The sequence below is a fragment of the Streptomyces argenteolus genome, assembly GCF_042902585.1.
Classification (GTDB): domain Bacteria; phylum Actinomycetota; class Actinomycetes; order Streptomycetales; family Streptomycetaceae; genus Streptomyces; species Streptomyces argenteolus.
Genome location: NZ_JBIBEG010000003.1, coordinates 257,307 through 312,270 on the forward strand (window position 1 = coordinate 257,307; position 54,964 = coordinate 312,270).

A 54,964-nucleotide genomic window follows, 5' to 3' on the forward strand; every position below is an offset into this window, starting at 1 on the left:
GGTGAGCGAGATCAGGGAGGCGACCGAGCGGCTCAAGGACATATGGAACGTCCGCTGGGAGTTCCACACCTTCCACGGCGATCCGTACAACGGGCTCGTGACGGCGGCCGACGAACTGAAGGCGGACGCCGTGGTGGTGGGGGCGTCGGAGTCCGCCGGGCACCGCTTCGTCGGCTCGGTGGCGGTGCGCCTGGTGAAGGCGGGGCGCTGGCCCGTCACGGTCGTACCGTAGGCCCGGGCGGGGACCCCGTCACCCGCCGGACACCAGGCCGTCCTGGGCGGCGCCCCGGCTGAGCACGACCCCGCTGATCCGGTCGCGGATCTCGCGCAGGCGGGCGTCGCCGCCGACGGCACCGGAGCCGAGGCCGACGATCCGGCCCGCTTGTGCGTCGAACCACTGCGGGAGGAATTCGGCCTTCTTCACCGTCCAGCGCTGTCCCGGACTCGCGGGCGGCGCGAAGGTGAAGCGGCCCATCGAACTCTCGCCCGCGCGGGGATCCTGCGCCCCTTCGTGGTCGACCATGGATCCGGCGATCTGGTTCCCCATGCCGTAGACGATCCAGGTTCCGCCGACCTTCTCGTAGGCCTGCGGGACATGGGCGTGCGTTCCGATGATCAGGTCGATGTCGGGACGCCCACCGGTGCCGGACGCGGTGAGTTCCCGGCCGAGTCCGAGCTGCACGTCGTCGGGAGCCTCCTGCCATTCGGTGCCCCAGTGCAGCGAGACGACGACCACGTCGGCGCCTGCCCGGCGGGCTGCCCTCGCGTCGGCGACGATCCGGTCCTTGTCGATGAGGTCGACCGCCCACGGCTGCCCGGCGGGCAGCGGGATGTCGTTGGTGCCGTAGGTGTAGGCGAGGTGGGCCACCCGGGCCGCGTCCTTGCCCTTGCCCGCCCTGAGCAGGGTGGGGCGCGAGGCCTCCTCGGCGGAGCGGGCGGAGCCGGCGTGCGCGATCCCCGCCCGGTCCAGGGCGTCCAGCGTGCGCCCGATGCCCTGCGCGCCGTCGTCCAGGGTGTGGTTGGAGGCCGTGGAGCAGGAGTCGAAGCCGGTGGCACGCAGGGCCGTGGCCACCTCCGGAGGCGACTTGAAGGTCGGGTAGCCCGTGTAGGGGCCGCCCTGCTGCCCGTACACCGTCTCCATGTGGCAGATGGCCAGATCCGCACTCGACACGGCCGGGGCCGCGCCCTTGAGCATGGGACGGAAGTCGTAGCCCTTGCCGTCCGCGTCCGTCGCCGCACGGTCGATGATCGTCGCGTGCGGGAGGATGTCGCCCGATGCCAGCAGCGTGAAGGTGCGCCCGTCGTGGGCCTCCGCTCCCGCGCCGTTCGCTCCCCGCTCTGCGGGGTGGTGGCGCCCGGCGAAGCCTGGTGCGGACTGCTGTCCGGTGCAGGCGGTTGCGGTGGCGAGCAGACCTGCGACGGCGATCGCCGCGCCCAGTCGGATGCGCTTCGTCATCGGCACGACTCCCAGTTCGGATGATTTCGGCCATCCGAATACACATATATTCACACTGGCGAGTCAAGGACAAAGGCGCCCAAGTACCTGAATCGGCCGTATCGGTGTCCGCCGACCGTTCACCGCACCACTCGCCGCTCCGTGCGACCGCTCGGCGCACGTCTCGGTGCACCGCCTGTTCCCCCGGGCCCCGATGCGTTCGTATACGCCAGGCGGGAGCGAGGCGTCAGGGGCCTCTTCGGGAAAGGACGTTCACGATGACCACTGCGACAACCGATGAGCGGGCCCTCGCGGAGCTCCAGCGGGAACACGGACCCGCGCTCTTCCACTTCCTGCTGGGCCTGACGTTCGGTGACCGGCAGCGTGCGGAGGACCTGCTGCAGGAGACGCTGGTACGCGCCTGGCTCCACCCGGAGGCGTTCGACGCGCCGTACGAGTCGATGCGCCCCTGGCTCTTCACGGTCGCCCGGCGACTCGCGATCGACGCCCGCAGGTCTCGTCAGGCGCGTCCGGCCGAGGTCAGCGACATGGTCCTGGAGAGCTCCCCCGCACTGGAGGACACGGCGGATTCGGCGGTCCACGCCCTCGACGTCCGCGAGGCCGTCAGGACGCTCAGCCCGGAGCACCGCGCGGTGCTCGTGCAGATCTACTTCCGAGGGCTCAGCGTCGGCGAGACCGCGCAGGCGCTCGGCATACCGCCGGGGACCGTCAAGTCCCGTTCCTACTACGCGCTGCGCCTGCTGTCGCGCAGCCTTCCCGGCTATTCCAGCAGGTCGTCCACCCTGAGCAGTGCGAGCAGGGAGACTGCGTCCGCGACCTCCACGTAGGCCGCGGCGCAGGTCTCGCACCGCTGGAGGTGCCCGGCGACGCGAACGCTCTCGTCGGCGGTCAGGGCGTCCAGCACATAGGCGCCCAGCAGCTGCCGCACATGCGCGTCGCCACCGCGGTCGACACTCATCGCACCTCGAATCTCCCGACGGATCCTGCTCTTCTGGCCACGCGGGGCACGTGCCCCCGGTTCAATGCTGCGTGGAGCCCGGTGCCGAGTCGACGAAAGAGGCGAGACGGGATGCGTCCCGAACATCACGAAGGAACCGGTGGGGGCGGGCTGGTGGTCCCGATGGCCTGGATGTACTCCGAGTACATCGCCGACGAGGTGCTGGTGACCGGTGACCTGATGGAGCCGACGACGCTGGAGTACCGCGCGGGGCGTGACGCGCTCGCCCTGACGATCTTCCTGTCCGACGGTGCGGTGGCCGAAGAGCTGCCGGCCGCCCGGATGGACGAGCTACGGCTGCTCACGGCGTACGGGACCGCCTGGAGACGGTGGGTCTGTGCCCGGCTGGACGCGCTGGAGCGGCCGACCGTCCCGGCCGGGCAGGACGATCCCGACCTCGCGCTGGCGCGGGCGGCCTGGCGGTGGCTGGAGGAGACCGAGCTGCTGGCGGCCGACCTCGACGCGATCGGCCCGCAGCCGTGGGAGCCGGTGGGCGACGAGGAGGGGGGCGAGGCTCAGGTGTGGACGCCCGCGTGGCAGCTGGGCCTGCCGCTGGGGCACCTGGCGGTCCACTTGTACTGAGCGGGGCGGGCACCGGTCGGGGCGGGCCGGCCGCACGGGCCCGCCGGCAGCGAGCCGGGCGGCCCCACCGCGGGTCAGGAACCGTGCACGCCTGCCCGGTACTTGGGCAGCCGCAGGGTGATCTTCATGCCCGCGCCGACGCCCGTCTCGATGACCAGCCCGTACTCGTCGCCGTACACCTGGCGGAGCCTTTCGTCCACGTTGAGCAGGCCGATGCCGGAGGAGGCTCCGCCCTCACCGCGCAGGACCTTCCGCAGGCGCTCGGGCTCCATCCCCGTCCCGTCGTCCTCGATGACCACCTCCGCCTCCGCGCCCGCGTCCAGGGCGCTGATGGTGATGCGGATCGGGGCGTCCCCCGGGCGTTCGAGGCCCCCGGAGGACCTGGGAAGCGTGACGGCGCCCTCCAGGCCGTGCTTGACCGCGTTCTCGACCAGAGGCTGCAGACAGAGGAACGGCAGGGCAACCGGCAGCACCTCCGGGGCCACCTGGAGCGTCACCGAGAGCCGTTCCCCGAACCGGGCCCGCACCAGCGCCAGATACTGGTCGATGGAGTGCAGTTCGTCGGCCAGGGTGGTGAACTCACCGTGCCTGCGGAACGAGTAGCGGGTGAAGTCGGCGAACTCCAGCAGCAGTTCACGCGCGCGCTCGGGGTCCGTCCGGACGAACGACGCGATGGCGGCCAGCGAGTTGAAGATGAAGTGCGGGGAGATCTGGGCGCGCAGGGCCTTGATCTCGGCCTCGATCAGCTGCGTCCGGGAGCGGTCGAGCTCGGCGAGTTCGAGCTGTACGCAGACCCAGCGGGCCACCTCCCCCGCCGCCCTCGCCAGCACCGCCGATTCACGGGGCGCGTAGGCGACGAGCGTGCCGAGGACCCGGTGGTCGACCGTCAGGGGCACGGCCACGGCCCAGCGCAGCGGACAGTCGAGGTCGCCGCAGTCGCTGTGGAAGGCGGTGTCCCTCCCGCTGGCGAGAAGCCCCCGGACGTGGTGCATCACGTCCTTGCCGTGGTGCTCCCCCTCGCCGTCCCAGACCAGCACCCGGTCGCGGTCGGTGAGACAGAGGGCATCGGTTCCGAGCAGTGAGCGCAGCCCGCGCGCCGACCTGCGCGCGCTCTCCTCGGTGAGTCCGGCGCGCAGCGGCGGCGCGGCGAGCGAGGCCGTGTGCAGGGTCTCGAAGGTGGCGTGCTCGACAGGCGTGCCGACGTCGCTGGTGCGCACGGGACGGGCGGTACGCCCCAGGAGGAAGCCCGTGCCGAACAGCAGCAGGGCGAGCACCGCGATGGCGGCGATCCCGGCTCCGGTCATCGTCCTCGCCCCGAGGTCAGTGCTTCCGGGAGATGGAAGCGGCTCATCGCCGCGTTGGTGCCCGGCGGTATCCGCCCCGGTGTGGCCAGGGAGACCAGGATCATGGCGAGGAAGCCGACGGGCACCGACCAGACGGCGGGCCAGGCGAGCAGGGCGTGCGGCCAGCCGGGCGGGCGCACCGCGCCGCTGACGGTGATGGCCACGGAGAGCAGCGCCGAGCCGCCACCGAGCAGCAGCCCCGCGATGGCGCCCGGCGGGGTGAGCCGGCGCCACCAGATGCCGAGGACGAGCAGGGGGCAGAAGGACGACGCCGACACCGCGAAGGCCATCCCGACCGCGTCGGCGACCGGTACCCGGCTGACCACCAGCGAGCCGGCCAGCGGCACCGCGATGGCGAGGACCGTGGCCAGCCGGAAATGGCGTACGCCCCGCGAGGGCAGGACGTCCTGCGTGATCACTCCGGCCACGGCCATGGTGAGCCCGGACGCGGTCGAGAGGAACGCGGCGAACGCGCCGCCCGCCAGCAGCGCGCCCAGCAGGTCACCGCCCAGACCGCCGATCACCCGGGCCGGCAGCAGCAGCACGGCGGCGTCGGCCTCGCCGCCGTGGATGAGCTCGGGTGCGTAGAGCCGGCCGAGGGCTCCGTACACCGGGGGCAGGAGGTAGAACAGGCCGATCAGGGCGAGGACGGCCACCGTGGTCCGGCGCGCGTCGCGGCCGTTGGGGCTGGTGTAGAAGCGGACCACGACGTGGGGCAGGCCCATCGTCCCGAGGAAGGTCGCCACGATGAGGCCGTACGTCGCGTAGAGCGGATGGTCCGCGCGGAACACGGAGACCTGCTCGTCGAAGGTGACGTGAGGGCTGCCGTCACCCCGCCAGGCCAGCACCAGAAAGATCGCCGGCACCAGCAGCGCGGTGAGTTTCAGCCAGTACTGGAACACCTGCACGAAGGTGATCGACCGCATGCCTCCCGCCGCGACGGCCACCACCACGACGGAGGCGACGAGCACGTCCCCGAGCCATCCCGGCGCACCGGTGAGGATCTTGAGCGTGAGGCCGGCTCCCTGGAGCTGTGGCACGAGGTACAGCCAGCCCGCCCCGACGACGAACACGCTGACCAGACGGCGTACCTGCCGTGATTCGAGGCGCCCCTCGGCGAAGTCGGGCAGGGTGTACGCCCCCGAGCGGCGCAGCGGGGCCGCGACGAACACCAGCAGCACCAGATAGCCGGCGGTGTAGCCGACCGGGTACCAGAGCATGTCGGGGCCGTGCACCAGGACGAGTCCCGCGATGCCGAGGAAGGAGGCCGCGGACAGGTACTCGCCGCTGATCGCCGCGGCGTTGAGCCGTGGCCGGACGGTGCGGGAGGCGACGTAGAAGTCGGAGGTGGTGCGGGATATCCGCAGGCCGAACCCGCCGACGAGCACGGTGGCGAGGACGACGAGGGCGACCGCCGCCACCGCTGCCGGGTGGCCGGACAGGCTCACGGTGCGGGACGGCCTTCCACGAGCCGGGCGAAGTCACGTTCGTTGCGCTCCGCACGGCGTACGTACCACCAGGCGGCGAGCGTGAGCGGCGGGTAGGTGGCGAACCCGAGCACGGTCCAGACGACGGCGTCGCTGTGCAGGGCCTCGAAGACGAGGGGCAGGGTCCCGGCGACGAGGGCCAGCACGGCGAAGGTGGTGAGTCCGGCGCGGAGCTGGCTGCGCATCAGTGAGCGTACGTAGGCACCGCCGAGGGCGGTCTGCTCGTCGATCTCCGACTGGGCGCGGTAGCGGGGCAGCGGACGTACGCGCCGGGGCTCGCCCACGACCACTTCGCGCCGGGGCGTGCTCTCTGCGGACATGGGCCCGGAGTTTAGGCGGCGCGGGGGCCGGCTGGGAAGGGGCTGCCGGCGGTAGGGCCAGGTCAGCGGCCACCCTGCCGCATCAGAAGATCGCGCAGGGCACGGGTGTGGCGGCGGCTGACGGCCAGCTCGGCCTCGCCGATGCGGACGCTCATGCTGCCGGCGTCGAGCCGGAGTTCGTCGATCCGGCTCAGGGCGACGAGATGGCGGCGGTGGATGCGGACGAAGCCCCGGGAGCGCCAGCGCTCCTCCAGCGTGGTCAGCGGGATACGGACGAGGTGGCTGCCGGCCGCCGTGTGCAGCCGGGCGTAGTCGCCCTGGGCCTCGGCGTACGCGATGTCCTCGACGGGCACGAAGCGGATCACGCCGCCCAGCTCGACGGCGATCTGGTCGGCGGCGGCGTCGGTGACGGACGCGGAGCGTTCGCCGACCTGTTCGGCGACGCGGCGTACGGCTTCCGCCAGACGCTCGCGGCGGACCGGCTTGAGCACGTAGTCGACCGCCTTGAGGTCGAAGGCGTGCACGGCGAAGCCCTCGTGGGCGGTGACGAAGACGATGAGCGGGGGCGCCGCGAAACCGGCCAGCAGCTGCGCCACGTCGAGTCCGGTCAGCCCCGCCATGTGGATGTCCAGGAAGACGACGTCGATCGCCGAGGGGTCCTCCGGCCCGGCGTCCACGGCACCCCCGATGCGGCGCAGCGCCTCCGTGGCGCCGGTGGCTCCCTCGGCGCTGCGGATGCGGGGGTCCGCCCGCAGGAGATAGAGGAGTTCCTCCAGGGCGGGTTCTTCGTCGTCGACGGCGAGTACGCGCAGCATGAGGCCGGAGTGTAGGTGGTTTCCCGGAACGATGGCGTGAGTGGTTCGCGGGGTCCCTCACGTACCTGAAGGCATGCCCGCCATCGAACCTCATGTCGCCGCCGGGGCCTACGCGCTCGGGGTGCTCGGGGCCGCCGACGCCTGTCGTTTCGAGCAGCATCTGGTGGAGTGTCCGGCGTGCGTGGTCCAGGTGCGCGAGCTCGGCGGGGTGGCGGATGTCCTGGCGGCGTTCGCCCGGCTGCTGCCGCCCGGCGGACTGCCTCCTGCGGCGCGGTGGCGGAGGTGACCGCGCGGCGTCACTTGAGCAGCCGGGACATCCGCCGGTCGGCGAGGGGCTTGCCGCCGGTCTGGCAGGTGGGGCAGTACTGGAGTGAGGAGTCGCTGAACGACACCTCCAGCACGGTGTCGCCGCACACGGGGCAGGGCTGCCCGGTGCGGCCGTGGACACGCATGCTGCTCTTCTTCTCGGCCTTGAGCCGGCCGGCGGCGAGCCCCCGGGACCGTTCCACGGCGTCCTGGAGCGTGGTGCGCATCGCGTTGTACAGATGGGTGATGTCGTCGTCGCCGAGGCTGGTGGTCAGCTTGAACGGGGACATCTTCGCGACGTGCAGGATCTCGTCGCTGTAGGCGTTGCCGATGCCCGCGATCAGCGACTGGTCGCGCAGCGCTCCCTTGACCTGCCGGCGCGCTCCGCCGAGCAGCGTCGCGAACGCATCGCGGTCGAAGGAGGCGGCGAGCGGATCGGGCCCCAGGCGGGCCACCCCGGGTACCTCGGCGGGGTCGCGCACCAGGTGCACGGCAAGGCGTTTGGTGGTGCCCATCTCGGTGAGGTCGAAGCCGTCGCCGCCCGTGAGGACCGTCCGCAGGGCGAGCGGCCCTTTGCCCGGCCGGGGCGGGGTCGCGGGAAAGCTGTCCTTCCACTGCAGCCATCCGGCCCGCGCGAGGTGGATGAGCAGATGGAGCTCCCCGGCCGTGATGTCGAGGAACTTGCCGTGCCGGGCGACGGAGGTGACCGTGGCGCCCTCCAGGGCGGTGGGCGGTGGGTCGTACGTCTTCAGGACGCTGATCGCGAGCGGGAGCACCCGGGCGATCTCCTTGCCGACGAGATGGTCGTCGAGGAAGTCCCTGAGGGCTTCGACTTCCGGCAGTTCGGGCATGCCTCCAGCCTGCCGCACCGGCTCAGCTCATGCCTGCCGGGCGCGCGGTGGCGGGAGGGCGGGGGGCCGCAGCCCGTAGACCCGCCGCGCGGTGCCCGCGAAGACGGACCGCTGTTCGTCCTCCCCCAGCCGGCCGGTCAGCTCGCGTGCGATGTCCAGGACGTTCGTGTACCCCGTCGCCAGCCGGCACACCGGCCAGTCCGAGCCGAACATCGTCCGGCCGGGCCCGAAGGCGTCGACGACGGTGTCCGCGTACGGGCGCAGGTCCTCGACGGTCCAGGTGCGGGGGTCGGCCTCCGTGACCAGGCCGGAGAGTTTGCACACGGTGTTGGGCAGCGCGGCGAGTGCCCGCAGCTCCTCCGCCCAGGGCCGCGTGCTCCCGAGCGCCACGGGCGGCTTGCCCGCGTGGTCGAGTACGAAGGTGAGCCCCGGAAGCAGCGCGGCAGCGCGGGTGGCCGCCGGCAGCTGGTGCGGCCGGACGATCAGGTCGTAGACGAGGCCGGCGGCGGCGACGGCACGCAGCCCGCGCAGCACGTCCGGGCGCAGGAGCCACTCCGGGTCGGGCTCGCCCTGGACCTGATGGCGGATGCCGACGAGCCGGTCGCCGCCGGGGAGGGCGCGGAACTCGGCGAGGGTGTCGGCGATGTCCGGCGCGGTGAGGTCGGTCCAGCCGACGACCCCCGCGACGAGGTCGCTGCCGTGGGCCAGCGCGAGGAATTCGGGCGTCTCCTCGGCGACGGTCACCGTCTGGACGAGGACGGTGGCGGTCACACCCGCGGCGCGGGCCTCGGGTGCGAGATCCGCGAGGGTGAAGGTGCGGCGGATGGGGGCGAGTTCCTCACCGGTGATCCAGTCCTGGTCGCGGACCGCGAGGTCCCACACATGGTGGTGCGCGTCGATGACGGGCGGCGGCGTCATCTCACAGGAGCCCTTCGGCCCGCAGGTCGTCCCAGAGCGCCTCGGGGACGGGTGTGCGCAGCTGGGCGGCGGCGTCCCGCACCTCGTCCGGGGAACGGGTCCCGACGAGGACCCCGGCGACGGCGGGGTGGCGCAGCGGATAGTGCAGGGCGGCGGCACGCAGGGGCACCCCATGGGCTTCGGCGACGGTCCGGATCCGCAGGGCCCGGTCGAGGAGGGGCGCGGGCGCCGCCGTGTAGTCGTAGGTCGCGCCGGGGCGGGGGTCCGCGAGCAGCCCGGAGTTGAAGACGCCGCCGACGACGACGCCCCGGCCCCGCGCGGCTGCCTCCGGCAGCAGGGTGTCGAGGGCGCTGTGGTCCAGCAGGGTGTACCGCCCGGCGCAGAGGACGGCGTCGACATCGGTCTCGCGCAGGAAGCGGGTGAGCATCGCCGTCTGGTTCATGCCCGCGCCGATGGCTCCGACCACGCCTTCGGCACGCAGCTTCTCCAGCGCCGGATAGCCCTCACGGAACGCCGCTTCCCCGTGCTCGTCGGGGTCGTGGAGGTAGACGACGTCGACGCGGTCGAGGCCGAGGCGAAGGAGGCTCTCCTCGATGCTGCGGCGGATGCCGTCGGCGCTGAAGTCCCAGCGGCGCCGGTGGGTGTGCGGTACGGCGAATCCGTCGGACAGCCCGTGCCGGGCCGCGCTCTCCGCGGAGGACAGTGGTTCGAGCAGGCGTCCGGCCTTCGTCGACACCGCGTACGCGTCCCTGGGCCGGTGGCGCAGTGCCTCACCGAGGCGGCGTTCGGAGAGGCCCAGCCCGTAGTGGGGTGCGGTGTCGAAGTAGCGGACGCCTTCGTCCCATGCCGCGTCGACGGCCGCGGCGGCCTGGCCGGGGTCGACCTCGGCGAAGAGATTGCCGATGGCCGCGGCCCCGAAGGAGAGCTCGCTGATCTCGACCGCGCTCCGCCCGAGCCTGATGCGCCTCATGCCGTGCCGCCCCCGCCGGTGGTCCCTGACGATCCGTTGTGGTCCGTACAGGGACTATTCATCGGATCAATCGAGTGCGTCAACACCCTCCGGGAGATTGCCTCTCACGCGGGAGCGGGCACGGTGGGCACGAGAGCGTGCAGCTCACGGAGTTCTTCGCGTACCGCGCAGGCCAGTCGATCGAGATCGGGCAGCGCCTTCCCGTCGGCCACCAGTCCGACCTGTACCCGGCCGCCGTAGGTGGACAGGGCCACCGCCAGGGACTGCCCTCGGGCCAGCGGCGCCATGGGGTAGACGGCGCGCAGCGGGCAGCCGCCCAGCGAGAGGGCCGAGCGGGGCAGGGGCACGCTGGTGACGAGGATGTCGAAGAGCATCCGGGCCGCGTTCCCGGCCAGCGGCGCACCGAACCGGTGGGCCAGCGGGGGCAGCTGGTCCGCCAGCACGGCGACGGCTCCGGCGCCGCGCAGCGGCCCGGCGGCCTTGTTGCGGTCCATGCCCGTACGCACCAGGCGCAGCCGTTCCCGGGCGTCGGGTTCGCCGACGGGGAGGCCGAGGAGGTAGGCGGAGAGCTTGTTGCCGGTGGCCGCCCCGCCGGGCCGGCGCCGGGAGACGGGAACGAGGGCGCGCGGGTAGGAGCCGGGGAGCCGCTCGCCGCGTTCGAGCATCCAGCGGCGGAGCGCGCCGGCGACCACGGCCAGCAGGACGTCGTTGGCCGTACCGCCCTCGGCGCGCCGGACGCGCTGCACCGTCTCGGCGTCGAGCTCGGCGGTGGCCAGCCGCCGCGTACCGCTGGAGCGCGCGGTCAGCGGGGTGGAGGCGCGCAGGTCGAGGCGGCTCGCGCGTACGACGGAAGCGCCGACGCCCAGCGCCCTTCCGACGTCGCCGAGCCGGCCCAGGGCCATGCCCGCCGCTTCGTACGGCCCGGGGAGCCAGGAGCGGGGCGGCACGGGGGTGCGGCGGCGCACCCCGGCCCGGCCGGCGCCCGCGGAGGCGATCTGGTCGAAGATGCCGGCGCCGATGGCGACCGCCCGCATCCCGTCGGCGAGCGCGTGGTGCAGTTTCACGAGTACGGCGAACGGACCGCCCGCCACGCTGTCGAGGAGATACATCTGCCAGGGCGGCAGGCCGCGTTCGAGCGGCTGCTCCATGAGTTCGCCCGCCAGCCGGGTCGCCTGCGCCATGAAGTCGCCCTCGGCGAGCACCACCCTCCTGACGTGGCGGTGCACGTCGAAGTCCTTGTCGGTGAACCAGGCCGCGCCTCCCACGGGCAGCAGGACGTCGCGTACCCGCATCCGCAGCCGGGGAATGGCGGCGGCACGGGCGCCGAGCAGGTCCAGCAGGTCCCGCGAGGTCACACCGGGCACCGGTTCGAAGACGGCGAGCGCGCCGAGGTGCATCGGATGGGCATCGGATTCGAGGTGCCAGAAAGCCAGGTCAAGAGGTGCCAGTAGCTCGGTACTCACGGGGCCTCGCGTCATCGACAGCGGAACGGCGGGATCGCAGTCAATCCCGCGACGTCGGTTACGGTCAAGCATGAACATGTTACGTACTGTTACAGTCTCGCGGCTGCTCGAAATTGTCGCTACCGGTGGCCCGCGATGAAGAACTCGCACCACACGCACTTGCCGGTCCCGCGGGACTCCACTCCCCATACGTCGGCCAGCCGGTCCACGAGCATGAGACCCCGGCCCGAAACGCCGGACTCCCCCGCCTCCCTGCGGCGCGGCAGCGCGCTGGAGCGGTCCTCGACATCGACCCGGAGACGGCGCTCGGGGCCGGTGAGCACGCGGATCGTGACGATGGCCCCGCCGTCGGTGTGCATGAGGGCGTTGGTGATCAGCTCGTCGGCCGCGAGCTCCACCTCGTCCGCCCGCTCCTTGGCCCCCCAGGCCCGCACGGCCGCCCGGATCATGTGCCGGGCGGAGGTCAGTGCCTCCGGGTCGTTCTGCGCGACGTGCTGCTGGAGCCGGCCGCCCGGGTGGGGGGCGTGGGCGGCGTTGCGGCGCAGGAGCAGCACCGCCATGTCGTCCTCGCCGCCGCGCTCGTCGACCACTTCGCACAGCCGGTCGGCCAGCTTCTGGAGGTCCTCGGGACCCTCGTGCACGGTCGAGGCCAGCAGCCGCATCCCGTCGTCGAGGTCGGTGCCCGGCAGCTCCACCATTCCGTCGGTGTAGAGGATCAGCGTCTGGCCCGGATCCAGGTCGACCGTACTGACGGGATATTCGAGCTGGCCGAACTCCGCCGACAGACCCAGCGGCAGGCCTCCCTCGACGGGAAGTCTGCGGCAGCTTCCGTCCACGTCGCGCAGGGCCGGATCGACGTGGCCCGCCCTGACCAGCTGGACCACTCCGGTGGTCAGGTCGGCCTCGGCGTAGGTGCAGGTCGCGAAGCGGTCCGTGTCGAGCTCGTGCAGGAAGACGGAGGCCCGCGCCATGACCGTGGCCGGGCTGTGCCCCTCGGCCGCGTAGGCGCGCAGCACGATCCTGAGCTGGCCCATGACGGCCGCGGCGTGCGTGTCGTGTCCCTGGACGTCACCGATGACCGCGCCGACCCGGCCACCGGGCAGCGCGATGATGTCGTACCAGTCGCCCCCGATGTCCCGTCCCAGCCGGGCCGAGCGGTAGCGCACGGCCACCTGCGCTCCGGGCACCTCGGGAATCCGGCGGGGCAGCATCGCCTGCTGGAGCCCTTCGGCGAGATCGTGCTCCTGTTCGTAGAGCATGGCCCTCTGCAGGCTCTGCGCGATCGAGCTGCCGAGGGCGACGAGCAGGTTGCGTTCGTCGCTGGTGAAGCCCGCCTTGTTGCCGTACAGGAGCCCGAGCGCACCGATCGGGCGGGCCTGGGCGATGAGGGGCATGTAGGCGGCGGCGGTGATACCGAGGTGGCTGATGTGGGGCCACAGGATCGGGTACGACCGCGCAAAGTCCTCGGCGCTCTCGATGAAGCGGGGTGCGAGCGTACGGATGACCTCGCTCATCGGGTACGGCTCGTCGATCCGGGTGTACCGGGTGCCCTGCACATAGGCCCCTTCGGGGCCGTCGGCGACCAGGTGGATGCGCCCCGACTCCAGCAGTCCCATGACGAGGCTGGTCGCGCCGAGGTTGGCCAGTCCCCGCGAGCTCTTCAGCACCTCGGTGACGTCCTGCACCGTCCGCGCGTGGGCCAGCGCGGCCGTCGTGCCCTCGACCAGGCTGGTGCGGCGGCGCCGCTCCTCGTCGACGGTACGCCGGGCGGTGGATTCGGCCAGCTCTTGGGTGGCGTCCCGGATGATCCCGATGATGCGGCGGGGCCGGCCCTTGCCGTCGCGGCGGATGAAGCCCTGGGTGTGGGTCCAGCACAGGCTGCCGTCCCGCTGCATCCTGCGGAAGTACGCGCCGTAGTTGTCGTGGCCACTCTCGAGCGCCCGCTTGACCATGTCGTCGAGCCGCAGCGCCTCGTCGGCGGGCACGCGCTGGGCGAGTCCGGCGGGGCTGCCGTCGTACTCGTCGCGCCGCAGATCGAACACTTCGAGCGCGGGCTCGTCCATGTGCATGAGGCCGCTGTCCAGATCCCAGTCGAAGCTGCCCATTCGGTTCAGGGCGAGGCTGAGGTCCGGGTGGGCGGGCCAATCGTCCGGGAGTGACAGGGCACCCGCTACCCGATCATCCATGTGCGCCACTCTGCCATTATTTGTCCGATTCCTCGACCGAAAAACCGGCCTTGAACGCGTTCAAGATTGCCTCTATGCTCACCGGAAGCAGAGTTGAACATGTTCAATTCGGGGCGCCGCCGCGGGTCTCGGGACGGGGGCACGATGTCCGTACTGGTCGGACTGATCGTGATGCTGGGAATGCTGGTGATCGTCCCGATGGGCCTCGGGCTCGTCGCCGACCCCGCGCTCGACCGGATACGGCGCCTCTGGCCGCTGTTCGCGGTGCCCGGCGCCGTGTCCCTGTGGCTGCCGCGCGGAGGGGCGGCCACGGCGGCCGCGCTCTGTTACGCGGTGGGGGCGCTGCTCCTCGCCGCCCACGCGCCCCGGCGCCTCGCACGCACACGCGGGGTGCGCCCCGCGGAGGCCGCCCTGCTCACGGCGCTGGTCACCCCGTCGGTCGCCGCCCTCGCGCTGGTGGCCGAGCGCTCGGGCCACGAACTGTTCGGATTCGGGCTCGGCATCCTGGCGCTGACCGTGCCGCACTTCCACTTCGCCGGCTTCGCCGCCGCACTGGTCGCAGGGCTGGTCTGCCGGGCGGATGACGGCCCGGCGGGCCGGTTCGCCGCCCTGAGCGTTCCGTTCGGTACCCTCCTCGTCCTCGTCGGCTACTTCGTCGGGAACTGGGCCGAGCTCTGCGGCGCGGTCGTGCTGACCACGGGGATGTGGACGGTCGCCCTCCTGACCTGGCGGTCCCTCCCGGCCGCGGGGCACGACCGCACCACCAGGGCCCTGCTCGCCACCTCGGCCGCCGTGCTCGTGGTCACCATGCTGCTCGCGCTGAGCTGGGCACTGGGCGAGGCGACCGGGCTGCCCCACCCCAGCCTGACCTGGATGGCCGCCACGCACGGGCTCGGCAACGCCCTGGGCTTCGCACTCTGCGCCCTCCTCGCCCGGCTCCGGCTCCGCCGCCAGGCCCTCGTCCCTCTTCCGGAAGGCAGAACCGCATGAGCCACCTGACGTACGCCGAGGTCGGCGCCACCCGACAGGGACCACTCCCCGCCGGCTACCACCATCTGCGCCGGCGTGCGGCGATCGGCAGGGGCCGGGCAGGCTTCGAGGCCGCCGGCGCCGCCGTCACCGAGTGGCGCATGCACCGGGCCACGGGGGCCGGCGTGAACGCCTCCGCCCCGCGGGCCGCCGCGGGGGGCACCGTCGAGGTGTCGGCCGGCATCGGACCCCTGCGCCTCACCGCCCCGTGCGAGATCGTCTGGACCGCCTACGAGAGCGACCGCATCGGCTTCGCGTACGGCACCCGGCCGGGGCATCCCGAGTGCGGCGAGGAGAGCTTCGTGGTGGAACTGGCCGACGACGGGACGGTGTGGTTCACCGTCACGGCCTTCTCCCGGGCCGGCTGCTGGTACACCCGGCTGGCCGGCCCTCTCGTCCCGGTGGCCCAGCGGTGGTACGTGCGGCGGCTCACGGCCGTACTGCGACGGGTCGTGTCGGCCGCCTGACGGGGTCCGTACGCCGGATACTGGAGGGGATGGAGTGGTTCACCGCCGACGGCTACTGGCTGAGCAGGCTGATCTTCCAACGGGCGCTCGCCGTCGTCTACCTGGCCGCGTTCGTCTCAGCCGCGCTCCAGTTCCGGGCCCTGATCGGGTCCAGGGGCATGCTCCCCGTCCCCGAGCTGCTGCGGTACACGCCGTGGCGGGCGGCGCCGGGACTCTTCCGGCTGCACTACTCGGACCGCTTCTTCGCTCTGGTCGCCTGGACGGGAGCAGCGGTGTCGCTCGCCCTCCTCGCGGGTCTGGACGCTCACCTTCCGCTGGGGGCGGCGATGGCTCTGTGGGCGGTCCCCTGGGTGCTGTACCTGTCGATCGTCCAGGTCGGCCAGGTCTGGTACGGCTTCGGCTGGGAGTCGCTCCTGCTGGAGACGGGCTTCCTCGCCGTCTTCCTCGGCAACTCCGGCACCTCGGCGCCCGTGCTGCTGCTGTGGCTGCTGCGCTGGCTGCTCTTCCGGGTGGAGTTCGGCGCCGGGCTGATCAAGATCCGGGGGGACGAGTGCTGGCGCAAGCTGACCTGTCTGGAATTCCACCATGAGACGCAGCCGATGCCGGGACCGCTGAGCTGGTTCTTCCACCGGCTGCCGAAACCCGTGCACCGGGTGGAGGTCGCCGCCAACCACGTCACCCAGCTCGTGGTGCCGTTCCTGCTCTTCACCCCGCAGCCCGTGGCGAGTGTGGCGGCCGGACTCATGGTGGTCACCCAGCTGTGGCTGGTCCTGTCCGGGAACTTCGCGTGGCTGAACTGGCTGACGATCGTGCTCGCCCTCTCGGTGGTCGACTGGTCGCTGGTCGCCGGGCGGCCACCCGCACAGTCGGCGCCTCCCCTCTGGTACGAGGTCGTGGTCCTCGCGGTCACCGCACTCGTCCTCGTGCTCAGCTACCGCCCCGCGCGCAACCTCCTCTCGCGCCGCCAGGTGATGAACCGGTCCTTCGACCCGCTCCACCTGGTCAACACCTACGGCGCCTTCGGGAGCATCAGCAGGATGCGGCTGGAGGTGGTGGTCGAGGGCACCGACGAGCCGGTGATCCACGACGGGACCCGCTGGCTCGAGTACGGCTTCCGGGGCAAGCCGGGCGACCCTCGCAGGCTGCCGCGCCAGTTCGCCCCCTACCACCTGCGGCTGGACTGGCTGATGTGGTTCGCTGCGCTCTCCCCCGCGTACGCCCGTTCCTGGTTCGGGCCGTTCGTCGAGCGGCTGCTGCGGGGCGACCGGGACACCCTGCGGCTGCTGCGCCACAATCCCTTCCCCGACGGCCCGCCGGCCCATGTCCGGGCCAGGGTCTTCCACTACCGGTTCACGGACTGGCGGGAGCTGCGGGCCACCGGGTGCTGGTGGGACCGGACCTACGTACGGGACTTCATGCGGCCGGTGGCGCGGCCGGTGCCCCTCGCCCCCGGCGGGCGCCCGCCGTCCGGGGGCGAGGGGGGCGTCTGACGGCGGGAGGGCGGGACAGCCCCTGCGCGCACCCAGAGCTCCGGCCCCCGTCCGCGGACGGGGGCCGGAGCTCTGGGTGCTGCGGGACGCGGCCGTCAGTCGATGCCGGGCAGGATGTGCGGCTCGGCGAGGTCGTCCTCGTAGCCGGCCAGCCTGATCGGGGCCGACCTGGCCCAGACCTCGATGTTCCGGAGCTTTTCGGGCCGACGGGCCCGCTCTCCGGTCAGTTCGGCCGGGCGCGTCTCGGTCTTCGTCATTTCAGGTGTCACCGCGGACTCCTTTGTGTCGCGTGTCCCCGGGCGATGGCGACCCTGCGGCCTTGAAAACCGTGTCGGCCACCCTCTACGGGGCAGGGGCAGAAACAGTTCGGTCGCGGTGGCGCCGGATACGGGGCGGGACGGCGGGCTGCTTACAGTCCTGTCCCGGGACGGCCGAGGAAGTTTCGTGGATCCCTTGGTGGCGTCCGTTCACCTCAGCCTAACCAAATGAGCGCCGTCGCGCTCGACAGAACGTGTGGCCTGGGTCACTTTCAGCCAACACAAGGGCGACGGCCCTGTGCAAACGGGCCGTCGCCGTGCCATCTGTTGACGCAGGTGGCGGGTGATGCGGAAGAAACGGGTGGGAGCAGGAGAGACGGGAGGACGTCAGGCCCCCGCGCTCTGGGTCACCAGCCCGCGGGCGCGTAGTCCTTCAGGAAGCAGCCGTACAGCTCCTCGCCCGCCTCACCCCGCACGATGGGGTCGTAGACCCGGGCAGCCCCGTCCACCAGGTCGAGGGGGGCGTGGAAACCCTCCTCCGCGAGGCGGATCTTGTCGGGGTGCGGGCGCTCGTCGGTGATCCAGCCGGTGTCGACTGCGGTCATGAGGATGCGGTCCTTCTCGTACATCTCCTGCGCGCTGGTGCGGGTCAGCATGTTCAGCGCGGCCTTGGCCATGTTGGTGTGCGGATGCCCCGCACCCTTGTAGCCACGGCTGAACACGCCTTCCATCGCGGAGACGTTCACCACGTAGGCGCGCTTCGAGGCCGTCCTGGCCATCGCCGGGCGCAACCGGCTGATCAGGATGAAGGGCGCGGTGGAATTGCAGAGCTGGACCTCGAGGAGCTCGATGGGCTCGACCTCCTCGACGGTCTGGATCCAGCTGTTGGTGTCGTGCAGGTCGGGCACGAGCCCGCCGGCGTCGATCGCGGTGCCCGCGGCGATGCGGGCCGGCGAGGCGGAGCCGGTGACCAGGGCGAGATCCGTGACGTCCTGCGCGCTCAGCCCCTCCCCCTCCTTGCGGGCGGCGGGCAGCGCGGCCACCCGGTCGACGGTGCCGCTGCCGAAGGTGCCGATCACCTCGGCCGCGGGGAGCTCACCTGCGGGCAGCGGGGCGGACTCGGCGCCGAGCAGCTCGCTGTACGCCTGCGGGGAGCGGCGTACCGTCTGCGCGGCGTTGTTGATCAGGATGTCCAGCGGGCCCTCGGCGGCCACCGAGTCGGCGAGCGCGACGACCTGGGCCGGATCGCGCAGGTCGATGCCGACGATCTTCAGGCGGTGGATCCACTCGTCGCTGTCCGGCATGGCCTTGAACCGGCGGATCGCGTCGTTGGGGAAGCGGGTGGTGATGGTGGTGTGCGCCCCGTCACGGAGCAGCCGCAGCGCGATGTACATGCCGATCTTGGCCCGGCCGCCGGTGAGCAGGGCGCGGCGGCCTGTGAGGTCGGTGCGCGCGTCGCGCCGCTCGCGGTTCTCCTTGGCACACTGCTGGCAGAGCTGGTGGTAGAAGGCGTCCACCTCGACGTACCGGGTCTTGCAGACGTAGCAGGACCTGGGGCGCTGGAGAATGCCCGCGATCTCGGCGGCGGCGGACGAGGACGGGAGGACCCCCTGCGTCTCGTCGTCGATCCGCTCGGCGGAGCCCGTCGCCGTGGCTTCGGTGACCGCCTTGTCGTGCGCGGTCTTGGCGGCGCGCCGCTCCTGGCGGCGGCGCTGCTTCACGGTGCGGTAGATGCCCGCGGTCGCCCTGCGTACGGCGATGGCGTCGGGGTGGTCGACCTCGATGGTGTCGAGCTCGTCGAGCACGCTGAGGCAGACGGCCAGCCGCTCCGGGTCGATACCGGGACCGAACTCGTCGATACCGGGAGCGAACTCCGGGCTGTCCTCTGTCACCGTCATTGCCGTTCCTCTGTCACTCGTCACTCATGCCGCTCTCGGCTTCGGTGGGGAGTGGTCCGGCCGGGGCCGGCGAGGGCAGGCGCGCACGGGCCGAATGCCCCGGTCAAGTCTGCCACGAGTCGGGCATTGCTCCGTTCGGATGTCAGCTCTCCTTCCCGCTGACCGACAGCGGGGTCGCGATGTCCTCCAGGGACTTCTGCTCGGCCGCCACCGCGAAGAAGGACGCGACCAGACCGGCGGCGACCATGAGGGCGGCTCCGATGCAGAAGGCCAGGACGGTGTCGCCCACCACGCCGCTCGCGGTCAGGTCCGCGAAGACCAGCGGGCCGGTGATACCTCCCGCCGCGGTACCCACGGCGTAGAAGAACGCGATCGCCATCGCCCGTGTCTCCATGGGGAAGATCTCGCTCACCGTCAGATAGGCGGAGCTGGCACCGGCCGAGGCGACGAAGAGGACCAGGCACCAGCAGCCGGTCATGGTGACGGCCGTCAGGGCCCCGGCGCCGAAGAGCCACGCGGTGCCGAAGAGGAGCAGACCGGAGAGGATGTACGTCCCCGCGATCATCGGTTTGCGTCCCACCGTGTCGAAGAGGCGGCCCAGCAGGAGCGGTCCCAGGAAGTTGCAGAAGGCGATGACCGCGAAGTAGTAGCCGGTGGCGCCGCTGGAGACGTCGAAGAACTTCACCAGGATCGAGCCGAAGCCGAAGGTGATCGCGTTGTAGAGGAACGCCTGGCCGATGAAGAGGGCGATCCCGAGGACGGCCCTCTTGGGATACGAGCGGAACACGGTACGGGCGATCAGCCCGAACCCGATGCTCGTGCGCTGCCGCACGGTGATGGCGGGCTCGGCCGGGGGCAGGCTCTTCCCGGTCTCCGCCTCCACCTCGCGTTCCACCCCGTCGACGAGCTTCTCCGCGGCTTCGTCGTGTCCGTGGATGAACATCCACCGAGGGCTCTCCGGCACATGGCGGCGCACCAGGAGGATCACGAGTCCGAGGACCACGCCCAGGGCGAACGTGAGCCGCCAGCCGATGTCCTTGGGGAAGATGTCGGTGTTCAGCGCGAGGACGGACAGCAGGGAACCGGCCACCGCGCCCAGCCAGAAGCTGCCGTTGATGATGAGGTCGACGCGGCCCCGGTACTTGCTGGGGATCAGCTCGTCGATGGCCGAGTTGATCGCCGCGTACTCCCCGCCAATCCCGAAGCCGGTCAGGAAGCGGAAGAGGAAGAACCACCACGCCGAGAAGGAGATCGCCGTGAGCGCGGTGGCCGCCAGATACACGGCGAGGGTGATCAGGAAGAGCTTCTTGCGCCCGAAGCGGTCCGTCAGCCACCCGAAGACCAGCGCCCCCGAGCAGGCTCCCGCCACGTACAGCGCGGCGGCGATGCCGGTGACCTGGGCGTCGGTGATGTCCAGTCCGCTGCCGTCCTCCGACAGCCTGCTCGCGATGTTGCCGACGACGGTGACCTCGAGTCCGTCGAGGATCCAGACCGTCCCGAGCCCGATCACGATCATCCAGTGCCAGCGTGACCAGGGCAGCCGGTCCAGCCGCGCCGGAATCCTGGTCGTGACGGTCCTGTCGGCCGTGCGGCCCGCCGGGCCGGTTGCGCTCATGAGCCGCTCCTCTGATCTCTGCCCGCTCCTCCGGGAACACCACAGGTGCCCAGAAAGCGGCGCAACTCACACCCCGGTCCGAGAAGGAGCTCGAATATCCGACCGGATCAACACATTTCGTTACACCTCTCGGCGGTGCCCCCTCCCCTCTCTCTGCCCTCGGAAAAGTTTTCAGGAATTCGGTGGCATGAGTTCCGGATACCGGGGCATGCGCTCGTCACCACAGGCGTATTCCAGGGAGGGCGACACCATGACGGCCATGTCAGTGCGAACCACCGAAGCGATCGGCACGGCGGCCACGCGGTGCGACGAGGCGGGCACGGGTTCCGGCACGGCCGCGCTTCCGTGGATCGAGGACGCCGGCAAGGTGGCCCCACAGGACGCCCGGGCGATGTCGAAGCTCTTCTTCGACCGGCTCCAGGACCTCGAAGAGGGCACGCACGAGTACCAGTACGCGCGCAACACCCTGATCGAGATGAATCTCTCACTCGTGCGCTTCGCCGCCTCACGGTTCCGCAACCGGGGCGGGGACGACACCGAGGACATCATCCAGGTGGGGACGATCGGCCTGATCAAGGCGATCGACCGGTTCGACCTGTCGCGCGAGGTCGAGTTCGCGACATTCGCCGTGCCGTACATCGTCGGCGAGATCAAGCGTTTCTTCCGGGACACGACCTGGTCCGTGCACGTGCCGCGCCGCCTGCAGGAGCTGCGGGTCGAGCTGGCCAAGGCCAAGGAACACCTCTCGGCGAAGCTCGACCGCGACCCCACGGTCGCCGAGCTGGCCGTGCATCTGGATCTCCCCGAGGAGGAGATCATCGAGGGTCTCGTCGCCGCCAACGGCTACTCCGCGGGCTCGCTGGACACCCCGAGCGCGGACAGCGAGTCGGGCGGCGACCAGCGCGCCTACGCCGACCTGCTGGGCGAGGACGACCCGGCCATGGAGACGGTCGAGAATCTGCACGCCCTGGCACCGCTGCTGCGGCAGCTGGACGACCGGGAGCGGAAGATCGTCCGGATGCGTTTCGGCCAAGAGATGACTCAGGCTCAGATCGGCGCCGAGCTGGGAGTTTCCCAGATGCACGTGTCCCGCCTGCTCAGCAGGATCGTGCAGCGCCTGCGTGCGGGCATGTGCGTCGAGGCGTGATCGCCCTGCGTGTGCGCTGAATCCCTGATGCCCGGCCGAGCGCCGGGCATCAGTCGCATATGCTTCCTGCCGAAACGGCCGCGGATGCCCCGTGCCGTCCGTCGGAGGGGGTGGAGTGTGACCGAGTCGCAGACGAACACCTCTGCGGGGGTGAGAACGCCCGGCGTGATCCCTGAGCAGCAAGGGATTCTCGCCGCTGCCGACGCGTCCGTCTGGGAGCTGGGCGCGGCCCTTCTCCTGGTCGAGGACGACGCGGGGGATGCTCTCCTCGTCGAGGAGATGCTCACGGACAGTGAGCTCGAAGCTCCGCTCACGTGGTGCAAGACGCTGGCCGAGGCGCGGCGGTTCCTGCTGGAGTGCCGCACGCCGGTCTGTGTCCTGCTGGATCTGCACCTGCCCGACGTGAACGGCCTCGACGCGGTCCGTCAGCTGGTGGAGTCCGCGCCGGACGCAGCCGTCATCGTGCTGACCGGCCTGGCCGAGTCCGAGACCGGGCTGTCCGCGGTGGCGCAGGGCGCGCAGGACTACCTCGTCAAGGGCCGCATCGATCCCGAGGTGCTCGGGCGCGCGGTCCGCTACGCCCTCCAGCGCAAGCACGCCGAGCGGTCGGCGGCAGCCATGCGGACCAGCCGGCTGATCGCGCAGGAGAACGCCCGGCTGGAGCGCGCTCTGCTGCCCATTCCGCTGCTCCTGGACGACAGTTTCCGGGTGGCCGCGCGGTACGAGGCGGGGCGCGCCCACGGACTCCTGAGCGGCGACTTCTACGACGTGGTGCAGACCGCCGACGGCGCGGTGCACGCGGTGATCGGCGACGTGTCGGGGCACGGGGCCGCGGAGGCGGCGCTGGGCGTCTGTCTGCGGGTCGCCTGGCGCACGGCCGTACTGACCGGGGTGTCCCAGCGGGAGAAGATCGGCCTGCTGGAGGGGATCCTCGTCGCCGAGCGGTCCGACCCCCATGTGTTCGCCACCGTGACCACCCTCGTCTTCCCGCCGAGCCGGGACAGGGTGTACATCGGGCGGGCCGGTCACCCGGGCATCCTGCTGCGGCACGGCTCGGACGTCAGCTGGGAGGAGCCGGAGACCGGCATGGCCCTCGGGCTGCTTCCCGGCGCCGGACGCTGGACGGTCACCGAGCTCGAGCTCCGCCCGGACACCGACGTGGTCCTGTTCACCGACGGCCTCTTCGAGGGGCGTACGGGCCCCCGGTCGCGGCTGGGCGAGGAAGGACTGCTGGCCATGGCGGGCAAGTACGGGGCGCTGGAGCCCCGCGCCTTCGTGGACGCCTTGGTCGCGGAGGCCACCGAGAGCGCGTCGCCGTACGGCGGGCTCGCGGACGACGTCGCCGTACTCCACCTCGGCTGGAGGCCGGTCTCATGAGCACACGCGAAACCACGGACACAAGGCCCGGCCCGATAGCCCGCCTGTCGGTACAGAACTGGGTCCATCTCATCCTGGCCGGGTTCGTGCTGGTGGTCTGCGGCTGCCTCGTCGTGGGAGGACTCGTCCTCTCCCGGATCTCCGACCGCACGACGGAGCTGGTCGACCACATCCAGCCCGCCCGCTCCTCCTCCTTCCAGCTGCAGAACTCGCTGCTGGACCAGGAGACCGGCGTCCGCGGCTACGCGCTCACCGGGGACACCACGTTCCTCGAGCCCTACCGGGCGGGCACGCGGGCCGAGCGGGAGCGGCTGGCCCGGCTGCGCGAACTGCTCGGGGACGAGAAGCCGTACGCCGCCGACCTGGACCGTATCGAGAAGGCCGCCCAGCAGTGGCGCGCACTGCGCGCCGAACCGCTGATCGCCACGGTGCGGGCGAGCGGTCCGAAGGGGGCGTCCTCGGCACCCATCCTGCGGAGCAAGCAGGACTTCGACGCGCTGCGGGCGCTCTACTCGGTCCAGCAGAGCCATCTGGACGAGGCGCGTGACCAGGCCCGCGCGGAGCTCGACGACGCACGCGTCACCCGCGACCGGGTGCTCATCGCCCTGGTGGCCGGCTTCGTGCTGGCCGTCGTGTCGCTGAGCCTGCTGTTGCACCGCATGGTCGGCCGGCCGCTGGCCGCCCTGACCGCGGCGTCGAACAAGGTCAGGTCGGGTGCCTTCAACGGCCGGATCGCCGTCCGCGGCCCTTCGGACGTCAGGGCGGTCGCCGCCGCGGCCGAGGACATGCGCCGGCGCCTGGTCGCGGAACTGGCCGAGTCGCAGGAGCGTGAGACTCTGCTGGCGGAGCAGACCGCGGAGCTGCGCCGGTCCAACTCCGAACTGGAGCAGTTCGCGTACGTGGCCTCGCACGACCTGCAGGAGCCGCTGCGGAAGGTGGCCTCCTTCTGCCAGCTCCTGGAGAAGCGCTACGGCACGCAGCTCGACGAGCGCGGCCGGCAGTACATCGACTTCGCGGTCGACGGCGCCAAGCGGATGCAGGTGCTCATCAACGACCTGCTGACCTTCTCCCGGGTGGGCCGGGTGCAGCAGAGCTGGAAGCCCGTCGACCTCGGCGGAGCCCTGGACCGCGCGCTCTCCAACCTCACCCTGGCCGTGGAGGAGTCCGGGGCCACCGTGGGGCGCGAGGACCCGCTGCCCGAGCTCCTGGGCGACTCGACGTCGCTCACCATGGTCTGGCAGAACCTCGTCGGGAACGCGGTCAAGTTCCGCAGGCCCGACGTGCCCTGCCGGATCACGGTCGGCTGCGTCCGGGAGGGCGAGGACTGGCACCTGACGGTCGCCGACAACGGCATCGGGATCGCTCCCGAGTTCGCCGACAAGGTGTTCATCATCTTCCAGCGCCTGCACGCCCGCGACGAGTACGAGGGGACAGGGATCGGTCTCTCCCTGTGCCGCAAGATCATCGAGTTTCACGGTGGCCGGATCTGGCTGGACCCCGAACCCGCCGAGGGCACACTCATACACTTCACCCTGCCCGTCCTTCCTGAGGCACCCACGCACACCACGGCGGAGCTGCTCGCCCCCGCCCCGCTCACCACCCGGTCGGGAGACACCCAGTGAACGACGCCGTAAAGCCCATCGAGGTCCTGCTCGTCGAGGACGATCCCGGTGACGAGCTGATGACCCGCGAGGCCTTCGAGGACAACAAGATCCGCAACACGCTCCATGTGGTGCGCGACGGCCAGGAGGCGCTGGACTTCCTCTACCGCCAGGGCGAGTACGCCGACGCCCCGCGTCCGGATCTGGTGCTCCTCGACCTGAACCTGCCCCGGTACGACGGCAGGCAGGTGCTCGAGAAGATCAAGACCGATCCTGAGCTGGCGCTGATCCCGGTGGTGGTCCTCACCACGTCCTCCGCCGAGGAGGACATCCTGCGGAGCTACAAACTGCACGCCAACGCCTATGTCACCAAGCCGGTCGACCTGGAACAGTTCATCGGCGCGGTGCGCCAGATCGACGACTTCTTCGTGAGCGTGGTCCGGCTGCCACCGCGCGCGTAAGATCCTTGGAATCCGCCGGAGTGAGATGTCTCGACGCGGGTAGACGAACGGCGATAAGAAGGTCGACGACCTCCCTGCGCGCCCTGGCTGGAGTTCATGAACGAACAGGCAACCTCACGGCTGGACGGCTCCTTGCAGGGCTCCCCACCCACAGAGGTTCTGCTCGCCGCAGAGGTGTTCGACGGCGAGCCCGGTTGCATCGCGCAGGCGCGCGCCCTGGCCGACCGCTTCCTGGCCCGGCTCGCGGCGGAGTGGCTGGCCGTACTCGGCGATCACACCCGCAGTGACCTGATGCTGGCGGTCAGCGAACTCGTCACCAACGCGGACCGCTACAGCCACGGCCCCTACCTGCTGGAGCTGGAGGGCGACGCGCGGCGCATCAGCGTCACGGTGTACGACAGCAGCACGGCACTGCCGGTCCTCTACTCCCCCGACCCGGCACGCCTCGGCGGGCACGGCATGGAGATCGTCGTCGCGCTCTGCGACCGGCTCACGGCGGAGCGGGTGCCGGTCGGCAAGCGCATCAGGGCCGAGTTCCAGCTCAGCACCTGATCCACTCACGTGGCCCGTCCCGAGGAGGCTCCCGGTCCGGGCCGTTTTCGTGCACCTGGTGACACCGACGGTCAGCACGGCGTGACCTCCTGGACGAACTTCTGAGCTCTCGCGCCAGGAGGACTACCGTCGGGAGGAGGACCCAGGAGTGATGTACGTACTACCGGAGCAGTAGGCCGAATCGCCGTCTCAAGGACGACGACGTGGCCGCTCCGACGAGACATCGTGGTGTACATGAGTTCCCTCGCGCTTTCCGTGCTTCTGTCGCTGGTCTCCGCCGTCGCGTACGCGGCCGGCGCGATCGTCCAGGAGCGCGTGGCGGCGGGTGGCGACAGCCGTCCCTACGCGCCGCTGCGCAACGGCGCCTGGTGGGTCGCCGTGGGGCTCAACGGAGTGGGAGCGGTACTCCACGTGGTGGCGCTGGCGTACGGGCCTCTCAGCCTCGTCCAGCCCCTGGGCGCCCTCACGATCGTCTTCGCACTGCCGATGGCGGCGGTCTTCGTCCGGCGCAGGGCGGGACGTACGGCCTGGCGCGGTGCGGTGATGGCGACGGTGGGCCTGGCCGGGCTGCTGGCTCTGACGGGGGACGCGGGATCGCACTCGCTGGGCGGGCCCGAGCAGCTGATGCTCGCGACGGGAACCTTCGGCGCCGTGGTGGCGGTGGTGCTCCTCGCCAAGGGGCTCCACCGGCCGATGCTGCGCAGCGTGGTGCTCGCCACCGGTGCCGGCGTGGCCTTCGGCATGGCCTCGGTGTTCACGAAGACCGTAGCCGTGGAGTGGACCTCCGGCGCGGTGAAGTCGGGGCTGCCGACCCTGCTGGTGATCGCCGCGCTCGCCGCCGCCGGACTGCTGCTCTCGCAGGCCGCCTACCGCGGCGCCGGGCTGACGGCACCGCTCGCGACGGTCACGGTGGTCAACCCCGTGGTCGCCGCCGCCGTGGGCATCACGATGTTCGGGGAGCAGTTCCGCTACGGCCTGACGGGCACCCTGCTCGCTCTCGGCTGCGGTGCGCTCGCGGCGGCCGGTCTGGTGCTGCTGACCACGGAGCGCGTGGGTTCGGAGCGGCGGGAGGAGCCCGGCCACACCGTGAGGGGACAAGGCACCCGGGGCGCCCAGGACGGCCCCGCCGACCGCGTGACCGAAGACGTCCGGGTGCCGGACGGCGTCCGTGTGCCCGAGGACGTCCAGGCGTCGGCGGGCGTCCGTGTGCCCGAGGACGTGGGCGCCGCCGAGGTCGTGGACGCGGGCACCGGCGTGGCCCTGCCCGATCCGGCGAGGCCGGGCATCCCGCCGCGGGCCACCGCGCCCGACCGGTTTCCCGCCCCCACGGCGCTGTCGTTGCCGTTGACCCTGCCGCTGGACCACGGGAGCCGTCGCGTGGAGTTCGGTGATGGGCGGCCCGTGGCCGGTCCGGCAGGGACCGGCGGCGTGGACAGGCGTGGCGGAACCGTTCAGACGTTGACTCCGCCCGCCCTCAAGTAGGCCAGCGGGTCGATGTCCGAGCCGTAGCCGGGGCCGGTGCGGATCTCGAAGTGCAGGTGCGGGCCGGTGCTGTTGCCGGTGGACCCCGAGCGGGCGATCCGCTGGCCGCTGCCGACCTGCTGGCCCTCGCGCACGTGGAGCGAGGAGAGATGCGCGTACTGGCTGTACCTGCCGTCCGCGTGCCTGATGACGACCTCGTAGCCGTAGGCGCCCGCCCAGCCGGCCGAGACGACCTTTCCCGACGCCACGGCCTTCACCGAGGTGCCGGTGGGCACCGGGAAGTCGACCCCGGTGTGGTAGCCGCTGGACCACGATCCCGCCTGGTGGTACGGGGTCCCGGTGCGGGCCGACACGGGTGCGGTGAGCCCGCTGCCCGACGGGGTGGTCTTCTTCTCGCTCCGGGCCGCCGGCTTCGCGGCAGGCTGGGGTGCGGCGGTCTTCGGCGCGGCCTTGGCCTTGGGGGCCGTCTTCGGCGCGGTCTTCTGCTTCGGCTTCGGGGCCGCCGCAGCGGGCTTCGGCGCCGTCACCGGCGTCCCCGCCACGTCCAGGCTCAGCCGCTGCCCGGGCAGGATGAGGTCGGGGTCGGCGCCCACCACCGTCCGGTTGGCGGCGTACAGCCGCTGCCAGCCACCCTGGACGCGCTCGGCGGAGGCGATACCGGAGAGGGAGTCACCCCGCGCCACGGTGTACGACTCACGCGCGCCGGGTACGGCCGTCGGCGACGCCTTCGCCGTTCCGGCTTCCGCGGTGGTCTTCTTCGCGGAGCCGGACTGCGGGGCCTTGCCCTGCCCGGTCTTGGCTGCGGTCTGGCGCTTCGTCTGCGGGTCGGCCCCGGGCGACTCGCCTCCCTGCTTCAGGCCCGCCCGCACGGAACACGTCGGCCAGGCTCCCGGGCCCTGGCCGTCGAGCACCTTCTCCGCGACGGCTATCTGCTCGTCCTTGGTGGCCAGATCGGCACGCGCGGCGTAGGCCGTGCCCCCGTAGGCGGACCAGGTCGACGTGGTGAACTGCAGGCCCCCGTAATAGCCGTTGCCCGTGTTGATGTGCCAGTTTCCGGTCGACTCGCAGGCGGCGACCTTCTCCCACACATCGGTCGATGCGGCGCCCGCCGATGCGGCGGTGAGGAGCGGGAGCGCGATGCCCGCACCTCCCGCCGTGACCGTGAGCGAAGCACGGTTGATGCGGCTGGGCTGATATCTGCGGTGCCGTCCGTTCGCGGCCATGATTTGGCTCCCCCACTGGCTGTAGGACACGTCGCAAGCGGCCAACGTATGGGCATACGACGCGTGGTGACAAGTGAACAATCGCCGCTCGCCGCACACGCGCCCCGGCGCACACCCTCCCTGGGACGAACGCGCTCCCCCGGTCGGACCGCCTCGGCCAACGCGGGAGAGCGCTCTATCTCCGTCGGCCGCTGGTGGTATAAATGCGCGCATGACGGATGCCCCGCGCCCGGCGGGCGCGATTCCCACCTTGGAGGACGTGGCGAGAGCGGCCGGTGTCTCACGTGCGACGGTCTCCCGGGTCGTCAACGGAGTGCGCAACGTCGACCCTGCGATCCAGGAGGCCGTGCGGCAGGCGGTCTCGGTCACCGGATACGAGCCCAACCGGGCGGCCCGCTCCCTCGTCACCAGGCGTGCGGAGACCATCGCCCTGGTGGTGTCGGGGGCGGGGATCGAGGAGGACGCGGACGAGGGGTCCTTCACCGCCCGGGTGTTCGCCGACCCGTTCTTCGGCCGGGTGGTCACCGGCGTCGTCAACTACCTGCGCCCGCGGGGGATGCACCCGGTGCTGATGTTCGCCGAGACCTCACGCGCGAGGGACGAGGTGGTGTCGTACGTGCGGCAGGGCAGCGCCGACGGTGCGCTGATCGTGTCGACGCACGCCCAGGACCCGCTCCCGGCCCTGATCGCGGACGCCGGCCTTCCGGCGGTGCTGTACGCGCGCCCCGCCCGGCCCGCGCGGATCAGTCACGTCGATCTGGACCACCGGGAGGGTGCCCGGCTGGCAGCCGCCCACCTGCTCGCGCGCGGCTGCCGGCGGGTCGCCACCATCAGCGGGCCGATGGACCTGCCGGTGGGACAGGAGAGGCTCGCGGGGTTCCGGGACACCATGGCACAGCACGGGCACGAGGAGGTGGCCGTCGCGGAGGGCCTGTTCACCCAGGAGAGCGGTGAGGTGGCGATGGAACGGCTCCTGGCCGAACACCCCGACCTGGACGGGGTGTTCGCCGCGAACGACCTCATGGCGGTGGGCGCCTGCCACGTGCTGCGTGAACACGGCAGGCGGGTGCCCGATGACGTGGCCTTGATCGGCTTCGACGACAGCAGCGTCGCCGCGTCCTGCCGGCCCTCGCTCACGACGGTGCGCCAGCCGGTGGAGGACATGGCGGCCGAGATGGCCCGCCTGCTGCTGGACCGGCTGACCGCACCGGACCGCCCCGCGACCTCCGTGCTCTTCGAACCGGTGCTGGTGGTGCGGAACTCCGCGTGAGGGCGCGGGCACCGGACTGCGGAGGCGTCCACCCCGGGCGCCCTGTCACCGCGCCGTTGCCTGCGCCGCCGAGCGGTGATCACCGCCGCGGTCGCGGTGTCCTTCCCCGCGAGTATCCTCCTCGCGGAGTTGCAGGTGGCAGGAGCGACGGGAGGGGGACTCATGCGCAAGGCGGTCGTTCCGGCACTCGCCGTGGCGTGGGCGGTGTTGGTGGCCGGGTGCTCCTCGTCCGACGGCGCGGACGAGGAGCGGCTGACCAGGCAACGGGAGAACTACTGCGCGCAGTTGGGCACGTGGCAGCAGGCCCGGAACGCTGCGCGGTCGGAGCCCTCGGACGAGTCGGAGTACGACGAGGTCGGAGCTCTCGCCGAGGACGCGTACATCGCCATGCGTCCGTTGCGGAAGGAGACCGTCGACGGGGGCCGCGCCCTGGGCGAGGCCACGGTGGCGGCGATGCGCGACAGTGACTCCGAGGCGGAGGGACGCGTCGTGGACTACTGCGCCGATTCCGGCTTCGAGACACTGACCCGCTGAGGCGCTGCCCCGACGGCCCCTCAACGACGGCCGTTATCGCGCGTCCGAGGTGATCACCACCGCGGAACGGTCCGGACGACGCCCGGCGTCATCACGGCCCCGGAACGCGCCTGAGGGCCGCGGCCTCACCCGCGGCCCCGCGCCGTCTCATGGGCGGCCAGTTCCTCGGCGTTGCCGGCGAAAGCAGGCCCGCACGCAGGCGGAAGGCGGTCGGCCACCCTCGCGACCGCGACCCGCGCGCTCTCCGTCTCGGCGGTCCGCGGGCTGTTCCGGCTCGGCCCTTCGACGTAGTACCTGCCGTCCGCCAGCGTGCCGATGTAGAGGATGTCCCAGGTATAGCGTTGCTCCGTGCACCTGCTGAAGTGGAGCTCCCACATGCCGCTCCAGGGATACAGCCCACGAAGCCTCGGTTCCGCGTGTGCGACGCGCACCATCTCCGCGAACGCTTCCGAAAGCGGTGAATCCGGCCGAGCGGGCTCGTCGGCAAGGGTGAGGATGCGCTGCCAGGCCGCGTCCACGGTGTCGGTCATGGGGTGATTCTGCGGCGCCGGTGGAGCGGCAGGCAATCCGATCCCCCGGATGACCGGCAGACGGCACCGCGGGGGTCCGACGTCCCTACGGCTTCCCACCGAATGACCAGGCCCCGGCCCCGGGGCGGGAGCACGGAAAGGACTGATCATGCGGGTCACATACGACGCATCGGCGAACATGGCGTACATCTACCTCGTCGACACCATCACCCCGGGAGCGGCCGTCCGGCAGGTGCCTGCCGAGGACGACACGGCGATACTCGACTACGACGCGCAGGGGCGGCTTCTGGGAATCGAGATCTTCAGCGCCCGACGCCGGTTGCACCCGGAGCTGCTGGCCGGCGCCGAGAGGATCGAACGTGAGGGCGCCCCGGCACACTGATCCGCCGCACCGCGACTCGGGCCGAACGCGCACCCGGCCCAGTGGCACCGGGGCGATGTGGTCACGCGGGAGGGACATCGCTCGACGTAGCGCACACGTCGAAGTGATGCCACCATCCGTCAGCTACTGCGTACTGCCGTCGTCGAGTCCGGCGATGACGGCGACGTCCGCCTCGGACATGCCCAGCGCGGCGGCGATCTCCCGGGCCAGACGCGGGTCGGGATTGTGCCTTCCTCCCCGCAGCATGTGGATGGTGGACATCGATCGTGCGGTTTCCCTTGCCATCGCCCTGACCGGAATCCCGCGGAGGGCCATCAGCCCGGTGAGCAATCTGGCGAACGGATGTGGCTCCAACTGCCCGGCGGGAGCCTCGGAGGGACCGAGGACCACCTCACCGATCTTGGCCTGGAAGCGGATCAGCCGGTCAGCGGCAAACCCGACCTTCGCGACGAAAGGCAGGCTCTCACCACTGCCGGAATCGACCGTGCCCGGCACCGACACTTCGGTGAACCTCGCCCGGTACCCCCGGTGATCGCTGTCGATCTCCAGGGGAAGACCCGGCTCGACATGGGTGACCTTCCAGTCCCGGTTCCACCAGGGAAGTGCGTGCAGCACCTCGTTGAAGAAAGGGGGCAGAACCGTGAGATCAACCGGGTCAGGAGGGTTCTTCTTCTGACCCGCCCAGAGGACGTCGGGCCAGTACGTCAGTGCCGCGATCACATCGGCTGTCAGCGTGCGGTAGGCCATCTCCATGGCCGCATTGTCCCCGCCGCCCTGCGGAGCGATCTCCCCTGCCCGCGCAGGCGTTGTCCGATGCGGCACCCGGGCTCGTCGCGTACGTACCGGTCACAGGCACTCGTCCTGACCTCCCAGGTATCAGGCACTCCGCGACATGACAATTCGAGCGTGTGAGCGCGCGTCAGAATCAACGCGTACGGAACACTCACCGTCAGCGTGCAGTCGTCGTGGGGTTCCTGCTTCAGCGCTGTCTCGTCGCCGGTCTCGCGTCGAAAGCGGGTGACGTGACCGAGGTTCAGGCAGATACCCCTCGCGGCGGCAGAGCGACCCGAGCTCGTCCCCGGGTCCGTCCGTCGTCCGGCACACCAGCGGAGGGCGGCGAGGCGTGGGAGGTCCGGCGCTTATGCTCGCCGTATGGAGCAGAGTGAAGTCCTCAAGCGAGTGATCGGCATTCTCACGGAGGCGGGCGAGATGCAGCGCCACGCCGAGGAGGAGGACGGCGGCAGTGATCTCGATGCGGGCGGGAACATGGTGACCACGCTCCTGAACGAGACGATGCCGCACATCGCCATTCCCTCCGACGCCACGGTCGAGGAGATGGCCGCGCTGGTGGGGCGCGAGGTGGGCGGCGCCGTCGAACAACTCGTCGGTGCCTTCACTCTGGCCTTCATCGCGCTCGCTCAGATCCATGACTCCGGGCAGGGGGACGTGACCTCCGCCGATGTGCTCCAGGATCTGGCCCTGCGGGCCGAGGAACTGAGCTCTGGCGACGAGGGCCCGGAGGGACCGCTGTGACCTCACCCCGACGGCAGGGGGCGGCCACGGGTGCAGGATGACGGTCGCGGGCTTGCCCCGGCCGACCCCGCGTGACCGTCGTGGACGCACCCCGGCCGACCCGGCTGTGTGACCGTGGTGGACGTAGCCCGGCTGACCGGGCGTCCGGCCCTGACCGCGACCGTGAGAGCCCTCGGACTGTACTCCGGCCCGGTGACGCGCGGGGTCACGAACGGCCGGGTCCGGCCCGGTGACGCGCGGGGTCACGAACGGTCGGTCCGGCCCGGCAGCGATCGTGCAGGAGCGCCTCTCCGGTGAGCCAGGCGCTGTCGCATGCGCGTACCCCCTCGATCCCCCCGCAGCCCGTCGCCGTGAGAGCGGCCCGAGGGCCGATGTGGCCGTGGTCCCGGGGAGCGGCCCGAGGCGCCGATGTGACCGTCACACGATCGGCTCGTTTGTCGGGGTGACGGTTCTCTGCCCACGGCACGGAAGGCGCCCCTCGCATGCCGCTCCACCCCCCGCCGCTTCGCATCCTCGGCACCGGCACGCACCTAGGTGTGGAGGAGGCCGAGGCGGCGCTCGTCGAGCACTACCCCCGCCTCGTACGCCTGGCCTATCTCACGCTGCCCCCGGCCCTCGGCAGGCACCGCAGAGTGCTCGCCGCGCACACGGTGGTACAGCGGGCCATGTACGGCAGGGCGCACCGCACACCGGCTCCGGGGCGCGTCCCCGCCCCGCGGTCCGCTGCCCGGGCGGCCGACGGGCGGCAGACCCCCGCGTACGCCCTGGTCCGCCTGCGAGTCGTGCGGTCGGCGCTCGCGTACGGGCGAAGGCCACGCTGGTGGCCGGAGCGGGCTCCCGCCCCGGCGGCACTGCGGCCTTCGCTGCCGGTCGTACGAGGGCTCCGGCTCTTCCCCCGCGCCGGGGGGATGGACGAATTCACCCTGGACCGCACCCTCGCGGAGGTCCCGTCGCCCGTCCGGGCCGCTCTAGGCCTGAGTCTGCTGGAGAAGCTGTCCGGCGACAGCACACTCGCGCTGCTCGCCGAGGCAGGCGTAAGGGACCCGGCCGGCGCCGTGCGCGCGGCCACCCGCATCGCCGACGGCGACCACGAGCGCGTCGGCAAGATGCTGCGTTCCGACGAGTTCGATCCCTGTACGGTGCAGACCCGCCCCGGCGACCTGCTGCGGCGGCGGCACCGGATGCGGGCGGGTGCGACCGCTCTCGTGCTCCTGGCGGTGGCGGGAGGTCTGGCCCTCTCCGGCGACCGCGGAACCGATGGCGCCGAGCCGGTCCCCGCCCTGCTCCGGACCGTGCCGGGCGGAGCGCTCGACCCGGCGAAGTTGCTCCGGACTCCCCCGGACCAGTGGGCCGACACCTCACGGGTGGACTTCACCGCCTGGCCGCCTCGCGGCGGTCGCACCGACGACCGGGCGCTCCTGGAGCGGGCACTCGGCACCTGGGCGGGCCGCCCGGCGGACGCCACCGTCACGACCACCCCCGGCACGTCCACGGTGCCGCCCGCCGAGCCCCCACGGCTGCTCTTCGCGGGCGACCTCGACGGCGAAACCGTCGTGCTCTTCCACGACGGGGGTGTACGCGCCGTCCGCTACGCCGAACCGCGGGCCGGACAAGGAGCCCCTGCGCTGGACTTCGCCCGGGTCGACGACGCGGACGTCACCACAGCAGCGGCGCTCGCCGTGGGGCGTAGCGGTTCCGCCACGAGGTTCCTGCTGGCGCCCTGGGTGGCGGAGTCGGCGACCCGGGACCTCCTGCGGCCCGGAACACCGGCACGGGCGCTGCCCGTGGACCAGGACGGAGTGACCGCGGCGGTGCCCCGTCCGGGAGCGGGCGCTGGATGCGTCTCCTGGCCGGCCGTGCAGTTGCGGTCCTCGGACCGGATCGTGGAGAAGCACGCCTTCCTCATCACGGATCTCGGTGAGCTCGCGCCCGTACACCTCACCCACACGCCTCTGCCGGCGGCGGGCGTTCCGCCCAGGCAGCCGCGCGAGGCGACGGGGCCGGACGGCCTGGCGGGCTGGGCGCACACCGCGTGTTCGCTGCTGGGTCTGCGCGGTTCGGGTGTCCGCGCGGTCAACGACTGGCACTTCGCCCGCCAGCCACTGCCCGGTACCCGTTCCACCGCCGACTGGGTGTGCACCCGGGCGGACACCTGGCGTGGGCCGGGCCGGGTCCTGGTCCAGTTCGTCCCGTCCGCCTCCTCGCCCTCCGCCCGGGCCGACGTGGTGTCCGAGCGTCGGAACACGGCGCTGTGCAGCCGGTTCGGCCAGCATGTCGCCGCCGGAACCCTCTGGAAATCGCCTGCGGGTGGCTGGTACGCCCTCGCCGCCGGCAGCCGTGCCGTGCGACGCATCGAGATCTCGGGCTCCGTGCGCGGACGGTCGGACGGTCCCACCCTGGCGGTCCGCGCTCAGCGGGAGACAGGGTTCCGGGTGAGTGCGGTGCTGCCCGGCGGCTCGACGATCTCCTCGGTGGGGTGACGGCGTCCTCGGGGGAGCGCACGGATCGGCACCTGGTGCCTCCGGCCTCGGAGGTGGGCGCCGCAGCGGGCCCTGGCGTCGGCCGGAAACGACAAGGTTCCGCTCCGGCACAGGGCCACCCCGCTGCCGCAGCAGACCGGTCATGTTCCGCCGGGCGCGGAGGGCCCAACGGGCCACCGGCACCCGGCGGTGCCCCTCGCACCCGGCGGTGAGCCGCCGGGTGCGAGGGGCACGAAGCGCGGGTGGAGCGGTGGGAGAAGCGCCGGATCAGGCGGTGTGCAGCGTCAGCCCGTACCGGTTGAGGATCTCGTTGACGGGCTGGTGCCAGGTCTCCCCGCCACTGCTGCAGTTGCCCCAGCCGCCGGAGGTGACGCCCTGCGCCTGGTCCCCGCTGATGAACGAGCCGCCGGAGTCGCCGGGTTGGGCGCACACGCTGGTCTTGGTCATCTGACGTACGGCGCCCTGGCTGTAGTTCACGGTCTCGTTCTTGGCCAGCACGTTGCCGCAGTGCCAGTGGGTGGTGGAACCGGAACGGCAGATGGAGGCACCGATCGGGGCCTCGTTGGATCCGCGTACCAGCTGGTCGGAGACGGTGCCCCAGCCCAGGACGACCGGGACGGTCCACCAGCCGCTGCCGACGTTGACCCACGCGTAGTCGTTCTCGGGGAAGGACGAGCCCTGGAAGTTGCCGATGGCCGAGCCGTCCCAGCCCCTCACCGCTCCCCCGGCCTGTCCGCAGTGCCCGGCGGTGACGAAGCCGCCGTGCACCGAGAAGCCTATGGAGCACCTGACGTTGCCGGTGTAGTACGGGTCGCCACCGACCGTGCCGGCGGCGAAGGTCTGCGGGGCGCCGGCGGTCTGCTTCACGGTGACGGGACCGGCTTCGCGCGCCTTGGCGACGAACGCGCGGACATCGTTGTCACGCTGCTTCGAGGCGACGACGTTCACCACCACGCTGCTCGTTCGGGGGTCGACGTGCCAGCTGCTGACCCCGCTGGGGGCGGAGAGCGTGTCCAGCGTGTCCTTCACCGCGTCGAGCTGACGGGCCGTATGACGGACGAGGCTCGTCCGCGCGCCGGTGGCACGGACGGCACGGGCCGAGGCCTGGTTTGTCACCGCCACCGTCAGCTTGCCGCTGTCCGCGTCGAACCAGGAGCCGCCGTACGCCGCCCCGGCGGCGCTGCGCGCCTTGCCCTCCAGCGCGGTCGCGGCCTTTTCCGCGGTGATTCTGGCGACCGCCTGGTCCTCGGTCAGCCCGAGGTCCCGCTGCATGGCCGTGATCAGGCCCGCGGAGGCCTGGGGGGCGGCGGAGGAGGGCGCGTCCGCCGCGGAGGCCTGGGTGAGTCCGGCGGTCGCCCAGGTGCCGATGATGAGCAGTGCGGAGAGACCGGTCCGCACCATCGTCGTATGTCTCAAGGGAGTGCCCCTTCGTGTTGTTCCAGCATCGTGGAGGTGGAACAGGAAGCAGCCGAGAGCCGTCTGAGAGCGCTCTCAGAGTGCCGTTACGGACTGTAGACCAGTTCGAAGGGCAGGTCCATGCCAATGACGCGTTCACGCGTCGGCCTGCGACGGCGGGAACTCACGGGGCGAGGAGGGGAAGCCCCGCCTCACGCCACGGAGCCCGGAAGGCGTCCTCCCGCCCGGCGGGCAGCTCCGTCGCGGTGTCCCAGATCCGCACGGGACCGCCCTCCGGGGTGAGCCGCGGCCACCCGGGGTCACCGGTGGCCGCGAAGTCCGCCCATGCGCGCGTCATCCGGGACGCGAGTGCACGGTCGGCCTCGCCCGGGGGGCCGCCGATGAGGAAGTGGACGTTCTCGTCGTCCACGGTGCCGAAGGCGAACGGGATGTCCGCGCAGTGCCAGGCCCTGACGGGCTGCCCCCGCCCGTCGCGCTGCCGGACGAAGCGGGCGAGGCGGGTCCGGCCACCCGCCCGCGCATGCACCTCGGCCAGTCGGCTGCTGTATTCGCCGAACAGCAGGTCTCCGTACACGGCCAGGAACAACTCCTGTACGGAGGCCCGGGGCATGCGTGCGCGATAGGCATCCATCAGGGCGGTGGGCAGCTGGAAGTCGGCGGCGAACCGGTCGAGTCGCCCGGCATCGAGGAGCGTGGCGCAGCTGCCCACGGCATCCAGCAGCCAGTACTCCTCCGCCGTGTGACAGACCATCAGCTCGACATCGCGGGCGGCTCCTTGGGCGCACGCCGTGAGGGGGTCGAGGGGCAGCGTGGGCCCTCCTGCCACCGGCCCGTAGATGGCCGGATCGTAGTGGCGCTGTCCTGATCCGGGATCGCGCCGGTAGCTCTCCGCCACCCGGTCGGAGGCATCGACCAGCCTCTTCGGGGAGGCGGACACGAGCCCTTCGTACGTGGCGGACACCCCGGCCTCCGCCGCCACCTCCGCCGTGGTCCGTGCGGCCGACCCCGGCGAGGCGCAGGCGTTGACGGCGCTGTGGGCGACGGCCCGCCGGAAGAGGCCGCGCGCCTCGTCCATCACCATGAGACAGGCGACCGAGGTCGCTCCGGAGGACTGCCCGGCCACGGTGACCCGGTCGGCGTCACCGCCGAAAGCGGCGATGTTGTCCCGCACCCACGCGAGTGCGGCGATCTGGTCCAGGAGGCCCCGGTTGTCCGGGGGGACGTCACCGCTCCCGGCGGGAGGAACATGGCCGAACCCCTCGAAACCCAGACGGTAGTTGAGCGTGACGACCACCAGCCCGTGGCCGGCCAGGGCGGTTCCGTCGAAGTCCGGCTGGGCGGAGGAGCCGAAGACGTACGCGCCACCGTGGATCCAGACCAGCACGGGGAGCGCGTCGCCGCCGCCTCCGGGCGTCCAGATGTTGAGGCTGAGCACGTCCTCGTCTCCGGGAGACCAGGACGGCGCCCCCGGCAACTGCGCGGACTGCGGGGCGACGGGCCCGAAGGCGGCGCAGTCCCGGACTCCGTCCCAGGGCGCGGCGGGCCGCGGGGCGCGGAATCTCCCCGGGCCGAACGGCGGTGCGGCGTAGGGAATTCCACGCAGCACGACGATCGCGGGATCGCGTTCGGCCGGCCGCCCCGTCACCGCCCCGGTCTTCGTCGCGTACGTCCTCATCCCGTGCACCACTCCCTGTCTCGACGTCCGGTCCGAAGTCAGCCTCGCAGCCTGCGGCCCTCGCGGGCCAACACCTGTACGCCCCCGATCCACGTATCCGCGAGGTGAATCAGTCGGGCGACCTGTCGGCCTGTCGGGCACGCGACGGCTCCCGGGAGCGCGGATCCTGGCACTGCCCACCCGACCCGTCGCACAGAGAGCCCGGTGATGCCATGGCATCCGGCCCGTCCCCGGTAGCGGACGTACGCGTTCCTGACACGAGGCTCGCCGTCGAGGCGACCGAGCTGGTACGCGACACCACCAGCGAACTCGTCTACCACCACTCGCGCCGGGTCTACCTCTTCGGCGCCCTCCAGGGCCGCCGGCGCGCTCTCTCCTTCGACCCGGAACTGCTGTACATCGGTGCCATGTTCCACGATCTGGGGCTCGGCGAGCGCTTCCGCTCCAGCGGACGACGGTTCGAGGTGGACAGTGCGGACGAGGCGCGTCGCTTCCTCCGCTCCCACGGGGTGCCGGAGGACGGCGTGCGGCGGGTCTGGACGGCGATCGCCCTGCACACCACCCCGGGCATCCCGGCGTTCATGGAACCCGAGGTGGCGCTGGTGACGGCCGGTGTGGAGTACGACGTGCTCGGCATCGGCTACGAGGACGTCTCCGATGCCGACCGCGCCGCGATCGTGGCCCTCCACCCACGGCCGGACTTCAAGCGGCGGATCCTCGCCGCGTTCACGGAGGGCGTCCGGCCGAAGCCGGAGACGACCTTCGGCAACGTCAAGGCCGATGTGCTCCAGCACTACGTGCCCGGTTTCGAGCGGGGGGACTTCGTACGCACCGTCCTCGATTCGCCGTGGCCGGAGTGAGACCGCAGGCGCCCGATGGGACCGCAGGCGACCGGTGGGACCGCAGGCGACCGGAGACGTGAAACGGGCCGCGCCGGCGGCGTGAGGCCGGCGGCGCCTGCCACCGGGCCCGGGCACGGCGCCGAGGGGCCGGACCGCCTCCGCACCGTGAGCCCTGCGCCTCAGGGACCGGCAGGGGCTCCCCGTCCCCGTGACGCATCGATCAGCTCGGCCGTGAAGGGGTGCTGGGGCGCGGTCAGGACCTGGTCCCTCGGCCCCTCCTCGACGACCCGGCCGCCGTCCAGCACCGCCACACGCGTCGCCGGTGCCGCGGTGTCGATGTCATGGGTGATCAGGACGAGGCTCAGCCCCTCGCTCCGCCGGATCAGTGCGGCGAGCAGGTCCAGCAGGGAGCGCCGTGTCACCGGGTCGAGCCCGGAGGTGATCTCGTCGCAGATCAGCACCCGGGGCCGGGCGAGGAGCGCCCGTGCGAGGGCCGCCCGCTGGAGTTCACCGCCGGACAGCCCGGCGGGCGGCCTGCGGACGAGACTCCCGTCCAGGCCCAGGTCGCCGAGGATCTGCCGCGCCTCCCGGGCGGCCTCCCTGGTGGGCGTACCCCGCAGTCGCGTCGCGGTGCGGGCCACCTGGTCCAGGACCGGCCGGTGCTCGTCGAAGGCGGCACGGGCGTCCTGGAAAACGTACTGCACGGCGGCGAGCTGTTCCCTGCTGCGCTCGCGCAGGCTGCGCGGAAGGGCCGTGCCGCCCAGCAGGATCTCCCCCGAGTGATCGCGGTGAAGTCCCGCGAGGCAGCGGGCGAGGGTGGTCTTGCCGCTGCCCGAGCGCCCGAGGACGGCAAGGCACTCGCCGCCTCGCAGGGCGAGCCGGTCCACGCGCAGGACGGGCTCGCGGGCGCCGCCGTTCCGGTGCCGGGCCACCAGTCCGCCGACGGTCAGCACCTCCGCGCCCGCACGTCCGGGGTCCGCGTACGGGATGCTCCTCGGTTCGGCGAGGAGTTCCTTGGTCCACGGATGGGTGGGGGCGTCCAGGACGGCACGGGCCGCGCCCTGCTCCACCACACAGCCGGCGCGCATGACGAGGACCTCGTCGGCGAGTTCGCGTACGACGTCCAGGTCGTGGCTGAGCAGCACTACGGCGATGCCCCGGGCGGCCAGCGCCGCCAGTTCGCCGACCACGCGCCGCTTGGTCAGCGCGTCCTGGCCGGTGGTGGGTTCGTCGGCGACGACGACACGGGCGCCGAGCAGCAGCGCCTGCGCCAGGACCGCACGCTGCTGCTGGCCTCCGGAGAGCTGGTGCGGAAAGCGGCGCGCCAGCGCGTCCCCGTCGTCGAGTTGGGCGTCGGCGAGTGCCCGGGTGACGCGCTCCGCGGCGGCGGCGCGCCGCTCGCGTCGGGGCAGCTCACGGACCTGCTGACGTGCCAGGTCGTACAGGAGAGCTCCGGTGCGCCGGGCGGGGTTGAGTACGGCCGCGGGGTGCTGGGGAACGTACCCGACCGGGGCCCCGGGCACGCGCACCTCGCCGGTGACCGTGGCACCGGCGGGATATTCGCCGAGCAGGGCGAGGCCGGTCGTCGTCTTGCCGCTGCCGGACGCGCCGACCAGCGCCGTGACGGTGCCGGGCAGGATCCGCAGGGAGACCCCGTCGACGAGCACGTGCCCGCCTACCTCGACCGTCAGGCCGGTGACGGCGGCGAGCACTGGTTCGTGGTTCATGGGCGGCGGCCCTTCCGGAGCGGGGTGCGGTTCTCCATGGCGGCGTCGACCAGCAGGTTGCTGCCCATGGTCAGGGCGATGATGAGCAGGGCGGGTACGACGACGGCCCAGGGCTGGAGGAGCAGACCGGTGCGGTTGCGGTCGACCATCACCGCCCAGTCGGAGGCGTCGGGGGCGACCCCGATGCCCAGGAAGGCCGCGGTGGCCACCAGGTAGAGCACGCCGGTCAGGCGGATGCCCGCGTCGGCCGCCAGGGTCCGCGCGATGGACCGGCCGACATGACCGACGGCGAGGCGCCACCAGCTCTCCCCTTGCATACGCAGTGCCTCCACGGCCGGGCTGGACGCCGCCCCGGCCGCCGCCGCGCGCACGATCCGGGCCGCGTCGGGGACGGAGACGAACGCGACCAGCAGCACGAGCCCGGTCGCGCCGGGCGGGAAGACCGCGGCGACGAGGAGCATCATGAGCAGCGAGGGAACGGCCAGCAGGACGTCCAGGGGGCGCATCAGCAGTTCCTCCAGCCACCTGCGGTGGGTGAGCGCGCAGGCCAGACCGACGGGCAGGGCGACGAGATACGCGAGAAGCGTCGCGGCGAGCGCGACAAGAACCACGGGCCTGCCCCCGAGCAGCACCTGGTGGACGACGTCACGGCCGACGAAGTCCGTGCCGAGCCGGTAGCCCTCGCCGAGGGTGAAGGAGGCGGCTCGGGCCGGGGCCTCACCCGCCAGGAACGGTCCCGCCAGGGCGAGGCCGAGGGGAAGGGCGACGACGGCCGCCCCGGGGCCGTATCTGCGCAGACGGTTCACGCCGCCACCTCCGAGCGTGGCGCGAGCCGGTGGGTGACGAGGTCGGCGCCGAGGTTGAGTACGACGGTGGCGAGGCCGAACACCACGGCGAGCCCCTGCACGACGGGGATGTCGCGGTCGGCCACCGCGTTCATGAGGACCGTGCCGAGGCCGGGGATCACGAACAGGGCCTCCACGACGATGACACCGCACAGCAGCCAGTCGATGGTGCGTGCCAGCTGCTGGGTGGCGGGGGCGAGGGCGTTGGGCAGGGCGTGGCCGTAGCGGATGCGGGTGCCGGGGAGTCCGTACCGCCGGGCCTGGGCGGTGTAAGGGGCGGCGAGCGCTTCGATCATGCCCGCCCTGACCAGCCGTGCCAGTGAGCAGACGGGCCGGGCGAGCAGGACCAGGACGGGCAGGACGAGCACGGCCGGATGGGCGAGCAGGCCGTCCCCGTAGCCCACGGCGGTCGGCGGGAGCCAGCCGAGCCGCAGCCCGAAGACACTCACCAGCAGGACTCCGAGGGCGAATTCGGGCACCGCGTAGACGCCCAGGGTGGCCGAGCTGATCAGCCGGTCGGGGAGCCGCCCCTCGTGCCGGGCGGCGAGGACACCGAGGCCGACGCCCAGGGGCACCAGGAGCAGCACGGTGAGGGTGGCGAGCAGCAGCGTGGGGCCGAAGCCGTCCGCGAGGAAGCCGGAGACGGGCCGCCCGGAGGTGAGCGAGGTGCCGAAGTCGCCGTGGAGCAGTCCCGTGACCCACTCGGCCAGGCGCTCGTGGGCGGGCCGGTCGAGTCCCATCGCCTCGCGGACGGCCGCGATGCGTTCCGGGTCGGGCTGGTCGCCGGCGAAGGCCACGGCGGCGTCACCCGGCAGTGCTTCGGTGAGCGCGAAGACCAGCAGCACGACGGCGGCCGTCTGCAGGAGGCCGAGGATCAGCCGCCGGGCGATCCAGGAACGCAGTCCGTTCACGCCAGCCAGACCTTGTCGAAGCGCGCCCAGTCGAGGGTGTTGGCGGGCGCCTCACGCGCGACGCCGTGGAGGGAGGGCGCGGTGCCGAGGATCCAGTCGCCGAACCCCCAGACGAGGAAGCCTCCTTCGGCGTGCAGCTTCCGTTGCATCCGGCCGTAGAGCGCGGCGCGCCCGGCCTTGTCCTCGGTGGACTGGGCCTGCTGGTAGAGGGCGTCGAAGGCCTTGTCGTGCCATTGGGTGGCGTTGGTGGTGGATCCGGTGAGCAGCCGCTGGGAGATGTGCGACTCGATGGGCATGGCGCCCGAGCGGTAGCAGCACAGGGTGCCGGAGTCGAGGATGTCCTTCCAGTAGGAGTCCTTGCTGCCCATGCGCACGTCGACGGTGACTCCGGCGCGTGCCGCCTGGTCCCGGAAGATCCCGGCGGCCTCGGTGAACCCGGCGGCGACGGCGGAGGTGTCGAGGGTGACTTTCAGCCCCTCCGCGCCGGCCCGCTTCAGCAGGTGACGGGCCCGGTCGAGGTCCTGCTCGCGCTGGGGCAGATCGTCGGCGTAGTACTCGTACCCCTTGCCGAAGAGGTCGTTGCCGGTCTCACCCGCGCCGGACAGGGCGCCGTCGACCAGTTCCGCACGGTCGGCGATGTGGAAGAACGCCTCACGGACCCGGGGGTCGTCGAAGGGCGGACGGTCGGTCTTCATGGCGAAGGCCTGCATGGCGCTGTTGCGCAGCCGGACGATCCCGATCGCCCCGGCCTTCTCGTGCGCGCGTCCGGTGGCGGGGGTGAGTTCGTGAGCGTACGCGATCTGGCCGCCGAGGAGGGCGTTGACCCGGGCGGACTCCTCGTTGGCCACGATGAATTCGAGCTCGTCGAGATGCGGGGCCCCGTCCCAGTAGGCGTCGTTGCGCCGCAGGACGGTGGAGCGGCCGGGGGTGAAGGAGACGAACTCGAAGGGCCCCGTGCCCACCGGTGCACGGTCGAACGAGGTGGCGCCGTCCTGGACGATGCAGGTGCCGAACGCCGCCATGACGTTGGGGAATTCGGCGGTGGGGCGCTTCAGCACGAATTCGAGGGTGCGCTCCCCCGTGGCCCGGCTGGCCTTCAGGTCGATGGGTTCCAGGGAGGCGCGGGCGCGGTAGGCCTTGGCGGGGTCGGCGATGCGCCGGTAGCTGTACAGGACGTCGGCCGCGGTCAGTGGCTTCCCGTCGTGGAAGTCCGCCCGGCGCAGGGTGATCCTCCAGCGGTCGAGGCTCGCGTTCGGCTCCCAGGCCTCGGCCAGGCGCGGCTCGGCGGACAGGTCGGCGGCGTAGTCGGCGAGCTTGTCGAAGAGAGCCTTGCCCCGGGCGGCGTCGACGAAGAGGTTGCCCAGGTGCGGGTCGAGGGTTTCCGCGGCGCCGCCTCCGGCGAAGGCGGCGCGCAGCCGTCCGCCGCGACGGGGGGTGCCGCCCGCCTTGCCCTCCGGGTCCTGAGACGTGCCGGGCCCGGAGCAGCCGGCGAGGGCGAGCGCTCCGGCTCCGGCCGCTCCTCCGGCGGCGGCGAGGAAGCCGCGCCTGCGCAGGGCGGGGAAGCGTTCGTGTCTGTCGTGGGGTGCGGTCATGGTCGTTCTCCTACGGGTGGGTGGACGGATGCGAGGGCCGTCGTCTTCCTCGCGACGAGGTGGAGCCGGTCTCCGTCCGCTGCGGAGCCGGGCTCGGCGCCCGGCCGCCAGACGGGTTCGGTGCGTGGCCCCGGGCCGTCGTGCAGGGCGAGGACCTCGAAGCCGTGGACCGTGAGGAAGTGGCGCAGCTCCTGGGGCAGGAGCAGCCGCCAGGCGGACCGCTCCTCCACGGGTGGGGTCCCGTCGTCGGCGGTCCATCGACGGGTGCGGCGCAGGAGCTGCGCGGCCCGGTCCAGGTACAGGGTGGTGGTCGAGCGGTAGGTGGTGCCCTCCCAGGTGAAGAGGGCGGTGCCGGGTGTGGCGGGAGGTTCGGCGCGCCCGAGGAAGTAGGCGCCGTTGCGCATCTCGGCGATCAGCAGCCCTCCGGGCACGAGAGTGCGGCGGCAGGAGGTCAGGAAGCCGTCCAGTTGTTCGTTGGTGTGGCAGTAGAGCAATGAGCTGTCCAGGCACACGACCGCGTCGAAGGCACCTCGCCCGAAGTCGAACCGGCTGAGATCAGCCTGTACGTGGACGGGTCCCGGGTGGTGGAGGCGGGCATGGGCGAGCATGGTGGCGGAGAGATCGGCGGCCGTGACGCGGCGCCCGGCACGGTGGAGGTACGCCGCGTCACGGCCGGTCCCGCAGCCGAGGTCCAGGACGGCCGGGCCTGCTCCGTGACGGCGCAGGCAGTCCTCCGCCCAGCGTCCCGCGAGCCGTTCGGGGTCGGGGAATCGCGCCTCGTACAGCTCGGGGTGGTCGGTGAGGAGGTTTCCCTTGTGCTGGTTCATGCCGCCACCGCCACCGGTTCGGCCTGTTCCCGCGGGAGAGTCCCCCTGCGCTGGAGCCGGGCCACTCCCCCGGCCGAGGCCAGTCCGATCGCCAGGCAGCAGACCCACGGCAGGAGTTCGGCCGCGCCGCCGTGCGTCCCGTGCCGCTGGGCGGCGTCCATGGCCCAGCCGATCGCGGCGTTTCCGAGCGCCGCCGCGACCCCGGAGACGGCGTAGAAGATCCCGAAGTACGTGCCCGTCAGGGCCTGCCGCCCGAAGCCGGGTATCAGCTCCATGACGAAGGGCTGCGCGGTCATGACGCCGAGGTGGAGCAGGAGGGCCCCGGTCAGCACGGGCAGGACGCGCAGGGCGGCGTCCAGGGTGCCGTCCGGCGGTGTGTCCGTACCGGCCACGAGCATCGGGGGTACGAAGGCGAGCCCCATCAGCACGAGCCCGGTGGCGATCCAGCGCCCTCGGGTGCCCCGTGCTTGCAGCGCGCGGGTGATCCGCAGCTGGAGGGCGATCCCGGCGATCGTTCCCGTGAGGAAGACGAGCCCGGCGGCGCCGTCCCAGCCGGTGGCCTGCCGCGCTCCGGCGGGCAACAGCAGATAGAGCTGGTTCTCCAGGGTGAACATCCCGACCATGACCAGGGCGAAGGCGAGGAACGCGCGGTTTCCGACGGCTTCGCGCCAGTCCGCGGCGACGCTGCCCGTGGCCGGTGGCACCTTCCGGGCGGGGAGCACCAGTGCCTGGGCGACGGTGAGCAGCGCGAAGATCCCGGCTGCGGTGAGCGCGGAGGCCCGGAAGTCGACGAGCAGCAGGAGGCTGCCCAGCAGGGGGCCGATGAGGGCACCTGTGGTCGCGAAGACGTTGAAGAGGGCGAAGGCCTCGGCCTTGCGGTCTCCGGCCTCCTGGGCGAGGTAGGTGCGGACGGCGGGGTTGAAGAGAGCGCCGGCGACGCCGCTGAGCACGGACGCCGCGAGCAGGACGGGCAGCCCGTCCCCCAGCGCGAAGAGGGCGAAGCCGGCGGTGCGTATCCCGCATCCGGCGATGATGACTCCGCGCGCGCCGAGCCGGTCCGCGGCGGAGCCGCCTATGAGGAACAGGCCCTGCTGACTGAGATTGCGTACGCCGAGGACGACGCCGACGACGGCCGCCGACATGCCCAGGTCGTCGCCGAGGTGGGTGGCGAGGTAGGGGATGAGCAGGTAGAACCCGGTGTTGACACCGAGTTGGTTCACCAGCAGCAGGCGGATGGCGAGGGGGAAGCCGCGCAGGTCGCGCACGATCCTCATGGGGCCTCGCTCCAGGACGCGGCTCCGGGACGGGACCCGGCCCGGCTGCTGCTCCCGGCGTCGGCGCGGGCCACCGTCTCAGCGCGGGACGCGGCCTCGGCGGAGGACCGGGACCCCGCGTCGGCGCGCGGTCGTGCGCCGAGACCCGGCTGCCCGCTCGCCGTGACGAATCCGTCCGAGCCGCCGATGCCGGTCCACGGGTCGTGGGCCAGCAGGAGGTGCCCGTCGAGGTCGGCCCAGCGGGCGCGGTCGGCGATGTGGACCGCGGGGGCGATGCCCAGGGTGCTGGCGGTCAGGCAGCCGAGCATCAGGTCCGTGCCGCTGCCCTCGATCAGGGTCGCGATGCGCAGGGCCGCGTGGACACCTCCGCACTTGGCGAGCTTGACGTTGATTCCGTGGACGCGTCCGGCGAGCCGTCGCGCGTCCTCGTAGGTGACCGCGTCCTCGTCGGCGATGACAGGAAGGGGCGAGCGGGCGGCGAGGCGGGCGAGGGCCTCCGGGTCACCCGGGGCGATCGGCTGTTCCACGGCCTCGACGCCGAGTTCGGCGAACCGGGGCAGCAGCCTGCGTGCCTGGCCGGCCGTCCAGGCCCCGTTGGGGTCGAGGAGGAGCCGCACGCCCGGGGCGGCGGCCCGGACGGCGCGTACCCGGTCGAGGTCCGTCTCGGGGTCCGGATCGCCGGCCTTGATCTTGATCAGGGAGAAGCCCGCCTCGGCCAGCGCGCGTGCCTGGGTGGCCGCCCGGCCCGGGGACATCAGGGAGATGGTGCGGGCGGTGGCGGCCCTCGGCGCCACCGGGGAGCCGAGGAAGCGGTGGACGGCGGTGGCGGTGCGCTTGCCCACCAGGTCAAGGAGTGCGGCCTCGGTCGCGGCGGTCATCGCGGCCGGGGTGTCCGGCGCGGTGAGTTCACCGGCCCGCAGGGCGTGCAGCGCGGTCTCCGGGCCCGCGAACCGGGTGAGCGAGTCGGCGGTGCGGGTGGCCAGGCGGAGCAGGGTGGGTGTGTCCAGGCCGTAGAAGACGCTGGTGACGGCTTCGCCGTGGCCGCTGAGCCCTTCGTGCTCGACGGTCAGGCGGACGGCGTCGCGGGCAGTCATGGTCGAACGCGAGATGCGCAGCGGCTCGGCCAGGACGAGGCGGACGGTGGTCCGGGTGAGTTTCACGGCTGCCTCTCCAGGTCCTCGGCCAGGGGGTCGGTGACGGTGGTGCACCTGGCCCACCCTCCGGGCGGTGCGGCACGCGGATGGGGTACGTCGACGGGGCGGTCGGCGGTGAGGCCGGGGTCCAGGTGGTGGGCGGCCATGAAGTCGTCGTCGTACACGGTGCCGAGGTAGCGGTGGGGGCCGTCGGGGAAGACGGTCGCGACGGCCTGTCCGGGGTGGGCGCCGGCGGCCCATGCGGCGACGCGGGCGACGGCCCCGGTGCTCCAGCCGCCGCTGACGAAGTTGCCCCGTGCGAGGCGCCGGCAGGCGTCCGCCGCCTCGGCCGGCCCGATCCAGTGGACCTCGTCGAAGGCCTCGTAGGCGACGTTGCGCGGGTGGATGCTGCTGCCCAGGCCGCGCATCAGCCGGGGCGCCGCGGACTGCCCGAAGATGGTGGATCCGGTGGAGTCGACGGCGATGAGGCGCAGCCTGGGCCAGTGCCTGCGCAGCGGCCCGGCGATTCCGGCGCTGTGTCCGCCGGTCCCGACGCTGCAGACGAGGATGTCGAGGTGATCGAGCTGGGTGGCGAGCTCGGCCGCGAGGGAGGCGTAACCGGCGGTGTTGTCCGGGTTGTTGTACTGGTCGGGCCAGTAGGCTCCGGGGAGCCGGCCGAGCAGGTCGTGCAGCCTCTGGAGGCGCGCCCCCTGCCATCCGCCGTGCGCTGCCGGGCGGTCGACGATTTCGAGCCGCGCTCCGTACGACCTGAGCAACTGGCGCATGGACGGCTCCAGTTCGCTGTCGCCGACCAGCACGACGGGGTGACCGAGCGCCTGTCCGGCGAAGGCGAGCCCTATGCCGAGGGTGCCGGAGGTGGACTCCACGACCGGGGCCCCGGGCAGCAGTTCGCCGCGCTCCTCGGCGCCGAGGAGCATGGACACCGCGGCGCGGGCCTTCATGCCGCCGACGGCGTGCCCTTCGAGCTTGGCCCAGAAGCCCGGGTGCCGCAGGGGCAGTCCGGTGGTGATCCTGGCGAGCGGGGTGCGGCCGATGAGGGACAGCAGCTCGCGGTTGGGGGCGAGGGCGGGCAGGGACAGCGTGGTCATGAGGTGCCTCCGTCGCCGGCCCGGTAGTGATGGACGGTTCCGGGTCCGCCGTCGAGCCAGAAGAAGGGGTAGGGCTCGGCGCACACCGCCGCCACTCCCGCGCCCAGGAAGCGTGGCAGGACGGCGCTCCCGGTCTGCGCGAACATGACCAGCGACTTTCCGTGGGCCAGCGCGCTCCGGCGCAGGGGCTCGAAGGTGCCGTTGCCGAGCGTCATGCCGGAGGCCAGCACCGCGTCACAGCGGGCGATCTCCGCAAGGGCGTCGGTGGCGATGGGCTCGCCCCACTCGGTGCTGCCTCCCTTCAGGTCGCAGGGGATCGCGCGCAGTCCACGTGAACGGAGCTCTGCGAGGAGTGAGTTGACGACCCCGACGACCAGCACCGTCGCGCCGGGCGGCACGTCGAGCAGGTCGGCCACCGCGGTGGCGCGCGCCCGGGAGCGCTCCAGCGAGGTGCCGGCGGGGAGGTCCACCGGCCGGGCTCCCTGAGTGGGGCCGTGCGGCAGAAGGTCCATCAGGCAGGCGTCCAGCGCCGCGACGCGCACCGGCAGCAGCGGGTGGGCGAGCAGCGTGGCCAGCTCCGCACCCGCACAGTCCTCGACCGTGCCGGCGGGCAGGGCGCCGGGCTCGACCGCACAGGAACCGACGCTGCGGCCGAGGCGCAGGCTGAGGACCTCGTTACGGTAGCCGCCACGCCGTCCCTCGTGCCGTACGGCCTGGGAGGTGGTGAAGGCGACGTCGATGCGGCGGGTGGCCGGGGCCGGACCGAGTTCGCCCCGCAGGACCTGGTCGAGGAGCGTGTCGAAACAGGGGGCCGGAGTGCGCGAGGTCGCCGTCATGAGCGCACCAGCCGGGGGCGCACTCCCGCGAGCAGCGTCTCGACGCGTTGCCTGGCGCCGAGTCCGGTGGTGTCGCCCGCCATGATGTGCCCGAGGTAGGCGTTGTTGCTGTCCGCCGCTTCGACCCTGCGGCCGGCCTCGGCGAACTGGGCCTCCAGGACCCCGTCACCGCCCTCCACGTCGGTTTCACCGTCGAAGGACGCGAGCGTTCCGGCGGCCTCGGGCACTAGGAAGCCGATGGCCGCACTGCGCAGTCCGGTGTCGCGCCGCCGGAGATCGGGCTCCCGCCCGAGGGCCACGTCGACGCAGACGGCGGCGAGGTCGATCCCGGTGACATGCCGGATCAGCTCGGTGATGCGATTGCCGGCGGGCCGGGGATTGACCTCCACGACCCGGGGGCCGTCCCCCGTCAGCTTGATCTCGGTGTGCGCCACGACGTCGTCCAGCCCGAGCGCGGCCCCCGCGTCCAGCGCGGTGGCGGTCACCGCGGCGAGCGCCTCGGGGTCGAGCGCGGCCGGGAACATGTGCCCGGTCTCGACGAAGGCCGGAGCCCCGCCGATGCTCTTGTCCGTCACCCCCACGACGTGGGCGACGCCTCGGGAGGTCACGGTCTCGACGCTCACCTCGGGCCCCTGGAGGAACTCCTCCAGCAGGATGTGCGGGGTGCGCCGCTGCCCCCTCGCGTTGTACGGGAAGGCCGCCAGGGCATGACAGGCCTCGGCCAGCTGCACCTCGTCGTCCACCCGGCGTACGAACATGCCGGCGCAGAGGTCCACCGGCTTCACCACCAGCGGGTAGCCGAGGTCGGCTGCGGCGAGGACGGCGTCCGCCGCGTCCGTACAGACGGCGAAGCGGGGGCCGGGGACGCCGGCTGCGGCGAGGACGGAGCGGGTCGCGTCCTTGCGGCAGGCGTTCTCCATGGCCTCGGGCGAGGGGCCCGGCAGCCCGAGGCGGGCGGCGATCCGGGCGGCCGTCGGCAGGTAGTAGTCACAGGAGGTGACCACTCCGTCGAAGCGGAGGGCCGCATGCAAACTCTCCACCTGCGGAATCAGCAGGCCGCCGTCGTTGGTGGGCGCCGTGACGACGTTACGGGCGGTGAGCAGGGGGTGCTCCGCCCCTTCGGGCGCCGCCTTCAGGTAGTGACCCAGGTCGCGGGTCAGAAAGGTGAAGTGGTGCCCCGCCTCCCCCAGCGCCCGTGGCAGCAGTCTGCTCATCGACCCCACCCAGCTCTCGACCACCAGCAGATGACTCATGAACTCCCCCTTCTTCACGGCACGTCGGGAACGCGGGCAGGCCAGAAGTCACGCGCTTCGAAGGTTCCGGACCGCCCGCACACACGCTAGCGATAATCGTTTTCATTGTCATCTGAATCAACGTCATACGCGCCTGGGGCTCCTTATCCGTTGCGCCCCTCGCCGGACCGGAGTGGAATGACGTAGAGGGGACCCGGAGGAAGGGACTCGCCATGACCGACAGGGAGAGCGACCGGGGGGACGACGTCTACCAGCCCCAGGAGCCGGAGGCCTCCGACCCCGCCGACCTGCTGGATGTGGAGGACACCCTGGACACGTCCGGGGTCACGGACGTCCTGGAGGAGGGGTACTCCCCGCCCGACCGCCCGTGGGCCGTCGACGACGAGGGGACCACCGCGTCGGAGCAGCACACGGGCGAATCCCTCGACAGCCGCCTGACCCGGGAAGTACCCGAGACACCGGGGGCAGCCGACGACTGGATCGGCGACCTCGCGGGTGGTGACGGGGAGCCCTACGACACGGAGGTGGGCACCGACCGCGCCGGTCGGCTCACTCAGGGCGGCGACGGCCACGTGCCCTCCACGCTCACCGCCCAGGACGTCGGCATCGACGGCGCGGCCGCCTCCGCGGAGGAGGCGGCGATGCATGTGATCCCCGAGGAGGAGGACCTGTTCGGGTAGCGGCCGGCGCGCCTGACCGCACGCCGGAGCGTGCGCTTCCGCGCCTCCCCCGGGCTGTCGCGGTGCGCTCTCCTGCGTCCGCCCTCCGGATCACCGCAGGCCCTCTCGCACCCGTCGCCGGGATACCACCGGCTCGCGCCGCACCCGGGGACGCCACAGCCCCGCCCCCGCACCCCTCCGCTGGTCACCGCAGGCCCACACCCGTGCCGGGACACCACCGGCTCGCGCCTGCACCCCGCGGCCCCCCGCACCCCTCCCGCCGGTCACCGCAGCCGCGCTTCCGCCCGCAGATCGCCACGTGGGCGCCCCCGCCGCAGCAAGGGCCCCGCACGGCGGGCTCCCGCTCTCGCAGCCGCGCGTCCCTCTCGGTCGTTCCGAAGGCGGTGCGTGCTCGCCCCCACGCGCCGCGCCGGCCTGGCGGACGTAGGCGCCCGTCCCGCGACGGCCGTACGCACGCACCCCGTGGTGCGAGGGCGCGTGGAGGGACCGGCCGAAACGCACCGGTGTGCTGCCCGTACCCGCGAAAACGCTTGGACTCCGCCTGCCCGGCCACGGAAGACTTCCCTCTCCCGGATCTCTTGCCGCGGACGCACGGTGAGCGCTCCGCCGGTACGGTGCTGCCCTCCCGCAGACCCCACCGCGGCGGAGTCCGGAGCAACTGCCCGCGCAACGACATGAGGTCGGCATGGGATCGCAGCAGTCTCACGGCACCGGAGCGGGCAACGGCCCGGTGCGGATCGCGCTTCGTCACTACCTCAGGGAGTTGTCCCGCTTACCCCGGCTTTCGGTTCCGGCGCTCATGCTCCCGGCCCTCGGCAACATCGGCATCACCTACCTCGCACCACTGGTCGTCGCCAAGCTCGTCGGAAGGATCGCGGACGGCGGCGGCATCGGCGTCCGGGAGGCGCTCCCCTACATCGCAGTCTTCGCCGGTGTCCTGCTTCTGGCGGAGGCGCTGTGGCGCATCGGCCTGCACTGCCTCAACCGCGTCGACGCGCTCGGCATCGAGCACCTCTACGTCACCGGTATGGACGCCCTGTTCGCCAAGGACGCGGCCTTCTTCCAGGACAACTTCGCCGGTTCGCTGACCAAGCGCGTGCTGAGTTTCGCCTCCCGATTCGAGGAGTTCGTCGACACGCTCACGTTCAACGTCGTGGGGAGCCTGGCCCCGCTGTTGTTCGGCACGGTGATCCTCTGGACCTACGACCCCTTGCTGGTGGCCGGTCTCCTCACCATGATCGCGCTGACCGCCGTGTGCGCCGCCCCTCTCATCCGCCGCCGTCAGCAGTTGGTCAACCGGCGCGAGGAGGCGATCGCCCGGGTCTCCGGCCATGTCTCCGACACACTGATGAACATGGACACCGTCCGCGCCTTCGCCGCGGAGGAACGCGAAGCCGCCGAGCACAGGGCCCGGGTCGCCGAGTCCCGGCGGCTGACCCTGCGCTCATGGGACTACGGCAACCTCCGCATCGACACCTTCGTGGCGCCGATGTCGGTGCTGACCAACGGCCTGGGCCTGCTCCTGGCCGTCGCGTTCGGCGCGGGAGGCGGCAGCGTGGAGGCGATCGTGGTGGCGTTCACCTACTACACCGGTTCGACCCGGATCATGTTCGAGTTCAACCAGATCTACCGCCGTCTCGAGAGCTCGATGACGGAGGCCGCGCAGTTCACCGAACTGCTCCTCGCGCCGCCCACCGTGGTCGACCCGCTGGTGCCGGAGCCCCTCCGCACGAAGACGGCGGATGTCCGCTTCGAGCGGGTGACCTTCGCGCACGACGGCGGCGAACCGATCTTCGACGGACTCGACCTGGAAGTCCCGAGCGGTTCGAGGATCGGTCTCGTCGGCCGCTCCGGCGGCGGCAAGACCACGCTGACCAGGCTGCTGTTGCGGATGGCCGACGTGCGGTCGGGCCGCATCCTGATCGGCGGGCAGGACATCAGCCGGCTGACCCAGTCCGACCTGCGGAGCCTCATCGCGTACGTCCCCCAGGAACCGGCCATGTTCCACCGCACCCTGCGGGAGAACATCCTCTTCGCCAGGCCGGACGCCACCGAGGCCGAGATCCGGGCTGCCGCCGACGCCGCCCACGTCACCGAGTTCGCCGACCAGCTCCCCGCCGGCTTCGGCACCATGGTCGGTGAGCGGGGCGTCAAGCTGTCGGGCGGTCAGCGCCAGCGCGTCGCCCTCGCCAGGGCCATCCTGCGCGACGCGCCGATCCTGCTGCTGGACGAGGCGACCAGCGCACTGGACTCGGAGAGCGAGACCCTCGTCCAGCAGGCACTGTGGCAGCTGATGGAGGGCAGGACGGCCCTGGTCGCCGCCCACCGACTGAGCACGGTGGCGGCCATGGACCGTCTCATCGTCCTCAACAAGGGCCGCATAGCCGAGCAGGGCACGCACCAGGAACTGCTGCTCACGGAGGGCGCGTACGCCAAGCTCTGGCACCACCAGTCCGGCGGTTTCCTGGTCGACACCGCGGCCGGACGGCCTGTCACCCCGGCGGAACAGCCGGGGTGACTCGCCCCTCCCTCTTCCCCTTCTGCCGGGCTCCCCTCAAGGCTTCGCCGAGAGCCGGATGGGGCACCCGGGAAAACTCCCCGACACCAAGGCGGCCTCAAAGGCCGCAATCGGCTGAGCGTCGTAGGGTCGACTCCCGTATCAGCATGCAGGTCCGCCCGATGCGCCGGACGCGACACAACAGAAGGCAGGGTCATCATGAGTAGCACAGCCCATATCGGTGTCACCGGACTCGCCGTCATGGGCCGCAACCTGGCCCGTAACTTCGCCCGCAACGGGTACACCGTGGCTCTCCACAACCGCACCACGGCGAAGACCCGCGCCCTCCTCGAGGAGTTCGGTGACGAGGGGGACTTCGTCGCCACCGAGTCCGCCGAGGACTTCGTCGCGGCACTGGAGCGCCCCCGGCGCCTCGTGGTCATGGTCAAGGCCGGCGATCCGACGGACGCGGTGATCGCGGAATTCGCCCCGCTCCTGGAGTCCGGCGACATGATCATCGACGGAGGCAACGCCCACTTCGCCGACACCCGCCGCCGCGAGAAGGAACTGCGCGAGCACGGCATCCACTTCGTCGGCACCGGCGTCTCCGGCGGCGAAGAGGGCGCTCTCAACGGGCCCAGCATCATGCCAGGGGGCAGCGAGGAGTCCTACGCCTCCCTGGGCCCGATGCTGGAGAAGATCTCCGCGAAGGCCAAGGACGGCGGCCCCTGCGTCACCCACATCGGCCCCGACGGGGCAGGCCACTTCGTAAAAATGGTACATAACGGTATCGAATATGCGGATATGCAGCTGATCGGCGAGGCGTACCAGCTGCTCCGCGAGGTGGCCGGATACACGCCCGCGCAGATCGCTGACATCTTCCGCACGTGGAACACCGGGCGTCTGGACTCCTACCTCATCGAGATCACCGCGGAGGTCCTCTCGCACGTCGACGCGGCGACCGGAAAGCCCTTCGTGGACGTGGTGCTCGACCAAGCGGAACAGAAGGGCACCGGCCGCTGGACCGTGCAGATCGCTCTCGACCTGGGCGTTCCCGTGTCCGGCATCGCCGAGGCCGTCTTCGCGCGCTCCGTCTCCGGCCACGCCGCGCTCCGTGACGCCTCGCGCCACCTCGCGGGACCCACCGCCCACAAGCTCGGCAAGGACGAGGCGGCGGCCTTCGCCGACCAGGTCGAGCAGGCGCTGTACGCCTCGAAGATCGTCGCCTACACCCAGGGCTTCCACGAGATTGCAGCCGGAAGCGAGGAGTACGACTGGAACATCGATCTCGGCAAGGTCGCCTCGATCTGGCGCGGCGGATGCAT

General features: G+C 72.0%; 51 protein-coding genes (2 of these 51 only partly in view). 22 read left to right on the plus strand and 29 right to left on the minus strand.

Translation table 11 applies throughout. The features are described from left to right. Positions 1-232, plus strand: partial view of a universal stress protein gene (locus ACFY8O_RS13690; protein ID WP_145805280.1) — the 3' portion only. Its footprint begins 230 nt before the window's first position; the window shows 232 of its 462 coding nt (coding positions 231-462); the start codon falls outside the window, past its left edge; it ends in the stop codon at positions 230-232. Between the two features lie 18 nt (positions 233-250). On the opposite strand, the gene ACFY8O_RS13695 is transcribed toward ACFY8O_RS13690, so the two are convergent. Beyond that, positions 251-1,456, minus strand: a complete 1,206-nt coding sequence (locus ACFY8O_RS13695; protein ID WP_387901595.1) for a CapA family protein — start codon at positions 1,454-1,456, stop codon at positions 251-253. A gap of 257 nt (positions 1,457-1,713) precedes the next feature. Here ACFY8O_RS13695 and ACFY8O_RS13700 point away from each other — a divergent pair, with 257 nt between their 5' ends. Then, a complete protein-coding gene (locus ACFY8O_RS13700; protein ID WP_145805284.1) occupies positions 1,714-2,283 on the plus strand; it encodes a sigma-70 family RNA polymerase sigma factor in 570 nt (189 codons plus the stop codon). On the opposite strand, the gene ACFY8O_RS13705 is transcribed toward ACFY8O_RS13700, so the two are convergent. Then, complete coding sequence (locus ACFY8O_RS13705; protein WP_145805286.1) at positions 2,217-2,414, minus strand: zf-HC2 domain-containing protein; 198 nt, start codon at positions 2,412-2,414, stop codon at positions 2,217-2,219. The genes ACFY8O_RS13700 and ACFY8O_RS13705 overlap by 67 nt on opposite strands. A 111-nt stretch (positions 2,415-2,525) precedes the next feature. Here ACFY8O_RS13705 and ACFY8O_RS13710 point away from each other — a divergent pair, with 111 nt between their 5' ends. Continuing rightward, a complete protein-coding gene (locus ACFY8O_RS13710) occupies positions 2,526-3,035 on the plus strand; it encodes a hypothetical protein (RefSeq protein WP_387901597.1) in 510 nt (169 codons plus the stop codon). Positions 3,036-3,109: 74 nt separating this feature from the next. Here the strand turns inward: ACFY8O_RS13710 and ACFY8O_RS13715 are convergent, their stop codons facing one another. The 4 genes from ACFY8O_RS13715 to ACFY8O_RS13730 form a co-directional block, all read right to left on the minus strand. Next, complete coding sequence (locus ACFY8O_RS13715) at positions 3,110-4,339, minus strand: sensor histidine kinase (protein ID WP_387901600.1); 1,230 nt, start codon at positions 4,337-4,339, stop codon at positions 3,110-3,112. Next, positions 4,336-5,826 (minus strand): sodium/solute symporter, encoded by a 1,491-nt coding sequence (locus ACFY8O_RS13720; RefSeq protein ID WP_145805292.1) that lies wholly within the window; start codon positions 5,824-5,826, stop codon positions 4,336-4,338. The genes ACFY8O_RS13715 and ACFY8O_RS13720 overlap by 4 nt, the downstream gene beginning before the upstream one ends. Beyond that, a complete protein-coding gene (locus ACFY8O_RS13725; RefSeq protein WP_145805294.1) occupies positions 5,823-6,185 on the minus strand; it encodes a hypothetical protein in 363 nt (120 codons plus the stop codon). Before ACFY8O_RS13725 ends, ACFY8O_RS13720 begins: the two co-directional genes overlap by 4 nt. 62 nt (positions 6,186-6,247) lie before the next feature. Continuing rightward, positions 6,248-7,000, minus strand: coding sequence for a LytR/AlgR family response regulator transcription factor (locus tag ACFY8O_RS13730; protein WP_387901604.1), 753 nt, complete (start codon positions 6,998-7,000; stop codon positions 6,248-6,250). A 73-nt stretch (positions 7,001-7,073) separates the two neighbouring features. Between ACFY8O_RS13730 and ACFY8O_RS13735 the strand changes: the two genes are divergently transcribed. Continuing rightward, complete coding sequence (locus ACFY8O_RS13735; protein ID WP_145805298.1) at positions 7,074-7,286, plus strand: zf-HC2 domain-containing protein; 213 nt, start codon at positions 7,074-7,076, stop codon at positions 7,284-7,286. A gap of 10 nt (positions 7,287-7,296) precedes the next feature. Here the strand turns inward: ACFY8O_RS13735 and ACFY8O_RS13740 are convergent, their stop codons facing one another. The 5 genes from ACFY8O_RS13740 to ACFY8O_RS13760 all read right to left on the minus strand — a co-directional run bounded on the left by ACFY8O_RS13740 (position 7,297) and on the right by ACFY8O_RS13760 (position 13,694). Continuing rightward, the gene (locus tag ACFY8O_RS13740) at positions 7,297-8,157 is read right to left on the minus strand and encodes an Fpg/Nei family DNA glycosylase (RefSeq protein ID WP_145805300.1); all 861 of its coding nucleotides are present in this window, start codon (positions 8,155-8,157) and stop codon (positions 7,297-7,299) included. A 27-nt stretch (positions 8,158-8,184) separates the two neighbouring features. Then, positions 8,185-9,075, minus strand: coding sequence for an amidohydrolase family protein (locus ACFY8O_RS13745; protein ID WP_387901606.1), 891 nt, complete (start codon positions 9,073-9,075; stop codon positions 8,185-8,187). 1 nt (position 9,076) lies between these two features. After that, positions 9,077-10,045, minus strand: coding sequence for an aldo/keto reductase (locus ACFY8O_RS13750; RefSeq protein WP_387901608.1), 969 nt, complete (start codon positions 10,043-10,045; stop codon positions 9,077-9,079). A gap of 104 nt (positions 10,046-10,149) precedes the next feature. Continuing rightward, positions 10,150-11,508: a wax ester/triacylglycerol synthase family O-acyltransferase gene (locus tag ACFY8O_RS13755; protein ID WP_387901610.1), complete on the minus strand. Its 1,359-nt coding sequence runs from the start codon at positions 11,506-11,508 to the stop codon at positions 10,150-10,152. Positions 11,509-11,627: 119 nt separating this feature from the next. After that, positions 11,628-13,694, minus strand: a complete 2,067-nt coding sequence (locus tag ACFY8O_RS13760; protein ID WP_387901613.1) for a SpoIIE family protein phosphatase — start codon at positions 13,692-13,694, stop codon at positions 11,628-11,630. A gap of 144 nt (positions 13,695-13,838) precedes the next feature. Between ACFY8O_RS13760 and ACFY8O_RS13765 the strand changes: the two genes are divergently transcribed. The 3 genes from ACFY8O_RS13765 to ACFY8O_RS13775 are packed head-to-tail and all read left to right on the plus strand — an operon-like array spanning position 13,839 to position 16,680. Next, complete coding sequence (locus ACFY8O_RS13765) at positions 13,839-14,684, plus strand: YndJ family protein (protein WP_387901616.1); 846 nt, start codon at positions 13,839-13,841, stop codon at positions 14,682-14,684. Next, positions 14,681-15,190 (plus strand): DUF1990 family protein, encoded by a 510-nt coding sequence (locus tag ACFY8O_RS13770; protein WP_387901617.1) that lies wholly within the window; start codon positions 14,681-14,683, stop codon positions 15,188-15,190. The genes ACFY8O_RS13765 and ACFY8O_RS13770 overlap by 4 nt, the downstream gene beginning before the upstream one ends. Positions 15,191-15,219: 29 nt before the next feature. After that, a complete protein-coding gene (locus ACFY8O_RS13775; RefSeq protein ID WP_387901620.1) occupies positions 15,220-16,680 on the plus strand; it encodes a lipase maturation factor family protein in 1,461 nt (486 codons plus the stop codon). 95 nt (positions 16,681-16,775) lie between these two features. On the opposite strand, the gene ACFY8O_RS13780 is transcribed toward ACFY8O_RS13775, so the two are convergent. The 3 genes from ACFY8O_RS13780 to ACFY8O_RS13790 all read right to left on the minus strand — a co-directional run bounded on the left by ACFY8O_RS13780 (position 16,776) and on the right by ACFY8O_RS13790 (position 20,450). Continuing rightward, positions 16,776-16,949 (minus strand): hypothetical protein, encoded by a 174-nt coding sequence (locus tag ACFY8O_RS13780; protein ID WP_167526157.1) that lies wholly within the window; start codon positions 16,947-16,949, stop codon positions 16,776-16,778. Between the two features lie 395 nt (positions 16,950-17,344). Continuing rightward, the gene (locus ACFY8O_RS13785; protein WP_145805316.1) at positions 17,345-18,835 is read right to left on the minus strand and encodes an SDR family NAD(P)-dependent oxidoreductase; all 1,491 of its coding nucleotides are present in this window, start codon (positions 18,833-18,835) and stop codon (positions 17,345-17,347) included. A 142-nt stretch (positions 18,836-18,977) separates the two neighbouring features. Then, positions 18,978-20,450 carry an MFS transporter gene (locus tag ACFY8O_RS13790; RefSeq protein WP_145805318.1) on the minus strand — a complete coding sequence of 491 codons (1,473 nt, stop codon included), beginning with the start codon at positions 20,448-20,450 and terminating at the stop codon, positions 18,978-18,980. A 250-nt stretch (positions 20,451-20,700) separates the two neighbouring features. Between ACFY8O_RS13790 and ACFY8O_RS13795 the strand changes: the two genes are divergently transcribed. From ACFY8O_RS13795 to ACFY8O_RS13820, 6 genes are all read left to right on the plus strand, one after another. Next, positions 20,701-21,597 (plus strand): RNA polymerase sigma factor SigF, encoded by an 897-nt coding sequence (locus ACFY8O_RS13795; protein WP_145805319.1) that lies wholly within the window; start codon positions 20,701-20,703, stop codon positions 21,595-21,597. A gap of 165 nt (positions 21,598-21,762) precedes the next feature. Further along, positions 21,763-22,974: a PP2C family protein-serine/threonine phosphatase gene (locus ACFY8O_RS13800; RefSeq protein ID WP_387901625.1), complete on the plus strand. Its 1,212-nt coding sequence runs from the start codon at positions 21,763-21,765 to the stop codon at positions 22,972-22,974. Continuing rightward, positions 22,971-24,596 carry a sensor histidine kinase gene (locus ACFY8O_RS13805; RefSeq protein ID WP_387901626.1) on the plus strand — a complete coding sequence of 542 codons (1,626 nt, stop codon included), beginning with the start codon at positions 22,971-22,973 and terminating at the stop codon, positions 24,594-24,596. The genes ACFY8O_RS13800 and ACFY8O_RS13805 overlap by 4 nt, the downstream gene beginning before the upstream one ends. Next, positions 24,593-25,036, plus strand: a complete 444-nt coding sequence (locus tag ACFY8O_RS13810; protein WP_145805322.1) for a response regulator — start codon at positions 24,593-24,595, stop codon at positions 25,034-25,036. Before ACFY8O_RS13805 ends, ACFY8O_RS13810 begins: the two co-directional genes overlap by 4 nt. A gap of 96 nt (positions 25,037-25,132) precedes the next feature. Then, positions 25,133-25,588 (plus strand): ATP-binding protein, encoded by a 456-nt coding sequence (locus ACFY8O_RS13815; RefSeq protein WP_145805323.1) that lies wholly within the window; start codon positions 25,133-25,135, stop codon positions 25,586-25,588. Between the two features lie 234 nt (positions 25,589-25,822). Then, on the plus strand, positions 25,823-27,070 hold the full coding sequence (locus ACFY8O_RS13820) for a DMT family transporter (protein WP_387901629.1): 1,248 nt from the start codon (positions 25,823-25,825) through the stop codon (positions 27,068-27,070). Here ACFY8O_RS13820 and ACFY8O_RS13825 read toward each other — a convergent pair. Further along, a complete protein-coding gene (locus ACFY8O_RS13825) occupies positions 27,040-28,293 on the minus strand; it encodes a transglycosylase family protein (protein ID WP_387901630.1) in 1,254 nt (417 codons plus the stop codon). The two genes, ACFY8O_RS13820 and ACFY8O_RS13825, sit on opposite strands and share 31 nt — an antisense overlap. Positions 28,294-28,504: 211 nt before the next feature. Here ACFY8O_RS13825 and ACFY8O_RS13830 point away from each other — a divergent pair, with 211 nt between their 5' ends. Continuing rightward, positions 28,505-29,563, plus strand: a complete 1,059-nt coding sequence (locus ACFY8O_RS13830) for a LacI family DNA-binding transcriptional regulator (RefSeq protein ID WP_387901633.1) — start codon at positions 28,505-28,507, stop codon at positions 29,561-29,563. A 162-nt stretch (positions 29,564-29,725) separates the two neighbouring features. Then, positions 29,726-30,097, plus strand: coding sequence for a hypothetical protein (locus tag ACFY8O_RS13835; RefSeq protein WP_387901635.1), 372 nt, complete (start codon positions 29,726-29,728; stop codon positions 30,095-30,097). Positions 30,098-30,222: 125 nt separating this feature from the next. Here the strand turns inward: ACFY8O_RS13835 and ACFY8O_RS13840 are convergent, their stop codons facing one another. Continuing rightward, on the minus strand, positions 30,223-30,627 hold the full coding sequence (locus ACFY8O_RS13840) for a DUF6193 family natural product biosynthesis protein (RefSeq protein ID WP_387901637.1): 405 nt from the start codon (positions 30,625-30,627) through the stop codon (positions 30,223-30,225). Positions 30,628-30,775: 148 nt separating this feature from the next. Between ACFY8O_RS13840 and ACFY8O_RS13845 the strand changes: the two genes are divergently transcribed. Further along, positions 30,776-31,009: a DUF2283 domain-containing protein gene (locus ACFY8O_RS13845; protein WP_387901639.1), complete on the plus strand. Its 234-nt coding sequence runs from the start codon at positions 30,776-30,778 to the stop codon at positions 31,007-31,009. Between the two features lie 123 nt (positions 31,010-31,132). Here ACFY8O_RS13845 and ACFY8O_RS13850 read toward each other — a convergent pair whose 3' ends face one another. Further along, on the minus strand, positions 31,133-31,762 hold the full coding sequence (locus tag ACFY8O_RS13850; RefSeq protein ID WP_387901641.1) for a helix-turn-helix domain-containing protein: 630 nt from the start codon (positions 31,760-31,762) through the stop codon (positions 31,133-31,135). 399 nt (positions 31,763-32,161) lie between these two features. Here ACFY8O_RS13850 and ACFY8O_RS13855 point away from each other — a divergent pair, with 399 nt between their 5' ends. Then, complete coding sequence (locus ACFY8O_RS13855; protein ID WP_387901643.1) at positions 32,162-32,542, plus strand: hypothetical protein; 381 nt, start codon at positions 32,162-32,164, stop codon at positions 32,540-32,542. Positions 32,543-33,024: 482 nt separating this feature from the next. Further along, complete coding sequence (locus ACFY8O_RS13860; RefSeq protein WP_387901646.1) at positions 33,025-35,022, plus strand: hypothetical protein; 1,998 nt, start codon at positions 33,025-33,027, stop codon at positions 35,020-35,022. A gap of 267 nt (positions 35,023-35,289) precedes the next feature. On the opposite strand, the gene ACFY8O_RS13865 is transcribed toward ACFY8O_RS13860, so the two are convergent. Together ACFY8O_RS13865 and ACFY8O_RS13870 are read right to left on the minus strand one after the other, a co-directional pair. After that, complete coding sequence (locus ACFY8O_RS13865; RefSeq protein ID WP_387902539.1) at positions 35,290-36,423, minus strand: S1 family peptidase; 1,134 nt, start codon at positions 36,421-36,423, stop codon at positions 35,290-35,292. Positions 36,424-36,601: 178 nt separating this feature from the next. Further along, a complete protein-coding gene (locus ACFY8O_RS13870) occupies positions 36,602-38,113 on the minus strand; it encodes a carboxylesterase/lipase family protein (protein ID WP_387901648.1) in 1,512 nt (503 codons plus the stop codon). A gap of 212 nt (positions 38,114-38,325) precedes the next feature. Between ACFY8O_RS13870 and ACFY8O_RS13875 the strand changes: the two genes are divergently transcribed. Next, positions 38,326-38,973, plus strand: a complete 648-nt coding sequence (locus ACFY8O_RS13875; RefSeq protein WP_387901651.1) for an HD domain-containing protein — start codon at positions 38,326-38,328, stop codon at positions 38,971-38,973. A 161-nt stretch (positions 38,974-39,134) separates the two neighbouring features. On the opposite strand, the gene ACFY8O_RS13880 is transcribed toward ACFY8O_RS13875, so the two are convergent. Genes ACFY8O_RS13880 through ACFY8O_RS13925 form a run of 10 tightly spaced genes read right to left on the minus strand, consistent with a single transcriptional unit; the run spans position 39,135 to position 50,462 of the window. Next, on the minus strand, positions 39,135-40,682 hold the full coding sequence (locus ACFY8O_RS13880; protein ID WP_387901654.1) for an ABC transporter ATP-binding protein: 1,548 nt from the start codon (positions 40,680-40,682) through the stop codon (positions 39,135-39,137). Next, positions 40,679-41,488, minus strand: coding sequence for an ABC transporter permease (locus tag ACFY8O_RS13885; protein ID WP_387901656.1), 810 nt, complete (start codon positions 41,486-41,488; stop codon positions 40,679-40,681). Before ACFY8O_RS13885 ends, ACFY8O_RS13880 begins: the two co-directional genes overlap by 4 nt. Continuing rightward, entirely contained in the window at positions 41,485-42,438 is a 954-nt protein-coding gene (locus ACFY8O_RS13890) for an ABC transporter permease (RefSeq protein WP_387901659.1), read from the minus strand. Before ACFY8O_RS13890 ends, ACFY8O_RS13885 begins: the two co-directional genes overlap by 4 nt. Continuing rightward, positions 42,435-44,030 carry an ABC transporter substrate-binding protein gene (locus ACFY8O_RS13895; RefSeq protein ID WP_387901662.1) on the minus strand — a complete coding sequence of 532 codons (1,596 nt, stop codon included), beginning with the start codon at positions 44,028-44,030 and terminating at the stop codon, positions 42,435-42,437. The genes ACFY8O_RS13890 and ACFY8O_RS13895 overlap by 4 nt, the downstream gene beginning before the upstream one ends. Then, positions 44,027-44,857 (minus strand): class I SAM-dependent methyltransferase, encoded by an 831-nt coding sequence (locus tag ACFY8O_RS13900; protein ID WP_387901664.1) that lies wholly within the window; start codon positions 44,855-44,857, stop codon positions 44,027-44,029. Before ACFY8O_RS13900 ends, ACFY8O_RS13895 begins: the two co-directional genes overlap by 4 nt. Further along, positions 44,854-46,131, minus strand: coding sequence for an MFS transporter (locus ACFY8O_RS13905; protein ID WP_387901666.1), 1,278 nt, complete (start codon positions 46,129-46,131; stop codon positions 44,854-44,856). The genes ACFY8O_RS13900 and ACFY8O_RS13905 overlap by 4 nt, the downstream gene beginning before the upstream one ends. After that, positions 46,128-47,291 (minus strand): dipeptide epimerase, encoded by a 1,164-nt coding sequence (locus ACFY8O_RS13910; protein WP_387901669.1) that lies wholly within the window; start codon positions 47,289-47,291, stop codon positions 46,128-46,130. Before ACFY8O_RS13910 ends, ACFY8O_RS13905 begins: the two co-directional genes overlap by 4 nt. Beyond that, on the minus strand, positions 47,288-48,373 hold the full coding sequence (locus tag ACFY8O_RS13915) for a PLP-dependent cysteine synthase family protein (protein ID WP_145805343.1): 1,086 nt from the start codon (positions 48,371-48,373) through the stop codon (positions 47,288-47,290). Before ACFY8O_RS13915 ends, ACFY8O_RS13910 begins: the two co-directional genes overlap by 4 nt. Further along, positions 48,370-49,209 carry a Rossmann-like domain-containing protein gene (locus ACFY8O_RS13920; RefSeq protein ID WP_387901673.1) on the minus strand — a complete coding sequence of 280 codons (840 nt, stop codon included), beginning with the start codon at positions 49,207-49,209 and terminating at the stop codon, positions 48,370-48,372. The genes ACFY8O_RS13915 and ACFY8O_RS13920 overlap by 4 nt, the downstream gene beginning before the upstream one ends. Then, entirely contained in the window at positions 49,206-50,462 is a 1,257-nt protein-coding gene (locus tag ACFY8O_RS13925) for an ATP-grasp domain-containing protein (RefSeq protein ID WP_387901675.1), read from the minus strand. Before ACFY8O_RS13925 ends, ACFY8O_RS13920 begins: the two co-directional genes overlap by 4 nt. Positions 50,463-50,674: 212 nt before the next feature. Between ACFY8O_RS13925 and ACFY8O_RS13930 the strand changes: the two genes are divergently transcribed. The 3 genes from ACFY8O_RS13930 to gndA form a co-directional block, all read left to right on the plus strand. Beyond that, the gene (locus ACFY8O_RS13930) at positions 50,675-51,142 is read left to right on the plus strand and encodes a DUF5709 domain-containing protein (RefSeq protein WP_145805346.1); all 468 of its coding nucleotides are present in this window, start codon (positions 50,675-50,677) and stop codon (positions 51,140-51,142) included. A 685-nt stretch (positions 51,143-51,827) separates the two neighbouring features. Next, positions 51,828-53,660 carry an ABC transporter ATP-binding protein gene (locus ACFY8O_RS13935; RefSeq protein WP_387901678.1) on the plus strand — a complete coding sequence of 611 codons (1,833 nt, stop codon included), beginning with the start codon at positions 51,828-51,830 and terminating at the stop codon, positions 53,658-53,660. Between the two features lie 198 nt (positions 53,661-53,858). Continuing rightward, positions 53,859-54,964: the 5' portion of an NADP-dependent phosphogluconate dehydrogenase gene (gene gndA / locus ACFY8O_RS13940; protein ID WP_387901680.1), read on the plus strand. Its footprint extends 334 nt past the window's final position; only the first 1,106 of its 1,440 coding nucleotides appear in the window; its start codon is at positions 53,859-53,861; the stop codon falls past the right edge of the window.

Coding starts and splice junctions, on each gene's coding strand:
- ACFY8O_RS13865 (WP_387902539.1), bottom strand. CDS start 36,423: ATGGTGCGGACCGGTCTCTCCGCACTGCTCATCATCGGCACCTGGGCG.
- ACFY8O_RS13905 (WP_387901666.1), bottom strand. CDS start 46,131: ATGAGGATCGTGCGCGACCTGCGCGGCTTCCCCCTCGCCATCCGCCTG.
- ACFY8O_RS13850 (WP_387901641.1), bottom strand. CDS start 31,762: ATGGAGATGGCCTACCGCACGCTGACAGCCGATGTGATCGCGGCACTG.
- ACFY8O_RS13875 (WP_387901651.1), top strand. CDS start 38,326: ATGGCATCCGGCCCGTCCCCGGTAGCGGACGTACGCGTTCCTGACACG.
- ACFY8O_RS13815 (WP_145805323.1), top strand. CDS start 25,133: ATGAACGAACAGGCAACCTCACGGCTGGACGGCTCCTTGCAGGGCTCC.
- ACFY8O_RS13750 (WP_387901608.1), bottom strand. CDS start 10,045: ATGAGGCGCATCAGGCTCGGGCGGAGCGCGGTCGAGATCAGCGAGCTC.
- ACFY8O_RS13710 (WP_387901597.1), top strand. CDS start 2,526: ATGCGTCCCGAACATCACGAAGGAACCGGTGGGGGCGGGCTGGTGGTC.
- ACFY8O_RS13805 (WP_387901626.1), top strand. CDS start 22,971: ATGAGCACACGCGAAACCACGGACACAAGGCCCGGCCCGATAGCCCGC.
- ACFY8O_RS13830 (WP_387901633.1), top strand. CDS start 28,505: ATGACGGATGCCCCGCGCCCGGCGGGCGCGATTCCCACCTTGGAGGAC.
- ACFY8O_RS13745 (WP_387901606.1), bottom strand. CDS start 9,075: ATGACGCCGCCGCCCGTCATCGACGCGCACCACCATGTGTGGGACCTC.
- ACFY8O_RS13740 (WP_145805300.1), bottom strand. CDS start 8,157: ATGCCCGAACTGCCGGAAGTCGAAGCCCTCAGGGACTTCCTCGACGAC.
- ACFY8O_RS13825 (WP_387901630.1), bottom strand. CDS start 28,293: ATGGCCGCGAACGGACGGCACCGCAGATATCAGCCCAGCCGCATCAAC.
- ACFY8O_RS13795 (WP_145805319.1), top strand. CDS start 20,701: ATGACGGCCATGTCAGTGCGAACCACCGAAGCGATCGGCACGGCGGCC.
- ACFY8O_RS13790 (WP_145805318.1), bottom strand. CDS start 20,450: ATGAGCGCAACCGGCCCGGCGGGCCGCACGGCCGACAGGACCGTCACG.
- ACFY8O_RS13915 (WP_145805343.1), bottom strand. CDS start 48,373: ATGACCACGCTGTCCCTGCCCGCCCTCGCCCCCAACCGCGAGCTGCTG.
- ACFY8O_RS13935 (WP_387901678.1), top strand. CDS start 51,828: ATGGGATCGCAGCAGTCTCACGGCACCGGAGCGGGCAACGGCCCGGTG.
- ACFY8O_RS13765 (WP_387901616.1), top strand. CDS start 13,839: ATGTCCGTACTGGTCGGACTGATCGTGATGCTGGGAATGCTGGTGATC.
- ACFY8O_RS13700 (WP_145805284.1), top strand. CDS start 1,714: ATGACCACTGCGACAACCGATGAGCGGGCCCTCGCGGAGCTCCAGCGG.
- ACFY8O_RS13715 (WP_387901600.1), bottom strand. CDS start 4,339: ATGACCGGAGCCGGGATCGCCGCCATCGCGGTGCTCGCCCTGCTGCTG.
- ACFY8O_RS13895 (WP_387901662.1), bottom strand. CDS start 44,030: ATGACCGCACCCCACGACAGACACGAACGCTTCCCCGCCCTGCGCAGG.
- ACFY8O_RS13785 (WP_145805316.1), bottom strand. CDS start 18,835: ATGACGGTGACAGAGGACAGCCCGGAGTTCGCTCCCGGTATCGACGAG.
- ACFY8O_RS13770 (WP_387901617.1), top strand. CDS start 14,681: ATGAGCCACCTGACGTACGCCGAGGTCGGCGCCACCCGACAGGGACCA.
- ACFY8O_RS13705 (WP_145805286.1), bottom strand. CDS start 2,414: ATGAGTGTCGACCGCGGTGGCGACGCGCATGTGCGGCAGCTGCTGGGC.
- ACFY8O_RS13730 (WP_387901604.1), bottom strand. CDS start 7,000: ATGCTGCGCGTACTCGCCGTCGACGACGAAGAACCCGCCCTGGAGGAA.
- ACFY8O_RS13695 (WP_387901595.1), bottom strand. CDS start 1,456: ATGACGAAGCGCATCCGACTGGGCGCGGCGATCGCCGTCGCAGGTCTG.
- ACFY8O_RS13840 (WP_387901637.1), bottom strand. CDS start 30,627: ATGACCGACACCGTGGACGCGGCCTGGCAGCGCATCCTCACCCTTGCC.
- ACFY8O_RS13880 (WP_387901654.1), bottom strand. CDS start 40,682: ATGAACCACGAACCAGTGCTCGCCGCCGTCACCGGCCTGACGGTCGAG.
- ACFY8O_RS13930 (WP_145805346.1), top strand. CDS start 50,675: ATGACCGACAGGGAGAGCGACCGGGGGGACGACGTCTACCAGCCCCAG.
- ACFY8O_RS13900 (WP_387901664.1), bottom strand. CDS start 44,857: ATGAACCAGCACAAGGGAAACCTCCTCACCGACCACCCCGAGCTGTAC.
- ACFY8O_RS13925 (WP_387901675.1), bottom strand. CDS start 50,462: ATGAGTCATCTGCTGGTGGTCGAGAGCTGGGTGGGGTCGATGAGCAGA.
- ACFY8O_RS13725 (WP_145805294.1), bottom strand. CDS start 6,185: ATGTCCGCAGAGAGCACGCCCCGGCGCGAAGTGGTCGTGGGCGAGCCC.
- ACFY8O_RS13845 (WP_387901639.1), top strand. CDS start 30,776: ATGCGGGTCACATACGACGCATCGGCGAACATGGCGTACATCTACCTC.
- ACFY8O_RS13870 (WP_387901648.1), bottom strand. CDS start 38,113: ATGAGGACGTACGCGACGAAGACCGGGGCGGTGACGGGGCGGCCGGCC.
- ACFY8O_RS13820 (WP_387901629.1), top strand. CDS start 25,823: ATGAGTTCCCTCGCGCTTTCCGTGCTTCTGTCGCTGGTCTCCGCCGTC.
- ACFY8O_RS13855 (WP_387901643.1), top strand. CDS start 32,162: ATGGAGCAGAGTGAAGTCCTCAAGCGAGTGATCGGCATTCTCACGGAG.
- ACFY8O_RS13860 (WP_387901646.1), top strand. CDS start 33,025: ATGCCGCTCCACCCCCCGCCGCTTCGCATCCTCGGCACCGGCACGCAC.
- ACFY8O_RS13775 (WP_387901620.1), top strand. CDS start 15,220: ATGGAGTGGTTCACCGCCGACGGCTACTGGCTGAGCAGGCTGATCTTC.
- ACFY8O_RS13760 (WP_387901613.1), bottom strand. CDS start 13,694: ATGGATGATCGGGTAGCGGGTGCCCTGTCACTCCCGGACGATTGGCCC.
- ACFY8O_RS13835 (WP_387901635.1), top strand. CDS start 29,726: ATGCGCAAGGCGGTCGTTCCGGCACTCGCCGTGGCGTGGGCGGTGTTG.
- ACFY8O_RS13920 (WP_387901673.1), bottom strand. CDS start 49,209: ATGACGGCGACCTCGCGCACTCCGGCCCCCTGTTTCGACACGCTCCTC.
- ACFY8O_RS13735 (WP_145805298.1), top strand. CDS start 7,074: ATGCCCGCCATCGAACCTCATGTCGCCGCCGGGGCCTACGCGCTCGGG.